Consider the following 55466-nt stretch of genomic DNA (forward strand, 5'->3'; position numbering starts at 1 on the left):
AGAATCCGATGATGAAGTCTCTTGGCAAATGACGCAGGATATTCACGCACAGTACTGGAACGGAGAGACGAATATCTACTACGAGCTCCGAGACTGCGTGATGCGCGGCATGTTGGAGGGCACTCCTTTTGCGCTTGACAGTCGGGACGATGCCCGCTTTACGATCAAAAGAACATGATGATGAAGGAGAAGGTCGGAGAAGTATTCTTCATCGCAATGGACAATCCGGCGATTCCCGGCTGCACGATCTCCAAAGCCGTGCATGACGGAGCAAACGACATCATTTGCTTTTCCTTGTCCAGGAATACGGATATCAGCGCAGAGATTTATCCGTATCACAAACTGATTATTATGGCGGAAGGCGTCATAGAGATTTACGGGGCAGACGGCTTTAGGCGGAACCTCCATACCAGCGACAGCATTATAACCCTAACGGATACACCGATGGGAATACGAACAGCGGAAGGTGCTGTTTATACAGAAGTTTCGATCAGGAGGAGAGATATCATGAACGAGGCAATCAAGGCGGGTGAAGTTTTCAGACTGGCAGAAATTGTCCCCTATCAGGACGGCAAGATCGTCAACATGGATGTCGTGCATAACGACAAGATGAAGTTTGTTATCATGGCCTTTGATGCGGGCACCGAATTGTCCGAACACGCCGCTCCGGGCGAAGCGCTCATCTTCGTGTTGGATGGCGAGGGCGTGATTGGCTACGAAGGAAAAGAACATCCCATCAAAGCCGGTGAGAATTTCCGTTTTGCCAAAGCAGGAATTCACAGCGTCAAGGCAGCCAAGCGGTTTAAGATGGCACTGCTGTTGACCCTAGAATCATAAAAACGAAGAAAGCGAAGATCTGACAAGGGTGTAACCATCGTGCGCATGGAGGTGCCCTGCTGCGGAGGCCTCGAAATGGGGGCAAAAAATGCGCTTCAAGCAAGCGGCAAGTTCATCCTGTGGCAGATTGTGACGATTTCCCGCGACGGAAGAATTCTTGATTAAATGAAAGGAGAAAACGAAATGGACAAGTACCTATGTGAGCCCTGCGGATATATCTACGATCCGGCGATCGGCGATCCGGAAGGTGGAATAGCTCCGGGAACAGCATTTGAAGACATTCCCGATGATTGGGTGTGCCCGATCTGTGGTGTGGGAAAAGATATGTTTGTAAAAGTCGACTAAATGAATTGCCAAAAAGGGAAGGAGAAAAAACAATGGAGAAATGTGAGATGTTTTGTTATCAGTGTCAGGAGACAGCGAGGGGCACCGGATGCACAAAGGTCGGTGTATGTGGAAAGAGACCGGAGCTATCCGGAATGCTGGATCTTCTGGTCTATGTGACCAAAGGGCTCTCCTGTGTCACCACAATGCTGCGCGAGGAAGGAAAAGAGGTTGGCAAAGATGTCAATCATCTTGTGACAGTCAATCTTTTCGCGACGATCACAAACGCCAACTTCGACCGTGATGCCATCATCGCACGCATCAAGGAAACGCTTGCAGTCAAAGAGGAGCTGCGTGCGAAACTTGTCGACCCGACAGGTCTTCCGGAAGCGGCTGTCTGGAACGGAAATGAGAACGAGTTTGACTCGAAGGCAGATTCGGATGAGGTGGGCGTTCTTGCGACGGAGAACGAGGATGTACGTTCCCTGCGCGAAATGATTACATATGGACTGAAAGGTCTTGCTGCTTATTCCAAGCACGCCAATGCCCTGATGCAAGATAATGAAGAGGTGGACGCATTTATCCAGAGCGCACTTGCCAAGCTTCTGGACGACAGCCTCGGCTTGGATGACCTCGTGGCTCTCACACTGGAGACGGGAAAATACGGAGTGGACGGCATGGCGCTTCTTGACGGGGCGAATACGGGCGCTTATGGAAATCCGGAAATCACCGAAGTGAATATCGGCGTGAGGAACAACCCCGGCATTCTGGTTTCGGGACATGACCTGAAAGATCTGGAGCAGCTTCTGGAGCAGACCAAAGGTACAGGCGTGGATGTTTATACCCATTCCGAGATGCTTCCTGCGCACTATTATCCGGCCTTCAAGAAGTATGACAACTTCGTAGGCAACTATGGCAACGCATGGTGGAAGCAGAAGGAGGAGTTTGCCACCTTCAATGGCCCGATCCTCATGACCACAAACTGCATCGTGCCGCCTGCGGATTCCTACAAGGAGAGGCTGTGGACAACCGGTGCCGCAGGTTATCCGGGATGCCGCCATATTGAAGGAGAATACGGCGCTGTCAAGGATTTCTCCGACATCATCGCGCAGGCCAAGACCTGCGCTCCGCCGCAGGAGATCGAAACCGGAAGCATCATCGGCGGTTTTGCGCACGAGCAGGTATTCGCGCTGGCGGACAAGGTGGTCGATGCAGTGAAGTCCGGAGCGATTCGAAAGTTCGTTGTCATGGGCGGTTGTGACGGCAGGATGAAGAGCCGCGACTACTATACCGAGTTTGCCAAAAAGCTGCCGAATGATGTGGTAATTCTGACCGCAGGCTGTGCCAAGTACAAGTACAACAAGCTTGCTCTGGGCGATATCGGTGGTATCCCTCGCGTACTTGATGCCGGGCAGTGCAATGACTCTTATTCGCTGGCTCTGATTGCCTTGAAATTGAAGGAAGTCTTCGGGCTGGACGATATCAACGATCTGCCGATTGCCTTCAACATTGCGTGGTATGAGCAAAAGGCGGTCATCGTGCTTCTCGCTCTTCTTTACCTCGGCGTGAAGAACATTCATCTCGGCCCGACGCTTCCGGGCTTCCTCTCTCCCAATGTGGCGAAAGTTCTGGTCGAGAACTTCGGCATCGCCGGTATCGGCACTGTGGACGAAGACCTAAAGCTTCTTGTCGGAGAGACAGCATAAAAACATACCCTCAGTTTATATCGACGCCCTGCAAGCCTCAAACTTGCAGGGCGTTTCTATGTATGAACCGCAGGAGCCTCCTGCGGTGTATTCTTCTGTCTTAGCGTCCTCTGTCATAATCATGGCTGCGGGGTCGTGTCTGCTGCCGCCGTGCGTCATTCCGGCGTTTGGCCTCCGCCTCCATATCCCGGAGCTTCTTTCGGATGCTCTCCTTTTCAGGCGGTTTCTGCTGGGGCTGCTGCCCTCCGTGGACTTGCCGCTCCCATGCGGCCAGGTCACGGTTGTACTGCTCCACAAGGGCGGTGGCGTCGTCATACGTCCTCTTGAACGCCTGTACGTCGGGGTAACCGTCCTCTTTGAGGATACCGGGCAACAGGTCCATCCGACGGTCAATTTCCTGTTGTACACCTGAAATCTTTTCCTGTAAGGCCTTACGCTCTTTGCCCCTGAAAAGCCCGGTCGTCTCGGCAAGCTGCTTTTCCAACTTTGGAAGCTCCCCGTGCATGAGTTGCTTGATGGCCCTGGCTTCGTCCTGTACCTTGACCATCAGCTTCTGCATGGTGCGGTATTCCGCCATATCAACTGACAGCGTAGGCTTGGGCGGGATCTCTGTCTCCCGAATCAATACCTGTAGGATTTCCTTGGCCTTTTGGATGATACCCCGGAACAGTCCCGGCAGCCAGCCGTGCTTCTGTACGGACCGGGTGGCCTCGTCGTAGACGTGTTCATTTCTGATCTCTATGATCTTGGATTCTTCGATCCCGGATACCAGCGCCATATCCGCCGTCCTGTTCCAGTCCTGCCGTGCGGCATTATCCGCCTCGATCTCAGCCTCTTTCGGATTGTTCTTCCCGATCTTCTTGGTGGGGAGGTAGACGCTGTTCGGGTCAAAGACCTTTAGCCGCCTCTCCGGGTCGTGAATGTGGCGGTTGATCAGAGCGGTGTAGAACTGCTTGGCTTCATCCAAGAAAAGCTCATTCTTGAATACCTCGTCCTTTGCCGTGAACAGGTGTTTTTCGTAGGCCTCGCCTTTCTTGATGACGATACAGCCCTCACGAATTTGGCCATCCTCACCGGTGATCTCCTTCTTTGTCCGTACCCGCTTGCCGAGTTCATCATAGAACACGCTGCGGGTGGCGATCTTGACCTCCGGCTCTGGCAGCAAGCGCCGCTCTGAAAAGATCAGATGGATATGATAGTTTTTCTTCGTCTTGTTGTGGTGGAGCGCCGAGACACATTCCACGTCGTACCGCTTCTTGAACTGCTCCGTGAACTCCCGCAGCACCTGGTTGGGATCAAACTTCGTGTATTCCTCCGGCAGAGCAATGATTAATTCCCGCGCCTCGATACATTTTCCCTCTGTCCCGAAGCGTTTGAATTCTTCCTGACACTCCTTCGCCAGATCGTTCCAGAAGGTCATATCTTCCCTTGTGGAGAAGGTGGCGTAGAGGTATTCCTGCCGCTTGGGGTCTGAGATATACGATATTCTTCCCTTGACATTGGACAGCTTCGACATCTGGATAAAGCTGTGCCGTGCCATCGTTCACCTCCGTTCTTTCGCCTTTCGTCTCCCCGTATGTTGTCACGCCGCCGCAGCGGTGGGACAACACCGGAAAGCGCCGGGCGGTTTCCGGCTGCGCCTCTGTCCGTTAACGCCAGGACAGAGACGCAGGCCCTCCGCAGGAGCGAAATACCCCTTGTACAAATCGCCAGATTTGTGCGAGGGGTGTATTTCGCTCTCAAACGGCGAGGCCTTTTACCTGCTGAATCCATCCTTAGCGCACCTCCCGGACGTCTGCCTGATTGAGAAGGTTTCTCCCTTGATTGACGGTCATGAAGTTCTCCAGCGCATCCCTTCGGATGATCGTCTTTCGTCCCACTTTGAGCACGGGCAGCTTGCCCCAGTCCACCAGCTTGCGCATGGTGTTCCGTCCAATTCCGGACATTTCGGCGGCTTCTTCGATGGTCAGTCCCATTTTGATGTTCGTCATAATATTACCTCCTTTCGTAAATACTCATTTTGCAACCATCGCTCCGCCATTATACTTATTCTGCTATCGTTTGTCAACCTGTTTTGGCGTCATTCAAAGTTATTTTACAAATAGATATGCAAAATGGTGTTGCAAATTAAAATCATCTGTGGTATAGTAGACTCGTTAGGAGGTGAAAGCCTTGAAGGAAAAGAAATCGTTCGGCCCAAAACAGGTCGGTGAGCGTATCCGTGAACGCCGGACAGAGCTGAAGCTCTCCATGCCGGAGTTGGGAAAGCGGCTCGGGGTCAACAAGTCCACCATCCAGAGATATGAGGCAGACGGGGTCGATCCGAAGCGCACCATGATCATAGACGGGCTGGCTCACGCTTTGCTCACTACCTCAGAATGGCTGACAGGACTATCCGAAGATAAGGAATACAATAGCTATACCGTCTGCCAGATGGATCTGGAAAAGCATGTAAAGGACTATCTGGAAACATTGACAGCCTCCGTAAAGGGAGAACCGCACCAGCAGCTTTTAACCACCTTCCTTGGACAGCTTGTTGATCTGTATGCTGTCCTTGCCAAGTATTGGGCGCTTTCCATGACAAAGATCGACGCTGTGGCAGAGGACGAGGGGCTTAAAGAATCTATCGGCAGATACGCCATCAACATCGGATCCATCACGGAGCAGGTCTACCGGAAGGAAATGGCGGAGCCCATAGAGGACATGAAGCAATATCTGGACGGTATCCTCCACCTTTACGATGAAGGGCGGACAAAGACCAGGCTTCAGGAACAGTTCGGCATGGTAGAGGAAGCACAGAGAAAGTTCAGAGAAGCATCCGCAGAGATAGCGGAGCATGAAGGTACATAAGTACCGTGGCACCTTGAAAAACGAATACGGGAACGAAAAAAGCCGGTCATAAAGACCGGCGGATATGGTAAAGTTATCGCACAGCGATTACTTTTACGCACAACCATATGTCACAGACCCGATTGCCACGGATACGGAAAGGAGAAAAGTATTTATGGCAAAAGGATCTGTCAGAAAGAAAGGCAAAAAGTGGTACTACCGCTTCTACGTGGAAAACGAGAGCGGAAATCTGGTGCAGAAGGAATACGCCGGAACAGAAAGCAAGTCCGAGACGGAAGCCCTGCTCCGAAAGGCGATGGAGGACTACGAGGCAAAGAAGTTCGTTGCCAGGTCCGAAAATGTCACGGTGGGCGATCTGCTGGATATGTGGATTGAGGAAGAAGTCAAGCCCGGCAATCTCTCCAACGGCACGGTGATGGCCTATCAGGGCGCTGTGGGGCGCATCAAGCAATTCCCCATCGGCAGCCGGAAGCTCAAAACCGTGACCTCGGAGCATTTGCAGATGTTCTTCGATCTCCTGTCCTTCGGAGGCACCAATGCCGACGGAACGAAGGTCAAGCCCATCAGCAAGGGCTATATGCGGCAGTTCTCGGCGGTGATGCAGGGAGCGTTCCGGTTTGCGGTCTTCCCCAAGCGGCTCATTACCTTTAACCCCATGCAGTATATCAAGATCAGGCAGAAGCAGGAATGCTACGAGCTGTTCAATGAGGACAGCGAGGACGGGCTGACAGTCCCGACGATTTCCTATGATCAGTTCAAGACCCTGACGGACTATCTGAAAAAGAAGGATAACCCGGCGCTCCTGCCCATTCAGATCGCCTACTACACCGGGCTTCGGATCGGCGAGGTCTGCGCCCTCACATGGCAGGACATTGACCTCAAGGAGCAGACCATCACGGTGCGGCGCAGTATGCGCTACAACGGGGCAAGGCACAAGACGGAGGTCGGCACCACCAAGCGGAGCAAAATCCGCACGGTAGACTTCTGTGACACGCTGGCGACGATCCTCAAGGCAGCCAGGACCGAGCAGCACAAAAACCGCTTCAAGTACGGCGAGCTATACAGCCTGAACTACTATAAGCAGGTGCAGGAAAAAGGCCGCAGCTACTATGAGCTGTACAGTCTGCAAAGGTCGGAGGAAGTGCCGGTGGACTACCGGGAGATCGACTTCGTTTGTCTCCGCCCGGACGGGTGCTTTGAATCGTCCAGCACGGTCGGCATTGCCTGCCGGACAGCCTCAAAGAAGATTCCGGGGCTTGAGGGCTTCCACTTCCATCAGCTTCGCCACACGTTCACCAGCAACCTGCTCTCCAACGGGGCAGCGCCGAAGGACGTGCAGGAGCTTTTGGGACACGCCGACGTCAGTACCACCATGAACATCTACGCTCACTCGACAAGGGAAGCGAAACGCTCATCAGCCCGCTTGCTGGATAAGGTAGTAGGCGACTGATAAAAAGTTTCCCTTGTTTTGTCCCACAAGGGCAAAAACAAGGGAAAACGGAGCTTTTTATGGTAGCAGACCTGCGGAAAATGCAGGAAAATCAAGGGGTTTCAGAGAATCGGATAGATAAATCCAGATTTATCGGGCAGCCGTCCATCAACCGGCAACTGCCCGTTTGGGATATTTTGACGAACGGTTTGACGAAGCGGCTTTCAGCAACGCCGATCTGAAAAGAAAGTTTTGCAGCGGGCGGACACATATAGGGACGCATATTAAAAAGGCACTGCTTTTGCAACGGGCCCAAGCGCTTACGGCCTGCTTCCGGGTCATCCCACTGCATTCGACCAACAGTCGATTGTAATATCCCCTGCCGTGCAATATAATTATCCCAATAAGGAGGCGCTGCATCATGGACACCGAAAAAATGGGACGGTTTATTGCTGAGCGCAGAAAAGACAAACATATGACGCAAAAAGATTTCGCACGCATGCTGAATATTACGGACAAAGCGGTCTCAAAATGGGAGCGCGGAATAAGCTGCCCCGATATCTCCCTTTTACCCTCCGTTGCAGACATACTCGGCGTAACCATCCATGAATTGCTGAACGGTGAGCAGAGCAATACAGAACCCGAAGGCCCGGCGGCAGGCAGGGAGAATGCCCTGCAATATGCGGACAGCGAAGCAGAAGCCGCGGCAGGTACGATGCGCAGCCGGTGCGCCGTTGCATTTTCTCTGCTGCTGTTGGCCAGCAGCGCCGCATGCGCCGTTATCAACACGGCGGTTTCCGGCAAACTCACCTGGGCGCCTTTTCCCATTGTCTCTATGGCTTTCGCCTGGCTTGTGTTCTTCCCCGTCCTGAAAGCCGGTAAAAAAGGCCTGTTCGGCGCGCTGCTTGCACTCAGCGTTTTCATTCTCCCTTTTTTGTATGTGCTGAGCCGTCTGCTCAAAAGCAATGGTAATATCCTGGCGGCCGGCGCCCCAACGGCCGCTCTCTCCGTTGTTTTTCTTTGGAGCGTTTTCGCGCTGTTCAAACGATTAAAAACCAGAAAACGGCTCGCGGCCGCCGCCTCGTTGCTGTTGGCCGTCCCCACATGCCTTTTGATCAACCTCGTCCTTTCAAAGCTCTTCTTTCTGCCGGTGATCGACGTGTGGGATATGCTGGCCATTTTTCTCCTGCTGATATCCGCCGCCGCGCTTTTTATCGCCGACCTTGCGGCAAAGAAAAAACATATTGTTTCAGAGAAGAAACCGGAGCACAGCGGCTCGCGCGGGCACGCGTGAGCTCCCGAACAGGAGGGTAAAACCATGCAGCACAAAGGAACGGTCCGGCTCGAAACAGACAGGCTTATCTTGAGAAGGTTCCGGCTGGACGACAGCGGGGCGGCTTTTCAAAACTGGACCAGTGACAAACGGGTAACGGAGTTTTTGCGCTGGCCCGCACACGATACGGTCAATACGACAAAGAAGATCATCCAAATGTGGGTGGACGGTTACGCCCGGGACGACTTCTACCAATGGGCGATCGTTTTGAAAAACAACGGAAATGGGCCCGTCGGTACGATCAGCGTTGTTGACCGGAACGACGCATTGAATATATTGCATATCGGATATTGCATCGGCAGCCGCTGGTGGAACCAGGGCATCACCTCGGAGGCGTTTTCGGGCATCATCCCATTTTTATTCGAGCAGGTGAAAGCCAACCGGATCGAATCGCAGCACGACCCCCGCAACCCGAATTCCGGCAAGGTCATGACAAAATGCGGCCTGAAATATGAGGGTACGCTCCGTCAGGCGGATATCAGCAACAAAGGCGTGGTAGACGCGGCCGTGTACAGCATATTGGCCGACGAGTATTTTTCCAAACAAGCGCAATGCAAAAAGCGTTAGGGCAATACCGTACAATTCTAAGTGTCGAATCGCACCGGCAGATTTTTTGTGACAGTTGCCGGAAAATCTGCAAGCGAGGCGACGCTTAAGGCATCAGCCGTGAATTGTGCGGTATTGCCTCAGAAGCCAAGTGGGCGGCCTTCCGGGAAGGCCGCCCACTGCTTATTTTTCTTTCTGCGTTTCTTCCCGCTCCGGCACAGCGCATTGCCGCGCCGCCTCCCGTTTTTTGCGCCGCCCGTAAAACAGGGCCGAAACGCCCGCCGCGCACGCCACCACCAGCACGGCCTTTACCCAGCCCGAGGCCTGCTCCAGCGCGGCCGTAACGGCAGGCCAGCTTTGCCCGGCCAGCGCGCCCAGATAGACCAGCAGGATATTCCACAGCAGGCTGCCCACGGTGGTGAGCAGCAAAAACGGCGCCGGATGCATGCCCGCCATGCCCGCCGGGATGGAGATGAGGCTGCGCAGGATGGGGATGCAGCGGCAGTAAAACACACTGGGCCAGCCGTGGGCCGCAAACCAGTCCGACGCCTTGTGCACGTCGGCGCTCTCCATTTTCAGCACGCGCCCAACCCGGCCCGAAAGCAGCGCCTCCAGCCGCTGCGGGGCCAGAAGCCGCCCCACGCCGTACAGCACGATGGCCCCCGCCACGCTGCCCAGCGTGGAAAACAGAATGACGCCGGGGGGCGTCATCTCCGTACAGGTCGTTAAAAAGCCGCCGAAGGTGAGGATCACCTCACTGGGGATCGGCGGAAAAATGTTCTCCACGGCAATCAGCAGCAGCACGCCCCAATAGCCGAACCGGCTGACAAGGCCGGTGATGACGCTCTCCATGGCATTCACTCCCTCTGCTTATTCCTATGCGGGAAAAGCGGAAGGAATGCTTTGCACGGCGCGAAAAGCGGCGCGCCCCGCGGAGCAAAAAAGCCCGCCGGCGGGATGCGCGCCGTTTCGCCGGCTCTGCCGCCCCGGCGGGCTTTCCCGTACTCAGCCCGGCGTCAGCGCCTCCCGGGCCTGGGCGGCGCTCAGACAGCCCCGCTCCACCATCTGCTCCACCACCTTTTTCTGGCGCTGCCGTGCCAGCCCGGGGTTCTGCGCCGGGTCGTAGGCGGAGGGTGCGTTGGGCACGCCCGCCAGCAGAGTGCATTCGTAGGGCGTCATCTGCGCGGGGGCTTTGCCGAAATACCCCTCGCTTGCCTGGCGCACATTATAGTATCCGCTGCCGAAATAGATGGAATTCACATACAGCTCCAGGATCTCGTCCTTGGTATACTGCTTCTCGATGGCCCATGCCATGAACGCCTCGGCCGCCTTGCGCGTGAGCACCTTCTCCTGTGTGAAATACAGGTTTTTGGCAAGCTGCTGGGTGATGGTGCTGCCACCCTCCACAAAAGCGCCCGCGCACACATCGTTCCACAGCGCACGGCACAGCGCAATAAAATCCACGCCGCCATGGGAATAAAAACGGTGGTCCTCCACCGCCACCACAGCGTCCCGGTACAGCCGGGGCAGCTCGTCCAGAGGCGTAAAATCCGGCTGGGCGCGCACCTGCTCCGCCATTTCCGCCAGCGGCTTTTGCTCCAGAGCCTCCCGGTACATGCCATAGCCCTTCAGCCCCACGTACAGCCCCGCACTGAGGCAAAGCGCAAGCAGCAGGACAAAGAGCCCCGCCAGCGCCCGCTTGATTTTTCCGCGCATCATCGCGCACCTGCCTTTCCCCTTCCGGCCGCATCCTCCGGCTTTGTACCTTTATTATAAAAAGGAAAGGCCGGCGCTGCCATCGAACTGCCTTTCATTCCACGCGCGCAACCTTACGTTTGTGCAAGATGGCGGCGGACAAAAACATGCGGAGCATACAAACGCGCCCCGCCGCCGGTTTTATCCGGAAGCGGGGCGCGTTTGTAAGGGCCTTTTCTCAGCAAAGCGGGGCCGCGATGCGCAGCACCGCGTCCAGCATACGGCTCCAGAAATGGCGGCGGCAGTCCGCCGGCGAAATCTCCCGGCTTTTTGCCAGCGTGTCCATCACGTCGGCCTTCAGCGCCTGCAGCGCCGGGGTGCGGTACAGGTAGGTACCGCATTCAAAATGCAGGTACAGGCTTCGGTAATCCATGTTGATGGTGCCCACCACACCCGTGGTGTCGTCTGAAAGGTAGCTTTTGGCATGGATGAAGCCCGGCGTATATTCGTAGATGCGCACGCCTGCGCGCAGCAGCGGCGCGTAATAGGAGCGCGTAAGGCGGTATACGACTTTTTTGTCCGGCACGCCCGGCGTGACGATGCGCACGTCCACGCCCCGCTTTGCCGCCGCGCACAGCGCCGCCTGCATCACGTCGTCGATGATAAGGTAGGGCGTAAAAATATACACATAGTCCCGGGCCTGCGCCAGAATATCAATGTAAACGCCCGCGCTCACGGCCTCGCCGTCCAGAGGCGAATCGCTGAACGGCTGCACCCATCCCTCGCCCGCAAACGGCGCGGGATGGTAAGCATGGGGGCGAAACGCGTCCAGCGGCTCGTTCGCGGATTCCGGGCGGTAGGCGTGCCAGAACTCCAGGAACATGGCTGTAAAATTCCACGCGGCTTCGCCCGTCACACGCACGCCCGTATCCTTCCAATGGCCGTGCAGCTCCACGGCGTTGATGTATTCATCCGAAAGGTTAACGCCTCCCGTGAACACCGTGTGCCCGTCCACGTCCATGATCTTGCGGTGGTCGCGGTTGTTCATCGCCAGAGAAAGCACCGGTATAAAGGGGTTGAACATCAGCGTCTTGACGCCGCTGCGCTCCATTTCGCGGGCAAAGCCCTGGGGCAGCAGGAACAGGCTGCCCATATCGTCGCATATGAGGCGCACGTCCACGCCCTGGGCCGCCTTGCGCTTGAGGATCTCCGCAATGCCGTCCCACATTTTGCCGGGCTGTATGATAAAGTATTCCAAAAAAATGAAATGCTCGGCGCTTTCCAGCGCCCGCAGCATGTCGGCGTACATCTCCTCGCCCAGAGGATAATATTTCACGTCCGAATCCATACAGACCGGATATCCGCCCGTAGCGGTAATGTACCGGCTGCGCGCCGCCGCACGGGCGTCGTCCCCGCGCAGCGCCCCGAACACCGCCTCGTCCTGCCCCAGCGCGGCCGCCGTTTCCGCGTGCTGCGCGGCCAGCCTGCGCCGCATCCGGTGCGCGGGCAGCTTGCCGCCGAACAGCAGGTACAGCAGGCCGCCCATCACGGGCAGCTGCAGGATCAGGATGATCCAGCCGATCTTGAAGCCCGAAACGTCGTCGTGGTACAGGATATGCAGCACGATCAGCAGGCTCAGGAGCGTAAACGCGGCGTTCAGCCACACCGAATAGGCCGCGAGCTTCCAGAAAAACACGCCCAGCCATACCGCCTGCAGCAAAAGCAGCAGACCCGTGATAAAAATACGCCCGCACAAAAATTTCAGCAGCTTTTTCATTCCGTCCTCCCACCGCCGGCACATCCGGCGCATATCTGATATCAATATATCAATATCCGTCGAAAAGCGCAAGACAAACCGGGCGCTTTTGTGGGCTGCGGCGGTTCACCTCCCGCGCGCCGCGGCCGTATATTCCGCAAACCGCGCCTGCGCCGCGGCGCCCACATCGGCGCTCCGCGCGCCGCCTCCCCAATAATGCAGGAACAAAACGTCCGGCCCGTCCACCACCAACAGCAATGTCTGGTGGAAGCCCGGCCCGTCCTCATAATTTGCCAGCACCAGCGTGTCCGGCGTTTCCTTCAGCACCGTGTATTCCTCCGGCTCCAGCAGCCACAGCCTGCGCGCCAGCCCCCGGCCGAAGGCCTTCGCACCGCCCGCGCCTGAAAGACGGCAGTAGCGCTGTACCAGGTACACGGTGTCCTGCGTACCGTCGGCATAGCCCGCCTCCCAGGCGGAGAGGCCCAGCGGCGCGCCGGGCGTCCAGGTCTGCACCAGCTGGTTGACGTCGTCCCGCACATTGGGCGCAGCCTCTGCCGCGCGCCGGTAGCCCGCCCCCTCCACCTCGGCCAGCGTCAGCAGCGGCAGGCCCGCGCCGGTCTCCGGCAGCGGCGTTTTTTCATAGCGCGCCAGCTCCAGCAGGCCCACAGCCAGGCAAACGGCATACACCGCGCCCAGCAGCGCGCAGGCGGCGCGGTGGGCCAGTGCCGCCCGCCGCCAGCCCGGGCCGTGCCGGGGCATCGCGCCCGCGCGCAGCATGCGGCGGGTGCGCATCAGCGCCAGCATGCTGTAAACGCCCCAGCCCAGCCGGAACAGCGTCACCGCCAGAATGGCCCAAACCAGCGGCGCGGCGGCGTCTGCCAGAACCAGCTCAAGCGTATACCTGCCCAGATAGGTGAGCTGAGCGAACATCAGCAGCGCCCACAGCGCTGTGCCCAGCGCCTGGCTCAGAATCGAACCCCGCAGCGTCTTGAGGGAATCGGCCAGCGCGGCGGGGTCGGTGTGCAGGTCCGGCGCGTCCGTCTGTTCGGGCGCGCAGAACAGATGCAGGGGCCTGTCGTTCAGCACATACTGCCAGCCGCATTCTTCATAAAATTCCTTCTGGCCCGCGGGCAGGCCGCCCTCATCGGAACCGACCTCGAAGCGGTAGCGCAGGCGCGCGGGCGGAGCCGGGGCAAAACGCGTCAGCATTGCGCCCGCCTTCTGCACCCGCAGGCCGCGCGCCGCAAGCTCGGCGTACCAGCTCTCCCGCTGGGCCAGGGCCCAGCGCGGCAGGCTCAGCTTATAGCTGCGTTTTTTCATTCGTTCCGCCCTCCCCGATCCATGCGCCGTCGCGCACCATGGCGCGCAGACGGCTGTATTCCGCGCGCAGGGCTTCCATCCCCGCGTTTGTGAGCAGATAGGTCTTGCGGCGGCCGTCGTTTTCAGACAGGACGATCAGCCCTTCCTTTTCCATCCGCGTCAGCACACCGTACAGCGTGCCCGGGCCCATCTGCACGCGCCCGCGGGACGCCCGCGCGATCTGCTGCATCAGCTGATATCCGTGCGCCGGACGGTGCAGCGCCAGCAGCACATAATACATGGCCTCCGTCATTGGTCCGCCGGACATCGCGCGCCGCCCCCTTCCGCAATTCGTATGTGTCGCGATATATCGTCTGACATAATAATAGCAAGCACATCCGCCTCTGTCAATGCAGGCGGACGCGCCAAAAGAAAAAGCTCCCCGCGCACGCCGCAAACGCGGGTGCGCGGGGAGCCCTTCCAGCCAAAAAATCAAAATTAAAAAGAAAACTTATTCCGTCACACTGGTGGCCTTGTTTTTCAGGATGACGTCGTGGCTGCCGCCCTCTACGATGCTGGTGGAGGAGACCACGGTCAGACGCGCCTTCTCCTGCAGCTCGGGGATGGTGAGCGCGCCGCAGTTGCACATGGTGCTGCGCACCTTGGAAAGCGTTACATACACGCCGTCCTTCAGTGCGCCGGCATACGGCACGTAGCTGTCCACGCCCTCTTCAAAGCTCAGCTTGCCCGCGCCGCCCAGGTCGTACCTCTGCCAGTTGCGCGCGCGGTTGGAGCCCTCGCCCCAATACTCTTTCACATATGTGCCGTTGATGCGCAGCTTGTTCGTGGGGCTTTCATCGAAGCGGGAGAAATAGCGGCCCAGCATCACAAAGTCCGCGCCCATGGCCAGCGCCAGCGTGATGTGGTAATCGTGCACGATGCCGCCGTCGGAGCAGATGGGCACATACACGCCCGTCTCCTTAAAATACTCGTCCCGGGCCTTGGCTACTTCAATGACAGCCGTTGCCTGGCCGCGGCCGATGCCCTTGGTCTCGCGGGTGATGCAGATGGAACCGCCGCCGATACCGATCTTCACGAAATCCGCGCCCGCCTGTGCCAAAAAGCGGAAGCCCTCGCGGTCCACCACATTGCCTGCGCCCACCTTGACGCTGTCGCCGTATTTGGCGCGGATCCAGCTGATGGTGCGGCTCTGCCACTCGGAAAAGCCCTCGGAGGAATCGATGCACAGCACGTCCGCGCCCGCTTCCACCAGCGCGGGCACGCGCTCTGCGTAATCGCGGGTATTGATGCCCGCACCCACGATATAGCTCTTGTTTTTGTCCAGCAGCTCGTTCACGTTCTCTTTGTGGGAATCGTAGTCCTTGCGGAACACCATGCATTTCAGGTGCTGGTTCTTGTCGATGAGGGGCAGTGAGTTGATTTTATTGTCCCAGATGATGTCGTTCGCTTCCTTGAGGGTGGTGTCCTCGTCGGCCACGACAAGCTTTTCAAACGGCGTCATAAACTCGCTCACGGGCAGATCCGTACTCATGCGGGAGATGCGGTAATCCCGGCTTGCCACGATGCCCAGCAGCTTTCCGTTGGCCGTGCCGTCGTCGGTTACGGCCACGGTGGAGTGGCCCGTTTTTTCCTTCAGGGCCAGGATATCGGCCAGCGTGGCGTCAGGGCGCACGTTGGAATCGCTGACGATAAAGCCCTTTTTGTAGCTTTTGACGCGCGCGACCATCGCCGCCTCGTCCTCCACGGACTGCGAGCCGTAGATGAACGAAACGCCGCCCTCCTTGGCGAGCGCGATGGCCATGGTGTCGTTGGACACAGACTGCATGATGGCCGATACCATGGGGATGTTCATGGAAAGCGGGCAATCCTCCTGCCCCTTGCGGTATTTCACCAGCGGGGTCTTCAGGCTGACGGCGGAGGGGATGCACTCGGACGACGAATAGCCGGGCACCAGCAGATATTCGCCAAACGTGCGGGAGGGTTCCGTGAAGTAAGTGGCCATAGTGATCTCCTTTTCTTTTTAATTGTTTACCCATTATAATAGCACACAGGGCCGCGTGCCGCAAAGGTTTTTTCACAAAAGTGCGCGTCCTGCGCACAGAAAATAACCTCTATTTCCGGGGGAATTGTGGGCAAATGGTACAAAACGGCCCCGTATGCAGCATACGGGGCCGTTTTGCCTTGTGAAATGGAGTTTGAAAAGGTTGGTGCAGCACCCAGGACCGCTGCTTTCTAGCCAAAACAACGATAGGAGGAGAGGGCCTGCACCCGATGAAAAAGTGCACTTGCAAGAGCCTTGTAACTTTCTTGCAACTAAATTGTAACCCTTTTGACATCACCTGTCAATAGGTTTTTCGAAAAAATTGTAACTATTTTTTAACTTTTACAATTCTTACACATTTGGTATGTTTTTAGGCGAAAATTTGCCAAAAAGGGCGTTCCCCGCTGCAAAAGGCACAGCCGCTCCGCAAAGCAGCTGCGGAAAAAGCGTTCCGCCGCCGGGAAGGCCTGCCGCCCGCTCACTCGGTCAGCGTCAGGTTTGCCTCAAAGTGTTTCTTTTCCCCGTCCGTTCCTACAAAATACCAGCCGTTCTCCCCTGTCTGCGCGCGCAGCAGGGTAAAGGAAGCGCCCATGGGCACCTCACTGTGATAGACGACGGCGAGCCGCGCGGGCGCGTGCGCGGCAATGCGCTCCAGAGGCACATGGTCGCAGACGATATCCGCATAATAGGTGTTGTTCATATGGCGGTTCTGGTCGCAGCGGGTATAAAAGGCCGTTTCCTCCGCCACAGGCTGCGCCTCCCCTTTTACCAGCGATACATCCAGCTCGCATACGGGCGGCTGGACGAACGGCATGGGCATGTCCTCCGGCGGACGGCGCAGGATGCGCTTCGTCCGTGTATCCACCAAGATCCAGCGGCTGTCCACTGCGCTCAGCACCGTGCCGTCCTGCGCGCACAGTGTGGTGTAGCGCCCATACACCGCGCGCTGGGGCGCGCTGGGCCTGGTTGCCAGCGTCACGCACTGCCCCGCGCGCACGGGCGCATAAAACTCCACGGCCAGCTTCGCCAGCAAAAACGCGGTGTGCGTGCGCGCGTACACCTCATTCGTCAGGCCCAGCAGGTCGCACTGGTCGGTGGATATCTGTTGGGCGCGCCGCAGGATGGCCCCCGGCGTCATACGGGCCTCGGCATCGCATTCATACGCCTTTACGGTAAAGCTCTCGGAATAAAAATCTGCATTCATCTGCTGTCTCTCCCTTTCGGCCGCGTCCGCCTGTTCCCGCGCCGCGCCCTGCGTGCGCACACCCGGACCGCCGCTTTCCCGCCTGTGCCCGTAAAAACGGCCCACGGCCATTTTCTTGTTGCACAGCAAAACTATCCCGGCGTTCCCGCCCAGAGACCGGCCGGAAAGGCGAAAAAACAGCCTGCGGCTATTTTTCACAAAACCACACCGCCGCCCGGGGCGCGCGGTGTGCTATACTATAATAACACAAAAGGACAAAATCCGCACGCATGCAGAAAGGTTTGATTTTGTATATGGGTTATTACGGACGCTACACGGCCGCCTATTCCATCGGCTGTCTGCTGATGCTTTCACTTTATATCGCCGGTATTTTTTTGCACTGGGCCGCTTTCGGCGTGCTTCTGGTGCTTACGCTCGCGGGTGTGATGCTGCTGGCGGTGATTTGCAGCGTGCTGGGCACGCGCCGCTTCAATGCGGCGTACCAGCGCTTTCTTACGAGCTGCGACGCCGCGGCGTTTCTGGCCGAGATACGCGGGTGCCAACGCTGGCAGAACCGCAGCACGCGGCCCAACCTGGCATTGAATGAAAGCTTTGCCCTGCAGGCGCTGGGGCGCGGCCCCGAGGCGCTGGAGGCGCTGTCCCGCATGGGGATGGACCGCGTGCCCCGCCGCAGCAAAAGCTACCTGCAGCAGCTCCGCCTGAGCGTTTATACGCGCCAGGCCAGCATCGCCATCGGCCTGGAAGATTACGCCGCGGCCCGCAGCCAGCTCGCATATCTGCGTGACGAAGTGCGCACGCTGCCGGCGGGCAACGCGCTGTTCGGGCATTTCAGCAAGGCGGTGCTGGACCTGGAGCACATGATGGCCGTGCAGCGGGGCGAGCCGGGCGGCCACACCGCCTATTTCCGCACCGAGCTGGGGCTTGCTCCCAACAGCTACCTCCGGGCGCAGGCGAGCTATTATCTGGCCTGCGCACTGCTTCTGGAGGAAAACGATGCAGCCGGCGCCGTTCTCCTGTATGAGCAGGCCCGCGCGCTTGCGCCCCAGCTCTGGGTGGCGGCGCGGGCAGGCGCCGCGCTGAACGCTCTGCATGCGCAGGAAGCTGCGCAGCCCTCTGCCGGGATATAAAACGGCGCCAGAGCGGGCCGGCGGCCGCCACAGTTTTGTAACATTCATACCGGACGGATGTGGTATAATAATTTTAAGTCCGCCGCTTGCGCGGCTGCGCGCACTTCGTACGCTGATGCGCTTTTGCGCATGGGCTTGAGAACATTGAACCATGCAAAATTTCAGCGGACGAAATTTTGTTAAAGCTGCGCCGTGTGGCGGCCCCGCCGGCGGGCAATCCTAACAATGGCCCGCATCATCTTCCGGAAAGCAGGTATTTTTTATGATGGACCGCAAAAAGCTTTTGCTTCTTTATAACCCCAGCGCGGGGCGCGCGCAAACCTCCCGCAACCTGGACATGCTGCTGCAAAAATTCTGCACAGGCGGCTGCGAGACGACCGTATATCCCATTCTGGACGGGCTGAACGCAGAGGACATTCTGGCCGGGGCCGAAAGCGCGGGCTACGACATTGTGGTATGCTGCGGCGGCGACGGCACGCTGCACCATACGGTGAACGGCCTGCTGCGCCTGGAGCAGCCGCCTCTGCTGGGCTATATTCCAAGCGGCAGCACCAACGATTTCGCCGCCTCTCTCGGCCTGCCCAAAACGCCCGAGGACGCGGCGGACGCCGTGGTCAACGGCCGGCCGCATGCCATCGACGCAGGGGATTTCGGCGGTGAGCTGTTCTGCTATGTGGCCGCCTTCGGCGCCTTTTCCGCTGTTTCCTACGAAACGCCCCAGAACATGAAAAACGCCATGGGGCACCTTGCCTACATCATTGAAGGCGTCAAACGCCTGCCCATCGGGGAAAAATATCCTGCCCGCGTGGAGGTTGGAGACCAGGTGTTCGAGGAGGAATTTTTGTTCTGCTCCATTTCCAACACAACGTCCATCGGCGGCTTTTCGCTGGACAAAAGCGTGGAAGCCACACTGGACGACGGCGAATTCGAGGTGCTGCTCATCAAAGCGCCCACAAGCGTGGCGGAAGCGAACACCATCGTCTCCAAGCTGCTGGCCCGGGATTTCAACAACGAGCTGATCCATCTGCTGCATGCGGACAGCGTAACGGTGCATTTCCCCACGCCCACAAAGTGGACGCTGGACGGCGAGTACGGCGGTGAGCACACCGACGTATCCGTACAGGTGCTTGCCAACGCGCTGCACATGGTCTTTTGAGGGAGGGCTGCCTTCCCTCAGCAAAGGCCTTTCTTACAAAAAAAACTCCTGCCGGGGGGAGGACACTTTGTAAGGACGTATAGACTTTGTAGAGGTGCTGTATGGTTAGAGAAATTTACGAAAACGAGCTAAGTAAATTGTTAAATCTGTATCTATATCTGCACGAGAAGTCTGTACCGGAAAGGACGGAACATTTAAAAACGACATGGGAAACGATTATAAAAGATAAAAATCATCACATTATAGTGAATGAGGCTGATAATAAAATCGTATCCTCTTGTGTTTGCGTAATAATTCCTAATTTAACAAGAAATGTCCGGCCGTACGCCTTTATAGAAAATGTTGTTACTTTAAAAGACTGCCGCGGCAGAGGGTATGCAACAGAATGTTTGAATTATGCCAAAGAAATTGCCAAAATGGAAAATTGTTATAAAATGATGCTGCTCACCGGTTCAAAGGAAGAGTCAATACTTAAGTTTTATAGAAGCGCCGGGTATAACAGCAGTGATAAAACCGCTTTTATTCAATGGCTTGAATAGGACAATTTTCCGTTTATCGAAAAAGCAGCATATGGCGACTGTGCTGGTGTGAGCGTGTCCACAGGTATAACGAGCATCGGATTGCGGCACTGCAGTCCAAAGTAGAAGTCCGCACCCTGAAAAGGGTACGGACTTCATTGATTCATGCATTTTCTAAGGAACTTCCTTACGAGGGGATTCCCGGCAGGAGGTTTTTTGTATCCGGCGGACGGAAAGCAAAAACGTGCCAGATCAATACAGCAGCATCCCAAAGTAAGTCACTGTATTTTCTCCGCCGTTATAGGTCAGGCCGGCTTTTGCCGCCAGGCTTGCAACATCGATCCCGAAGCCTTCCAAAGAGGGAAACAGCATTTCCGGCATTCTGCATGCACCCTCCGGATAGGTGCAGGCTTCACATCTGTTACAGCCTTCATTGGACAAAAGAAGGAATGAAGAAAGCTGGTTTTTCACAAGGATATACAGCCTGTCACACAGCTTTTTAAACGCCCCGTGTCCTTCGGTCATTCCTTCGTAATCAAAAGGGTCTGTCAAAGGATATACGGCGTCAAAAACCATCGCCTTTTCATACCGGAGGCACCGCTGCCTGCACTGTTCAACCGTTCCAACCGCGGGAGGGCACGCCCAGGTTCTTCCGTACAAGCGGCAGGTATCGTTTTCGCAGATCTTCCGAACCGCATCGCTGAACAGGATCTCCGCTGTGGAAATAAACCCGTATCGGCTTATCCCTGTTTTCTTCAAATCACGGTCCCGCAAGCCGGGAATAATACATCCCATATGAATTCAGGCCTCCTGTCCTGCCGCCTGTGCGGCGGGGCGTTTTACTCTTCCTGCGCTTTCTTGTGCCGGTGTGCGCGCAGAATGCATTCGGCCACGCCCTCTGCGGAGATGTCCTCCGCCGTCAGGAACGGCGCACCGGTCTGCTGCGCCAGCGCGCGGGCCGTCACCGGGCCGATGCACACGCACACAGCGCCCTTCGGCGCCGCGCCGCAGGCGGAGAACCATGCCCGCACGCCGCCCGCGCTGGCAAACGCCAGATAGTCTGCCTCCGCATTGGGCGATGCCGCGGCATATTCCGTTTTGTACAGCGTATATTCCCGCACCGAAAAGCCTTGAGCCGTCAGGATGCCGCGCATCTCCGGGCTGCTTTCCGCGGCGCGAAACAGCAGGATCTCTTCGCCGGGGCCGGCGGCGGCGCACAGCGCACGGGCCAGTTCCGCGCCTGTGGCCTGCTCCGGGCACAGATCCGCCGTGATGCCCCTCTGTGCCAGCGCCTCCGCCGTAGCCGGGCCGATGGCGGCAAAACGGCAGGCGTGCAGACGGCGCACGTCGATGCGCGCCGCGGCAAGCGCGTCAAAAAAGCAGCCGACGCCGTTGCGGCTCGTCAGCACCACCCAGCAGGAGCGCCCGTCCGCTAGCCTTTCCCAGCCCGGCTGGGGCGGCAAAGGCCGCACCCGGGCCGTCATGCAGGGAACCGCGGCCGCGCCCAGTGCTTCCAAACGCCGGGCGAGCCGTTCTGTGAAGGCGGGCGTTCCCACCAGCCCCACGCGCACGCCTGCCAGCGGCAGCACGGGCGCGGCCGGGGCGCAAAGCTCCAGCGCCGCGGCGGCGCCCACCACGATGACGGCGGGCGCCTGCACCCGGGCTGCGCGCGCCTTTTCGGCAATGTCCGCAAGCGTGCCGCGCACCGTGGCCGGGTGCGGTGCATTTCCGCCGGACACCACCGCCGCGGGCGTTTCCGGCGGCTTGCCCGCAGCCGTCAGCCGCGCGGCGATCTGTTCCAGGCTGTTCAGCCCCATCAAAAACACAAGCGTGCCGTGCAGCGCCGCCAGCGCCTCCAGAGATTCCGGCAGCGTGTCGCCCGTTTGTGCCGTGTGGCCCGTAATGACATGGAAGCTGCGGCTTGCCCCCCGGTGTGTGACGGGAATGCCCGCTGCGGCCGGAACCGCGATGCACGAAGAAATCCCCGGCACTTCCTCACAGGGGACGCCCGCCGCCTGCAGCGCCAGAAATTCCTCTCCGCCCCGGCCGAACACGAACGGGTCGCCGCCCTTCAGGCGCACGACGGTCTTTCCGCTTTGGCCCAGCCGCACCAGCAGGCTGTTGATCTCGCTTTGCGGCATGGAATGCCTGCCGCACCGCTTGCCTGCGGGATGCTGCTCCGCGTGCGCGGCCTGCGCCAGCAGGGCCGGATCGATGAGGTCGTCGTAAACCACCGCGTCGCAGCTTTGCAGCAGACGCAGCCCCCGCACCGTGATGAGGTCGGCGCTGCCGCAGCCCGCGCCCACCAGATAGACAAAGCCCTTTTTATGCATTCCCCGGCCCCTCTCTTTCCATCCGCGCCGCCAGCGCGTCGAATTCGGCCTGCTCCAGCGGCCTTCCCTTTTCCATACATGCGTCGAACAGCGCCGCGAACAGCCGCGCCCGGGCGGTTTCGTCCGGCACCGAGGCCCGAACAGGGGCGCGCCGGGCGGCCAGATATTCCAATATCCCGTTCCAGCCGTCGCCGCCGGGCAGCGCCGCTTCGATTTTTTCCTTTACATATACCGCGGCCGTGGGGCTGGCCCCGCCTGTGGAGATGCCGATGGAAAGCGGCCCGCGCCGCACCAGCGCCGGGAACAGGAAGGTACAGTTGTCCTTGTCGTCCACCGCGTTCACAGGGATGCGCCGCGCCCGGCACAGCGCGGCGATCTCCCGGTTCAGCGCGCCGTCGCCCGTCGCGGCGACCACCAGCGCCTGTCCCTCCACGTCCCGGGGGCGAAATGCCCGGCGGCACAGCGCAGCTCCCTCCAGTGCTTCCAGCTCTGGCACAAAGCTCTGCGCAACCACCGTCAGGCACGGGCCATAGGGCAGCAGCCTGCGCGCCTTGCGCAGCGCGACCGCGCCGCCGCCCACGATCAGGCAGGGCCGCCCCTCCAGCTCCACAAACATCGGAAAATACGCCATACACTGCGCTCCCATCACGACAAATTCAGGCGGAGATACCGGCCGTCCGGCCCGCGCCTGTCCGGTTCATTCGCAAAAATACTGCCAGCCGCCGTCCACGGGCACGCGCCGCACCCGCACGCCGAACACCCGGTCCAGCGCGCCGCCGGCGTACACCTGCTCCGGCGTGCCCGCCATGCACAGCCTTCCGTCCGCCAGCAGCGCCACGCGGTCGGCGGTGCGCAGCGCCTGGCACAGGTCATGGCTCACCAGCACGACGGCCTTTCCCCCGTCCGCAAGGCCGCGCGCCGTGCGCATCACATCCATCTGGTGGCGCACGTCGAGGAAAGTAGTAGGCTCGTCCATAAAGACGGCCGGAGTCTCCTGGGCCAGCGCCATGGCCAGATACACCTTCTGCCGCTGGCCGCCGCTCAGCTCCTGCATCGGACGGTCCGCCAGCTCCAGCGCGTCCGCCTTTTCCATCGCGCGCCGCACGGCCGCATAGTCGCTTTTGCGGTAGCGCCGCGGGAACGACAGGTACGGGAACCGCCCGTGCAGCACCATGCGCCGCGCCTCGATGCTGGGCACATTGCGGCTCTGGGCCATATACGCCGCGCGCCGCGCCACCTGCTCGGGCGGCATGCCGGACAGCGGCGCGCCGTCGTACAGCACCTCGCCCGAAAGCGCGGGCAGCAGCCCCAGCGCCGTTTTCAGCAGCGTGCTTTTGCCGCAGCCGTTCGGCCCCAGCAGCACCGTCACGCAGCCCGCGGGGAACACAAGGTCCACGTCCCGCAGCACCGGCTCTCCGCGGTACCCGGCGCTTATTTTACGCAGCTCGATCATGGATGTCCCCTCCCTTTGCGGAACAGCAGCCAGAGGAAGAACGGCCCGCCCGCGAGGGAGAGCACGACGCCCACCGGCAGCTCGTACGGCGCGAACAGCGTGCGCGCGGCCACGTCGCACACGGTGAGCAGCGCCGCGCCGCCCAGCGCGCAGCCCGCCAGCAGGCGCCTGCTTTCACCGCCCACCAGCCGCCGCACCATATGCGGCGCAACAAGCCCCACAAAACCCAGCAGGCCCGCAAAGCTTACAGCCGCGCCTGCCAGCGCCGCCGCCAGCGCCAGCAGCGCCACGCGCACGCCGCGCACCCGCAGGCCCAGGCTCCGGGCCGTGTCGGCGCCCAGCGCCAGCACGTCCATCTCGTTTGCAAGCGCCAGCGCGGCCCCCAGGCACAGAAGGATCACCCACGCCGCAGGCGCGACCTTGCCCATGGACAGGTTGGCCAGGCCGCCGATGCGGAAATCCGAATAGCCGATGAGGGAGTCCGGGAATACCGTGAGCACCGCGTCGATGCCCGCCCCGAACATACCGGAGATGGCCACGCCCGCCAGCACCAGCGTCATGCGGGACGCGCCCGCCTTTTCCGAGATCAGAAGCACCAGCATCACCCCGGCGAACGCCCCCAGGAACGCCGCAAAGGGCACCGCGGCAGCCGCCGTCGGCAGCACTGCGCAGCACAGCGCCACGCCCAGCCCCGCGCCGGAATTGACGCCGATGATGTTGGGCGCGGCCAGCGGGTTTGCCAGCACTGTCTGGATGACCGCGCCGGACACCGCCAGCGCCGCGCCGGCCAACAGGCACCCCAATGTGCGCGGCAGGCGCACATACAAAAGTATGCTTGCCGCCGTCGTGCCCTTCCCGCCGCCCGAAAGCACCGACAGAATCTCCCTGGGGGACACCGCCGCCGCGCCCAGGCACAGGCTCAGCAGCGCAGCGCCCAGCATGGCCAGCGCCAGCAGCGCAAGGCGCGCAGGCACGCTGCGAAAGCTACGCTTCTCCATACAGGATCTCCGCCAGTTTTTCGTATGCCTCGCCCCAGCGTGCGTTCGGCTTCAAGTTGTACAGCTGCTGGTCCATATAATAGACCCTGCCGTTTTTCACCGCGCTCAGCTGCTGCCATGCCGGGTTGGAAAGCACGGCGCTCTCCAGCGTCTGCCGCACCTTCTCCTGGTCGCTGCCCTGCATCACGATAAAAATCCTCTCTGGGTCCGCCGCGAGGATGGCCTCCATGGAAAGCTCCTCCAACAGAGACGCGTCGCTGTCCGCGATATTCACACAGCCCAGCGCGGCCAGCATTTCGCCCAGCACGCTGTTTTCGCTGTTCTTCACCTTGCAGCTGCTGCCCGTGGCCCGCAAATACAGCACGGACGGCCCTTCCTTTCCCTCCGCGCGGGCCACAGCCGCATCCACCTGCGCGCGCACCTGTTCGCCGTATTGCTCATACAGCTCCGGCCGCCCCGTGACGCGCGTGCAGACCTCCAGCATCGCAAGGTAGTCCTCAAAGGTGCTCACCTCAAAGTATGCCGTGGGGATGCCCGCCTGCTCCAGCGTGGGCAGCAGGTCCACATCCGCCGCCGTCTTTGCGCTGCCGATGACAAAATCCGGCTGCGCGGCCAGCAGCGCCTCGGCGCTCGGCTCCTTTACGCCGCCCAGGTTCACCACCGTTTCGGGCAGGCCCAGCTCAAACTGCGTCCAGGTGTCGTCCGCCGCCGCAACAAGCGTGTCCTTCCCGCCTGCCAGGCACCACACGTCGGCAAAGCTGCCGATGAGCGCCGCCACGCGCTTTGGGCTTTCCACCGTCACGGTGCGGCCCAGCGCGTCGGTGAACGTGACGGCCCGCGCATCCGCGCTGCCGGACGCCGCGCTTTCCGGCTGTGCGCCGGACGCGGAAGCCGAAGCAGAAGCCGCGCTGCCGCTCTGCGGCGCGGACGCCGCGCAGCCCGCCAGAAGAAGCGCCAGCAAAAGGGCGGTAAAGCTCAAAATCTGTTTTTTCATGTCCGTGTCATCCCATCCATTCAAAATATCCGCGCCCGCGGCCGGACAGACAGCGCATACAGCGTCTTCCGGGCGGACATATCATACCACATTCCGGGCCTGCTGTCAGCCCTGCCAGCCCCGCCGGGCGGGGTCCAGTGCGTCCACGGCCGTGTAAAGCAGCGCGTTGCAGATGGCCGCGGCCACATTGCTGCCGCCCTTGCGGCCCATGGCGGCTATGGCCGGAACGTCCGCCGCCCTGCACGCGGCGAAGATGCGCTCCTTGCTCTCCACCACATTCACAAAGCCCACGGGCACCGCCACGACCAGCGCCGGCCGCAGCCCGTCCGCGATCAGCGCCTCCAGGCGCAGCAGCGCCGTAGGCGCGTTTCCCACGGCCAGCACCGCGCCGGGATATTCCCGCGCGGCCTTTTCCATGGCCGCGTCCGCCCGCGTGGTGCCGTTTTCCTGCGCGGCGCGGGCCACGTCCCCGTCCGCCATAAAGCATGCCACCGTGCCGCCGAGCTTCGCCAGGCTGGGCTTGCTGACGCCCGCTTTTGCCATATTGGTATCCGTTACAATGGACACGCCCTGCCGCAGCGCCGCCACGCCGCGTGCAACGGCGTCGGGCGTGAAGCACAGGCTTTGCGCATAATCAAAATCCGCCGTTGTATGAATCACCCGCTTCACCACGGCGGCATGCTGCGGCGGCAGCTCAATGCCCGCCGCCGCAAGCTCCTGTGTAATGATCGCCATGCTGGTGCGCTCGATATCCGCGGGCAGGGTATGTTTTCCGTTCACGCTCGCATCTCCTCTGTGTTTACTTGGCCGCGCAGGCGTCCATTGCGCGGTACACCGCAGCTATATCAACGGCGGTGCGCACCGCGTCCGCCAGCAGGTCGTACTGACGCTCCTTATACGCGGCATGGCTTTCCGCGCGCACGTCCGCTGCCGAAAGCCCCTTGCACGCCAGCAGCCAGGCGGCCAGCTTTTCCGTAAGCTCCCCGGTGTCAAACAGGCCGTGCAGATAGGTGCCGAACACATTGCCTGCCGCCGCGCCCTCGGGCGTGCCGTCCGCAAGCAGGCAGAACGGCGGCGTGCCGCCGCGTTCGGTGCGGCCCATATGGATCTCGTAGCCGTCCAGCTGCGCGCCCGCAAACGGGCCTGCAGCGGCGCACGCCTGCACACGGGTGCGCACCTTCTGCCCGGTAAAGCGCGTCGCGCAGGGCAAAAGGCCCATGCCGTCCATGCGGCCTCCCTGCTCCACGCCGTCCGGGTCGTCCAGCGCCGTTCCCAGCATCTGGTAGCCGCCGCACACGCCCAGCACGGGCGTGCCCGCGGCCGCCAGCTTCTTTACCGCGGCCTCCAGGCCGTTCTGGCGCATCCAGGCAAGGTCTCCCATCGTGTTTTTTGTGCCCGGCAGCACCACCAGGTCCGGCTCGCCCAGCTGCCCGGCCCGCTCCACATACCGCACGCCCAGCGCGGGGTGGCTCTCCAGCGGGGAAAAATCCGTAAAATTGGAGATGCGCGGCAGGCGCACCACCGCGATGTCCAACGGACGCCGCTGCTGCGTCTGCGCAAGGCACGGCGCAAGGCTGTCCTCGTCGTCGATGTCCGCGCGGGTATAAGGCACGACGCCCAGCACGGGCACGCCCGTCTTTTCCTCCAGCATCGCAAGGCCCGGGCGAAGCAGCTCCACGTCGCCGCGGAATTTGTTGATGACCGTGCCGACGACACGCGCGCGCTCCTCCGGCTGCAGCAGAGCCACCGTGCCGTAAAGCTGCGCGAACACGCCGCCCCTGTCGATGTCCCCCACAAGCAATACCGGCGCGTTCACCAGCTCTGCCAGGCCCATATTGACGATGTCGCCGTCCCGCAGGTTGATCTCCGCCGGGCTGCCCGCGCCCTCGATGACGATGACGTCGTTTTCCGCCGCAAGGCTCTCATAAGCGCGCAGGATCTCCGGCACCAGGCTTTTTTTCATCTTGAAATATTCCGCCGCGCGGTACTGCCCGCGCACCTCGCCGTTTACGATCAGCTGGCTGCCGGTGTCGCTGCTGGGCTTGAGCAGCACCGGGTTCATGCGCACGTCCGGCTCGCGGCCCGCGGCCTCGGCCTGTGCCACCTGCGCCCGGCCCATCTCCAGCCCGTCGCGGGTGATATAGCTGTTCAGCGCCATGTTCTGGCTTTTGAAGGGCGCCACCCGCAGGCCGTCCTGCCGGAAAATGCGGCACAGCGCCGTGGCCAGCAGGCTTTTGCCCGCGCCCGACATCGTGCCCTGCACCATAATGCAGCGCGCCATTTACAACACCTCCCCAAGTGCCTGCAAAAAGGCGCTGTTTTCCGAATGGGTGCGCACCGCCGCGCGGTACCACCCCGGCCCCAGGCCCGGATAATTGGCGCAGCCGCGCAGCAGCACGCCCCGGGCCCGCAGCCGCTGCACCAGCTGTTCGCCGCTGTGGTAAAACAGCAGATAATTCGCCTCGCCCGGCATCACGCGGCACCCCAGCGCCGCCAGCCCCGCCGAAAGGCGCGGCCGCTCGGCGGCGACGAGCGCGCGCAGCGCCGCGCTGTAATCCGTTTCCTCCAGCGCGGCCTCGCCCGCCGCCTGCGCCAGAGCGGAAACGGCCCACGGCTGCCCGGCGGCGCGCATGCGCTCCAGCAGCGCGCCGTCCGCGCAAAGCGCGTAGCCCAGCCGCACGCCCGCCATCGCATACCACTTGGTAAACGCCCGCAAGAGCAGCAGGTTTTCATGCCCCTCCAGCTCTCCCAGCAGCGTGTGCGCGGCAGGATCGTCCAGAAATTCGTTGAAGCACTCGTCCACCACAAGGCGTGTGCCGCAGGCGGCGCACCGCTCTAAAATTCGCAAAAGCAGCGCGCGGGGCGTGGTGCGTCCCGTGGGGTTGTTCGGCTCACACAAAAACAGTATGTCCAGCCCCGGCTCAATGCGTTCCAGCAGCGCTTCGGTGACGGCGAAGCCTTCTTCCTCCCGCAGGAAAAAGCGGTCCGCCGTACAGCCCGCGACGACCAGGGCCTGCTCGTATTCGGCAAAGGTGGGCGCCGTGACGAGCGCCCGCTTCGGCTTTTCCGCCAGCGCCAGCCGGAAGATCAGGTCCGCCGCGCCGTTGCCGCACAAAATGCTCTGCGGCGGCACGCCCAATGTGCCGGACAGCTTTTTCCGCAGTGCCCGGCACAACGGGTCCGGGTAACGGTCCGCTCCGTCCAGCGCCCGCGCCACAGCCTGCCGCACGCCCTGCGGCAAACCCAGCGGGCTGACGTTGGCCGAAAAATCCAGCGGCATACCGCCGTACTGGGCCGCATATCCGGCCCAGTCCCCTCCATGCGTCAGTTCCATGCGTTCTCCCCCCTCCGTCACAGCCCCAGCGGCAGGCACACCGCAGCGCGCGCGCAGGCCAGCAGCGCCATGCACAGCGTCCCTGCGGCATACAGCATCCGGTTTGCCCGCAGGATGTCCCCCGGCTCCACCGGCCGCAGCGCGTCGCCGATCGTAGGCTTTTCGTACAGCTTGCCGAAATAGCTGGCCGGGCCGGCCAGCTGCACGCCCAGCGCTCCGGCCATCACCGCCTCCGTCTGGGCGGAATTGGGGCTGGCATGGCTGCGCCTGTCCCGCCGCCAGATGCGCAGCGCGCCGCGCGCGTCCTGCCCCGTGAGCGCCGCCGCGCCCGCCAGCAGCAGCGCAGCCATGCGGGCGGGCAGATAATTGGCCGCGTCGTCCAGCTTTGCGGCCGCGCGCCCGAAATAGAGATACCGCTCATTCTTATACCCCACCATGCTGTCCATGGTGTTCACCGCCTTGTAGCACAGCGCCAGCGGCGCGCCGCCCAGCAGCATGTAAAACATCGGCGCGGCCACGCCGTCGGCAAAGTTTTCGGCCACCGTTTCCACGGCCGCTTTCGTCACGCCTCCGGCGGAAAGGGCGGCGGTGTCCCGCCCGACGATGCGGGCCACGGCGGCGCGCGCCTGCTCCAACGTGCCGCCCGTCAGCGCGCGGTACACATTGCGGCTCTCGTCCCGCAAGCCCCGCATGGCCAGCGCCTGCCAGCACCACACGGCCTCCAGCGCAAAGCGCAGCGCCGGGTGCGCAAGGCCGCACAGCCAGAGCGCGCCCGCCGCAAGGCCCAGCGTGCCCAGCGGCAGCAAGGCCGCCAGCACCGCGCCCGCCGCAAGCTCGCCCCGGGGCGTTTTGGGAAAAGCGCGGCGCAGCCCGCGTTCCAGCGCGGCGATGCATTTCCCCATGCCCACCACCGGGTGAGGCATCCAGGCCGGGTCTCCCAGCGCAAGGTCCATCAAAAAGCCGCACAGCGCGGCCAGCACAATATCCATCTCACGCTTCCTCCGCATAACACGCTTCGCCCGCAAGGTCCAGCAGGCCGTGCGTCTGCCAGCGCGCTGCATCCAGTATAAAGCCGGCCGCGTTGCCCGCGCACCAGGTGTAATAATCCCGGCGCGGGCAGGCGTACCGCTCCATCACCGCCATCTGGGTGCCGCCGTGCGCCATGACGACGAGCATTTCCGCGCCCCGCGCCAGCGCTTCGTCCACCAGGGACGCAAAGGCCGCGCAGGTCCTGTCGGAAAATTCAGCCCGGCTCTCTCCGCCCGGGCAGCGGCCCATACAGTCGTCTCCCACCCAGGCGAGATAATCGGGGTCGCGCTCCATCTCCACATAATTGCGCCCCTCGAAAATGCCGAAGCACATCTCCCGCAGGTCGTGCACGGGCACGAGCCGCGCGGCCGGGAACAGCACCCGGGCCGTGTCCACGGCCCGGCACAGCGGCGAGACATACACCGTGTCCGGTTCAATGTCCGCCCGCCGCAGCGCGGCGCGCCCCTTTTCCGAAAGCGGGATGTCCCGCGTGCCCTGGTACCGCTTGTCCACATTGTATTCCGTCTGCCCATGGCGCAAAAGATAAACTTTCATGTGTTCGGCGCTCCTTTCAGATAGACCGGGATACCGCAGAACACGCGCACCACGGCGTCCGCGCGCTGCGCCAGCAGGCAGCCGAGACGGCCCGCCGCCTCCCGCGCGGCGCGCTCGTTTTTGTCCACCGGCACGACGCCGCCGCCCACCTCGGTGGCGATGACCACCTCGTTCCGGGCAAGCTGCTGCGCCAACGCGGCAAGGTCGCCGCAGCCCGCGGCCAGCTCCTGCACGTCCCAAACAGCGCGCTGCGCCAGCTCCTCCCGGGTACAGCCCAGCAGCAGCCGGGCATACTCCCGTTTCCCGCTGTACAGCGGGCCTGTGATAAAGATCATCCCGTCACCCCCGAAAGCAGGCTGCACGCTGCCAGCGCGGCCAGCATCCACAACTCCGCCTTTTGCAAAAACCATCCGGCCAGGTCGCCCGATATGCCGCCGAACTGCTTTTGCGCCACCGCGCGGTATCGCAAAAATACAAGCACCGCAGCCAGCGCCATGGCGGCGCCCGTCATCCCCCCCGCCGCCGCCATGCCTGCGGCGGCCAGTGCGCACAGTACAAGCAGCGCGCGGCGCACAGCCGTGCGGTCTGCTCCCGTTGCAAAGGTATGGGCAAGGCCCGTGTTTTTTGCCAAAGGGAACGCCGCGATCGCATAGCCGGAAAGCGCCCGCTCCAGCACAAAGCCCAGCCCCATGCACAGCACAGCCCGGGGCGTGCAGTCCACCGCCGCGCACAGGCCCAGATAGGCCGTAAAATAGGTACACAGGCGTATGACCGCAAACGCGCCGCAGTGCGGGTCCTTTAATATCTCCTGCTTTTTTTCCGGCGCGGCGCAGCTTGCCAGCGCATCGCAGGTGTCGGCGTAGCCGTCCAGGTGGATGCCCCCGGTCACGAGCACCGGCGCAAGGCACAGCCCGGCCGCGCGCAGCAAAAGCGGGAATGAAAGCCGCGCCGCCAAAGCCGCCCAGCCCCACCAGGCAAGGCCGCACACAACCCCCACCAGCGGAAAGGCGCACAGCGCGTACCGCATGTTTTTTTCGTTCCACACCGGCTGCGGTACCGGCACGGCGGAAAACATGGCAAACGCCACGGCGGCCGTTTCAAGCAGCGTCACAGCGCGGCCCCCTCTCCTTTATAATAGCGCGGCAGGCCGCACGCCACCTCACAAACAGCGTCCGCCCGGGCGGCAAGCGCCCGGTTTGCCGCGGCCAGCACACGCAGATAGGTACCGGTATCTCCCGCATAGGCGCTGCCGCCGCTGAACACCTCGCCCGTGACGACCACCAGTGCTTCGCACTGCCGCCGCAGGCTTTCCACGCCGTCCACAACAGCGGCCAGCGCCGCCTGTTCACCGCCTGCGCCCGCCGGGCTGTACAGCTCGTTTGCGGCCAGATTGCTCAGGCATTCCAGCAGCGCCGCGCCCCTTGCAGGCAGCAGCACCCGCGAAAGGCCAACGGGGCATTCAATGGTCTCGAACCGCTTTTGCGCGCGCAGGACGCGGTGCCTCGCAATGCGCGCGCGGGCTTCTGCGCCAAAGGGTTCCATCGTCGCCACATAGTAGCGAGGCAGAGCGCCCGCCCGCAGGATCAGCTGCTCGGCATATTCGCTTTTGCCGGACGCCGCGCCGCCCACGACCAGTGTGAACATCCCATCCGCCCCTTTCCTCTCCGGCGTTCAGCCCTCTCCGCCCTGCGGCGTATAGGCCTCGATGCCGCCCTCCTCAAACGTGTAGCAATCCATATATACGGCGCGGGCCATGTCCAGCAGCGGCATGGCCGCCACCGCTCCCGTGCCCTCGCCCAGGCGCATGCCCGCCGTAATGAGCGGTTTTTTGCGCAGCGCGTCCAGCAGCAGCATGCCCGCGGGCTCGGCCGAGACATGGCTCGCCAAAACGGCCTTGGCCGCCGCCGGGCACAGCCGCACCGCGCACAGCGCCGCCACGGCGCTGATGAAGCCGTCCGCCAGCACAGGCACACGGCAGGCCGCGCCGCCCAGAAACACGCCGCACATCCCCGCGATGTCAAAGCCGCCCACCTTTGCCAGAACGTCCAGCGGGTCGTCCGCGTCGGGGCGGCTGAGGGCCACGGCCCGCTCGATGGCCGCCACCTTGCGCCGCAGCCCCTCGTCCGAAAGACCCGCGCCGCGGCCCGTCATTTCCACGGGCGCGCGGCCCAGCAGCACGCTGGCCACAGCGCTGGCCGTGGTGGTGTTGCCGATGCCCATCTCGCCCGTGGCCAGCAGACGCACGCCCTTTTCCTTCTGCGTGCGCACAAGCTCCGCGCCCGCCAAAACGGCCTGCTCCGCCTGGGCCCGCGTCATGGCAGGCCCCTGTGTGATATCCCCCGTGCCGTTGCCGATGCGCCGGGCCAGCACGCCGGGCTGCGGCGCAAAATCCCGCACGCCCATGTCCACGGGCACCACGGCGCACTGCGCGGCCTGCGCCATCCGGCACACGGAGGTGCGCCCCGCAGCCAGGTTGCGCGTCACAGCGGCCGTCACGCTGCTGTCCGTCTGGGTAACGCCCTGGGCGACCACGCCGTTGTCCGCGCACAGCACCAGCACCGCACGCGGCAAAAGCGGCGCCTGCGCGTCGCCCGTCAGCGCCGCAATGTCCTCCAGCGCCGTCTCCAGCAGACCCAGGCTGCCCAAAGGCTTTGCGCACGCCGCCCAGCGGCGGTGCGCCTGTTCCCGCGCCGCCTCGTCCGGCGGCGTGATGTTTTGCAGCAATTCACGCAGTTCCATGCTTCCAGCTTCTTTCTTTGCATTCCAGCTTCATTTTGTTTTCAATGCCCGGGGCGCTTTCCCAAGCGCACGGCGCCGCCCCGGGCCCGCAGCCTCTCAAAAGCACAAGGCCCTTCACCGGCCGCTTTGAAAGGCGGCGGCCGCACGCACAAACCGCTCCGCCAGCTGCGGCCTGCCCGCAAAATACAGGTGCGGGAAAGCTGCATACAGCGCCGGCCCCGCGAACCCGCACGTCCAGCTGCGGCCCGTCGCAGGCTTCTGCGCGTTGAACGCCGCGCCATTTTCCGTGCTGTCCCAATAGTGGAACTCGTGAACGGGGACCGTTTCGCCCGCGCGCAGCAGCAGGCTGTCGGCCCGGGCCGTAAGCTGCGCGTAGCCGAAGCGAACAAGCTTCTGCCGCCGCACGCCCGCGCCGGGCAGTGCGCCCGCCATAGGGTGCACCGCGCCGTCTTCGCCCTCAAGGCTCTGGCCAAGATACAAAAAGCCGCCGCATTCCGCCACCGTGGGCAGGCCCGCCTCCACCGCGCGGCGCACCGCGCGGCGCATGGCCGCGTTTTGCGAAAGCTGCCCGGCGTACAGCTCCGGATAGCCTCCGGGCAGATACAGCCCACCCGCTCCCCCGGGCAGCGCCGCGTCATGCACGGGGCTGAAAAATACAAGCTCCGCGCCCGCGTCCCGCAGGGATTCCAGCGTTTCGGCATAGGCAAAGCAAAACGCCTCGTCCCGCGCCACGGCGATGCGCGCCGCCTGCTTTCGCGCCGGGGCCTTGCGCTCCCGTCCCGCTCCATCCGCCGTGCGCCGCCCGCACAGCGCCAGCAGGCGCGGCATATCCACGCTCTGCTCCAGCTGCGCGGCCAGCGCGCCGATGCGCGCCGCAAGGCCGTCGATTTCCGCCGCCGTGTACAGGCCCAGATGCCGGCTCCCGAACACAGCCTCCGGCATGTGGGGCAGATACCCCAGCACGGGGACGCCCGTCTCCTGCTCCAGCATGGGCGCAAGGCTTTGGGCCAGCATGGCGGAGCAATCGTTCAGCAGAATGCCCGCGATATGGCTGGGCTGCCGGAAAGCGAGCAGGCCCCGCACCTGCGCGGCCAGCGTCAGGCTCGCGCCCCGGGGACGCAGCACCAGCAGCACCGGCAGGTCCAGCGTGCGGGCCACATGCCACGCGCTGGCGCGCGCCGTCACGCCGCCCACGCCGTCGTAAAAGCCCATCACGCCCTCCACCACCGCCGCGCCGTGGCCTGCCGCATGCCGCGCGTACAATGTGCGGGCCGCGTCCTCCCCGCAGAGGAACAGGTCCAGATTATGGCTCTCCACGCCAAGCACCGAACGGTGGAACATGGGGTCGATATAATCGGGCCCGCACTTGAACGCGCACGGCGCGAGCCCCCGTTTTTGCAGCGCGGCCAGCAATGCGCAGGCCAGCGCCGTTTTGCCGCTGCCGGAGGACGGCGCGGCCAGCATACATTCGATCATTCGCAATTCCCCGTGACCAGAAAAACAGGATTGTTCGCCATAAGCAGGTGCAGCCCGCCCGCGGGCCGGGTGCGGCTGACGGCGATCTGCGTCACCTGCGCGGCCAGCCCGTGGGCCGTCAGCGCCGCAGCGGCGGCGGAAAGCGTCTCCAGCGCAATTGCGGAAATGCAGATCCGCGCGGACGGGCTGCGCGCCAGCGCCGCGTCCACCACGCCGGCCATGCCGCCCCCGGTGCCGCCGATGAAAACAACATCCGGCGCGGGCAGCCCGGCCAGCGCCTCCGGGGCGCGGCCCTGCACCGGCGTCATATTCCACGCGCCGAACCGCTCCCGGTTCCGGCGGATGAGCGCGTAGGCGTCTGCTTCGCACTCCACCGCGTACACGCGGCCGCGGTGCGCGGCCAAAGCCAGCTCCACGCTCACGCTGCCCGTGCCCGCGCCCACGTCCCAGCAGACGTCGCCCGGGCGCACGGCCAGCTTGCCCAGCGCCGCGGCGCGCACCTCCTGCTTTGTCATCGGCACCTCCCCGCGTGCAAACGCGCTGTCCGCAATGCCCGGCGCGCGCTGCGGCGCGCGGGGCGCGGCCTCGGCCAGCAGCACGCTCAGCGGTGCAAACGCACCTTGCGCGCACTGCGCCGCGGTGGCCTGCGTCACACGCTCGTCCGGATAGGAAAGGTTCTCCCCCACCGTCACGGCCAGCCCGCCCAGGCCCGCTTCGCACAGCTGCGCGCACAGCGCGGCCGGGCCGAGCGTGCCGCCCGTGAGGAAAAACACCGGTCTGCCGCCGCACACCGCCGCAGCCGCGTCGCACGCCGCGCCGTGGGCGGAGACGAGCGTCCAGTCCTGCCAGGGGCGGCTCAGACGCGCGGCCAAAAGCTGCACGCTGGAAATACCCGGCAGCACCCGCGCCGCAACGCCGTTTTCCGCCAGCAGCGGAAGCAGGCCGCACGCGCCGGAATAAAAGCCCGTGTCGCCGCTGTACGCCACAACGCACAGGGAGGCGTATCCCCGCGCTTCCAGCACGGCCTGCAGCACCTCCTGCGGGCGCGCTGCTTCCACTCTGCGCGCCGTGCAGCCCGCGGGCAGCGCGGCCAGTAGCCGCCGCGCGCCGACGACGCATTCCGCCGCCGCCAGCGCCCCGGCGCACTCCGCCGTCATCGTTCCGGGCGCGCCGCCGCCCATTGCCGCCAGGATCACCTGCATGCCATCATCTCCCTGCATTCATTCAAAACCGCCGCGTAAGCTTCTCCGCTGTCCGCCGGGCGGCGGATCACCACGAGCCGCGCGCCCACATTCCGCGCCGCCTGCGCCTTTTCGCCGAATCCTCCCGGTGCGCCGCCGTCCTTGGTGACAAGATACCCGATGTCAAAACGGCGCATCAGCGCCTCGTTGAGCTCCCGCGTAAAAGGCCCCTGCAGCGCAATGATATTGCCGTGGGGCACGCCCGCCGCCTCGCAGGCCGCAAGCCCCTCGTGCGTGGGCAGCACCCGCGGGTACAGCCGCTCCGCGTCCAGCCCCGCAAAGGCGGCAAGCTCCTTCGCGCCCGTCGCCAGCAGGATATTGCCCTGCGTGCCGGCCAGCCACCGCGCGGCGGCCGGCGCGTCGGGCACAACAACGCTGTCCGGCGGCAGGGCGCTGGCCCCGCGCAGCAGCCGCCTGTACGGCACCCCGGCCGCAAGGCACGCCGCGCGGATGTTCCCGCTGGCCTCGGCCGCGTAAGGATGCGTGGCGTCCACGCACACTGCAAAGCCCGGCAGCATTTCACGCATCTGCCGCGCGTCCTTTCGGCCGACGCACACCGTCAGCGGCGGAACGCCCCGAAGCTCCTCCGCTCCCAGCGCGGTGGCCACGCTCACGGTGACCTGCGCGCCCAGCGCCGAAAGCTCCCGTGCCAGCAAACGGCCCTCCGTCGTGCCGCCGAAAACAAGCACTTTCATCGTTTGGCCTCATAGCCCCGCGGCGTGACCATGCGGCCCGCCACGGCCTGCGTCGTTCCCGCGCCGATGAACACTGTGGTGAACATATCCACCTGCTCGTCCCGCAGCCGGGCCAGCGTCAGCAGGCGGTGCTGCTGGCCCTCCCGGCCGATGTTGCGCACCCAGCCGCAGACGGTGTCCGGGCTTTTTTCCCGCAGCAGGATATCGCAGGCGCGGCGCAGATAGTCCGCCCGCTTTTTCGAGGACGGGTTGTACAGGCATATGGAAAAACCCCCCGCCGCCGCAAGGGCCAGCCGACGCTCGATCTGCTCCCACGGCGTGAGCAGATCCGACAGGGAGATCACGCAGAAATCATGCATCAGCGGCGCGCCCAGCACCGCCGCGCCCGAGAGCGCCGAGGTGACGCCAGGCACCACCTCCACCTCCGCGCCGCCGTATTCCCCTGCAAGCTGCAAAAGCGGCCCGGCCATGCCGTACACGCCCGCGTCCCCGCTGCACACCATGGCCACCGTGCGCCCGGCCGCCGCCGTTTCCAGCGCCCAGCGGCAGCGCTCCAGCTCCCGCGTCATGGGCGTGACATATGTCTCCTTGCCCGGGTACAGATGCTTCACCAAATCCACATACACCGTGTAGCCGCACAGCACGTCCGCGCGTTCCATGGCCGCGCGCGCCTGCGCCGTCATAAATTCCTCTCCGCCCGGCCCCAGGCCCACCACATATACCTTATTCATCCTGCCACCGCCAATCCGGGGCGAAGGGCGCCATGGCCGCCGCCATGGTCACGCCGCCGCCCGCCTGTTTTTTGCAATACAATGTCCCGCCGCTGCCCAGCACCGCGCTGCGCTCGCACACGTTGTCCACGCCCGTCACGCTCTGCACAAAGCCGGACGACGAAAAGCGGCCCTCCACCGCCGCAAGCTGTGCGGCGGAAAACGTCTCGAACGCAAAGCCGTGGGCCGCGCAGAACGCGCGCAGGCCCGGCTCGTCCCGCTTCAGGTCGATGCTGCACACCTTATAAAACGCCTCGGCGCACAGCCCGCTTTGCGCCAGCAATGCCGCGAAGGCCTCCTCCATCGCCTGCTGCCCAATGCCCCTCCGGCAGCCCACGCCCAGCACCGCGATGCGCGGCACGAGCCGCAGCGCGCCCGCGTCGGCGCTGTGCACCGTCAATTCAAAATCGAACGCGCCGCCGTCCGCCGCCACGCCCGCCGGGGGCGTGCCCGCAACGGGCCATGGGCTGCGCAGCACCGCCATGCCGCCCGCCAGTATTTTTGCCGACACCCGTTTGATGCGCGGCACATCCAGCACACAGCAGCCCTGCCGCACGGCCCACTCGTCCACGGCGAACGCTCCGTTTGCGTCCGTGGCCGTGGTGATGACGGGCAGCGCGCCGCAAACAGCGCCGATGCGCCGGGCCAAACGGTTCGCGCCGCCCAGGTGCCCGCTCAGCAGCGGCACCGCGAAGCGGCCGCATTCGTCCACCGCCACCACGGCCGGGTCCGACGCCTTATTCCCGGCATAAGGCGCGACGGCGCGCACCGCGATGCCCGCCGCGCCCACATAGACAAGCGCGTCCGCGTTGGCAAAGGCGTCGGCTGTCCAGGCGTCCAGCGTGCAGCCTTCGCCGCAGCGCGCGGCCTCGCCGGATAGCTCCGCCGCCAGCCGCCGGGCCAGCTCCATGCCCTTTTGGGTGAACGCCAGCAGCCGCACGGTCACGGCTTCGCCTCGCGGAATTCCGTCGCAAAGGAGGGGTCGTACAGCTTGCTGCGTTCATAATCCGGCGCGAGGAAATCCCCCACCAGCACCAGCGCCGTTTTTGAGATATTGTTTTCGCGCCCCGCCTGTGCCAGCGCGCCCAGACGGCAGCGCACCACCTTTTCCTCGGGCCAGGTGGCCTTGTATACCAGCGCCGCCGGGGTGTCGGGCGTGTACGCGCCCTGCAGCAGAGCGGCCTGCAGGCCGTCCAGCATGCCCGCCGAAAGAAACACCACCATCGTGGCGCCATGGGCGGCAAGCGCCGCGATGCCCTCGCGTTCCGGCACGGGCGTGCGCCCGGCCATGCGCGTGATGATGACCGTCTGGCTCACGCCCGGCAAAGTGTATTCCGCACAGGCCGCGGCCGCCGCGCCGCAGAAGCTGGAAACGCCGGGGGTATCGTCATAGGGAATGCCCAGTGCGTCCAATGCGTCCATCTGCTCCCGGATGGCGCCGTAAAGGCACGGGTCTCCCGTGTGCAGGCGGACGATGTCCCTGTTTTCCGCATGGGCGGCGCGCACCACCTCCAGCACCTGTTCCAGCGTCATCTGCGCGCTGTTGTACACCGAGCAGTCCTGCCGGCACAGGCCCAGCAGCGCCGGGTTGACAAGGCTGCCCGCGTAGATCACGACGTCCGCGGCGCGCAGCAGCGCCGCGCCCCGCTGCGTGATGAGGTCCGGCGCGCCGGGGCCGGCGCCCACAAAATGCACCATGGGTCAGTCCTCCTTTACGATGATCGTTGCAAAATAGCCCGCGTCCTGTTCGCGCGGGAACGCGGAAAGGTCGGCATAAACCTGTTCTCCGGGCAGCCCGCAGTTGCTCACCAGCGCGCTGCGCTCCAGCAGGCCGCGCCGCTCCAGCGCCGCCAGCACACCGGGCAGCTGCCTGCCGGACTTCATCAGCACCTTGGCGCCCGGCTGCGCCAGGCATTCCTCCAGTGCGCCGCAGCCGCCCGGCACGATGTGCAGCGGGGTATCGATGCCCGTCAGGCTGGTGTTCAGCCGGGCCGCCACGGCGCAGAAGCTCGTCACGCCGGGCACCATGCGCGTTTCATAGCCATCCGCGGCCAAAATGTCCGCCAGGTAGGCGGCCGTGGCGTAGATGGAAACGTCGCCCAGGTTGAGCATGGCGACGTCCCGCCCCGCGTCCAGATGCGGCCGCAGCGCCTGCGCCGCCGCAAGGTGCGCGGCGTGCTGCTGCGCCTTGTCCCGGGACATGGTAAAATGCAGCGGCACAACGGTTTTGCCTTCCAGCGAAACCGCCTGCCGCGCGATGGAGAGCGCCAGCATCTCGCCGTTTTTCGTCTGCGGCGCGGCCACCACAGGGCAGCGCTCCAGCGTTCGCACGGCCTTGAGCGTGATGAGCTCCGGGTCTCCGGGGCCAACGCCCACACTGTAAAAAACGCCTTTTTTCATTGTTTTTTCCCCTTCCATTCCGCCAGCATCTCCGCGGCCGAAGCCGTCCGGCCCAGCAGACCGTATTCATTGGAAAACAGCACCGCGCCCACCCGGTATGCGCCCGCCGCCCGGCGGACGAGATGCCGCTCCACGGCCCGCAGCAGGCTGTCCAGCACAGGCGCGCGCAGCCCCGCTTCGTCCAGCAGCGCTATGCATGCGTCCGTGGTGGCCGCGTCCAGCAGCGCGGCGCAGGTCTTCTGCGACGCGCCGCACACTGCTGCGTGGGCGCACAGCAGCTCCGTGCGGCAATCCGCATACCGGCTGTGTGTATTCATGACGCCTCCCGCCAGCTTTGCCAGCTTGCCGATGTGCCCCACCAGCAGCACGTCGGCAAAGCCGAGCGCAGCGGCCTCGTCCAGTGCGTCGCCGATGAAATTCGAGCATTTCACCACGGGTGCGCCCGCCGCGTCCAGCCCCTGCTCACGCAGAAAATCCACACCGTAATTGCCGGGCGTCAGCAGCACGCGGGCGGCCCCCTGGGCCCGCGCCTGGCGCAGCGAAAGCGCCACCGTGTCGATGAGCGCCTGCATGCTCATGGGCTCCACGATGCCGGAGGTTCCCAGAATGGAAATGCCGCCCTCGATGCCCAGCTGCGGGTTGAAGGTTTTTTTCGCCAGCGCCGCGCCCTCCGGCACACAGATGGTCACCCGCAGGCCGCCGTCCCAGTTCAGTGCATCGCACACGGCGCGCACCGCCTGCTCGATCATCCTGCGCGGCACACGGTTGATGGCCGCCGCACCCACGGGCTGGTCCAGCCCGGGCTTTGTCACACGGCCCACGCCCGGGCCGCCGTCTATCACAACGCCCGGCTGTGCCGCGCGCTCCACCCGCGCCTCAATCAGCGCGCCGTGCGTCGCGTCGATGTCGTCGCCGCCGTCCTTTTCCACCGCGCAGCAGGCGGTTTCCCCTGCCATGCGGCAATACCGGGGCGCAGCCGTAACAGGCAGGCCGCCGGGCGTCGTGAGCGTGACGCTCTCCGGCGCGCGCCCGCCCAGCAGCAGGCGTGCCGCGCCCGCGGCCGCAAGCGCCGCGCAGGTCCCGGTGGTATAGCCGCAGCGCAGCCGTTTTCCGCCGGACTGGATATAATGCTCAAACGGCATTCCGTCACCCGCCTTACAAATTTATACTATCTCCCGCAGCCGCGCACCGTACAGCGCCTGCACCTCCGGCAGCGCGCCCAGGCCCCGCATCCGGCAGCGCACCCCGACGCCCGCGGCCTCGAGCCTGCTTTTCCAGCTTTTTGGGCCGTCCCCCGCCATATCGTTCAGGGCGTGGTCGCCCGCCACCAGCATGAACGGCACAAGCAGCGCCTGCCCGCAGCCGTCTTCCTTCAGCTGCGCCAGCACCTCGTCAAAGCCGGGCCAGCCCTCCACCGTGCCCATATAGGCGCGCCGCCCGCCCGCAAGGCGCAGGGCCGTCTGCATGGCGGGATAGACCATGTTGGCGAAGTGCTCCGTGCCATGGCCCAGCAGCACCAACGCCCCGCCCTCCGGCTGCCCGAAGCGCCGCACCATGCACGCAGCCAGCGCGCGCAGGCTTTCGCTGTCCGCGGCAAGGGGCCGCCCCAGGGCCAGCCGGGCGAAGCGCCCCGCAAACGCCGCCGCGTCCGCTTTGAGCTTATCGTATTCAAAGCCGTACAGCAGATGGGTGGGCTGCACCGCCACATCCTCCACCCCCGCGGCCGCAAGCGCCTCCAGCGCCTCGGGCAGGCCGGACACGGGCTCTCCCCGTTCGGCCAGGATGCGGCGGATCGTCGGGCTGGTGTACGCGCGGCAGAACGCACGCTCCGGCGCCCCGGCGGCAAGCACGCGTTCCACCGCCTCGATATCCTGCCGCGCGCGCGGCACGCTCGTGCCGAAGCTGACGGCCAGCAAAGCCTGTTTCATGGTTTCCACTCCTGTTCCAGTTCCTCCACAGTGTGCGGCGGCGCGGCAAGGCCCAGCACGCGCCCCACGCGGTACAGCACCGGCTGCTCCAGCCCGCATGTCCGCAGCAAAGAAACATTTTCAAAAATCTCCCGCGGTTCCCCGTCCCCCGCCAGCCGTCCCCCGCGGAACACCAGCACCCGGGTGGCCCAGCGCCATGCGAAATCCACGTCGTGCGTTGCAACCATAAGCCCCAGGCCCTGCTCCGAGAGCATTTGAAGATTTTGTTCCAGCAGGCGGGTATTTGCCGGGTCCAGGCTGGCCGCTGGCTCGTCCAGCAAAAGCATCTGCGGCTCCATAGCCAGGGCGTCGGCCAGCGTCACCCGCTTTTTCTCCCCGCCGGAAAGATACTGCGGCGCACGGCCCCGGTATTCCTCCAGCGCAAAACTGCGGATGGCCGCATCCACGCGGGCGCGTACCTCGCCCACGGGCAGGCGCAGGTTCATAGGGCCGAAGCTGACCTCCTCCTCCACGCTGCCGCCCAGCAGCTGCACCTCCGGGTCCTGGAACACAAGCCCCACGCCCCGGCGCAGCACGTTCAGCTGCTTTGCGCCGCTGCCCACCGGCGCGCCCCGAAACAGGATGCGTCCCGCACCGGGGCGCAGCACGCCGTTCGCCAGAAGGAAAAACGTGGACTTTCCCGCGCCGTTGCTGCCCAGCACCGCCACGCGCTCGCCGGCGCACACCTTCACGCACACGTCCAAAAGCGCCTCCCGCTCTTCCTCGTATGCATAGGAAACATGTTCAAACCGAAGAATCTCTTCCATTTTCCCTCCTGCCAACCCTTTTACAAAACCGCCGTGTCATGCGCCGCACACAAGCGCCAGCACCATGCCCGCCGTCAATGCGCCGCACACAAGCGCGTGCGGCGCGCGCACGGGCTTTTCCCGCGTCAAAAAACGGATGCCGCCGTCATAGCAGCGGCTCTCCATCGCGTCAAAGCACGCCTGCGCCCGCCGGAAGCTGTGCGCCAGCAGCCCGCCGTATACCCGGCCCGTCGTGCGCAGGCTGCGCACCGGCCCGGCATAGCCCAGGCGGCTGGCGGCGGCGTCCCGCATGCTGCGGAACGTGGCGAACAAAATAAAGATGTAGCGGTAGATCAATACCGCCAGATCGCCCACGACCTCCGGCACGCGGGCGCGCCGCAGCGCATCCAGCAATTCCGGCACGGGGGTGGACAGGCTGAGAAAATACAAGCAGCCCACCGCGCCCAGCGCCCGCGCCATAACGAGCCGGGCCGCCGTTTGCGCCGGGGCGCGCAGGACAAAATACCCGCCCAGAAACGGGACGTTTGCCACGCCGCCGGGCGCAGACGCGTATTCCCACAGCAGCGCAATACCGCTCAGCAGCAAAAATGTAGCAGGCGCGCCCAGCAGCGACAGATAGGCGCGCGGGCGTACGCCGCCCGCCGCCGTTAACGCGGACGCTGCAAAAAACAACGCCAGCGGCGGCCACGGGGTGCGCGCCAGCAGGCACAGCGCCAGCAAGGCCGCGCAGCACCAAAGCTTCAGGCCCGGGTTTACCGTCAAAAAGCGGGAACGCCGCGCCAGCACGTCCACCGTCAGCGCCGCGCCGTGCGTGTGGCCGTGCAGCAGCAGCAGCGCGCCGCCCAGCGCTAAGGAAGCTGCAGCCGGCCAAGGGCCGGGCAGCGCGCCGGCCGTCAGGCTCCATGCCACAAAGCCCCCAAGCAGGGCGTTGAACATATTCCCACCTCCTGCCGGACTTTTTGAAAAAGCATGTTCACCGGGAGCCCCCGCGCAAAGCGGCGGGTGAAAGAGCCTCATTCCACGGACTGTGCGGAATATTTTTTACGCGCGGCAAAATAGCCGAAGCCGTAGGCCAGCACGCCCACGCCCACGCCCGTCTGGATGCAAAACAGCAGGCTCTCGATCTCTCCGGGCAGCTCGCCGCCGAGCAGTGTTTCCAAAACCGGCGTGAACCACGGCTCATATGCTTCACCCTGAATCTCCTCCACCATCCGGCTTCCGGCGTCATCGCTGCCGCCGAACTCCGCGCCCGGCGCAAGGAAGAAGGGCACGACAGCCAGTACCAGCACAGCGGCCAGCAGCGCCAAAACGGTTTTTGTATTCCTGCTCACTGCAATCCCTCCTTCAAAAAGCCGATCTCCCGCAGCTCGGGCCTGGCACAGCTTTCCAGCCCCATCACCACCAGAACGGTCAAGATGCCCTCGATCGCGGCCAGCGGCAGCTGCGTGGGCGCGAAAACGCCCAAAAAGCGCACCGCGCTGGCTGCCGCGCCGCCTTCCGCAGCGGGATAGGCCATCGCAAGCTGCAGGCTTGTGACGCAGTATGTAAACAGATCGCCCAGAGACGCCGCCAGAAATATCGCCAGCTTACGGTTCACACGCGCCTTTTTGCACAGGGCATAAACACCCCAGGAGACCAGAGGCCCGGCGATGGCCATGCTGAAGGTATTGGCCCCCAGCGTGGTGAGGCCGCCGTGGGCAAGCAGCACCGCCTGGAACACCAGCACGATGAGCCCCAGCACCGCAGCGTAAGCCGGGCCAAACAGAATGGCGGCCAGGCCGGTGCCCGTCATGTGGCTGCAGCTGCCTGTGACGGACGGGAGCTTGAGCGACGAGATGACAAAAATAAACGCGCCGGACATCGCCAGCAGCAGCAGGGCCTTGCGCTGCGCTTGCACCGTGCGGCGCAGCCGGACCACACCTGCCGCCAGGAACGGAAGGCACAGCGCCCCCCATGCCGCACAGTATGCCGGCGGAAGATACCCTTCCATGATGTGCATGGCATAGGCGCTTTGCGGTACAAACAAAACGCCGCCCATGACCACAGAAAACGCCAAAAATCGTTTTTCACGCCTGGTCATTGAACATTCCTCCTGTTTCTTTTGTTGTGCGCCGCAAAAAAACCGGGCCTTTCTCATTTATGAGAAAGGCCCGGTCAAACAAAGTGTCCTAAAAAACGGCGCACCCTGATTTTTACCGCGCAGGCGTTTTGTCCGTCCGCCGCGCGTCCCTGCCCTTCCGGCAGCATCGCCGCAGGGCAGGTCTTCCGGCTTGGGCGTCAGCGCCCCGGCTTCGTCTTCCCGTGTGTACCCACAGTGACGTTTTGAAGCCGGAACTGTTCCCTTACGGCGGCGGTCCCGCACAGGTCTTGCACCTGTTTCCCTATTCTCCCGGCCGCCTCACAGCGGCCGGGCACCCTGCAGCATTTTGCTTATTCACAGTAACACAGTTTTCGCTCCGGCGCAAGCGCGGAGAAACAACCCGTCAAAAAACTTCCAAAGCCATGGCTTTTTTACCAAGCGCACAGGGCGTTATGCGCCTTTGCGCCGCTGCCCGTCCTGTGCGCCCCACAGGGCGCCGGTGCGGCTTTTGCGGTACTGGCTCGGCGTCTGCCGGAACCGTTCCTGGAACACACGGTTGAACGTCCGCAGGCTGTCGAAGCCGGATTCCATGCTCACCTCCAGCATGCTCAGCTCCGTTGCAGCCAGCAGGTCGCGGGCGCAGTCCAGCCGCAGGGCGTTCACATATTCCCGGAAGCTGGTGTGCAGCCGCGCGGAGAACACGTGCGACAGGTGATATTTGCTGACGCCCAGCTCCTTTGCAATGTGCTCCAGCGAGAGCGGCTGACGGAAGTTCCGCATGATATAGCGCACCACGCTGCTCGTCAGATCCATGGCTTTCGGCTCCGGCGCCGGCTCCAGTGAGAGTTCGGGCAGAACGTGCGCCAGGATCAAATGGAGCAGCGCGCGGGAAATGCTGCTGTCCGCCCCGGTACACCGGCAGCGGTAAAGGCTGTGCAGGGCGTACAGCACATCCGGGTCCAGCGCTTTCCCGCACAGGTACGGCCGGCGGGGGCGGCACTGCGTCAGGCTGGGGAAATAATCGCCCATCAGAGACGTGCCGCAGACGGCCATCATATACCGGCTGTCCGCTTCCCGGCACTGGTAGCTGTGCACCGTGTTGGGAAACACCACCGCCAGTTCTCCCGCCTTCAGCTCACGAAATTCCCCGTCTATCCCAACGCAGACGCAGCCGCTCTGCACCAGAAAAAGCTCCAGTTCACCATGCAGATGGGAGGGGAAATTGAGCCGTTTGCCCATCTCCACCTGAAGCTCGCGTCCGCTTCGTTCCTCGTAATAAGCATAGGCTTTTCGTTTTTCCATATATGCCTCCCACGGGATGCCCCAAAACGCAATATTTGGCCACAAAACGATTCCTTCTGTCCGGTATTATATCATACCGGATGATATAATACAGCCAAATAAAGCACAAAAACCGGAATGATTTTTCGTCGTCCGGCGCTTTTGAATTTTACAGGTTAGAAGGTCTTTACAATGCAACAGCTGCAATGGCTTTCCGGCTGCATGAAGGACAAACGGAAATGGTTCTGGCTGGCGATGGCGCTGGCCGTTGTCTCGGCGGGGCTGTGCGTGGTGTTCCCGTTCATCACGCAGCAGATCACGGACCGGGTGCTGGTGGGGCAAACGCTGCCGGACGGTTCCGTGCAGCGCCAGACACAGCTGCTCGTCCCGCTGGTGTGCGTTATGATCGGCGCGCAGCTTTTGCGCTCGTGCGTACGCTACGGCATGACGGCGTCTCTGGAATATGTGTCCCAGAACGTCCAGCAGGACATCCGCCGCCATTTGTACGACAACCTGTGCACCCAGGACGCGGGCTTTTATACGCGGTACCGCACGGGCGACCTGATGACGCGCCTGACGGGCGATCTGGACATGGTGCGCCACACGGTGTGCTGGATCTCGTACAACGCGGTGGAGAGCACCTGCCTGTTTCTGTTTTCCATGACATATCTGTTCAGTGTGAACGCCGCGCTGACGCTCCTTCTGCTGGCCGTTGCCCCGGTGATCCTTGCATGCTCGTTCCTGTTTTCGCGCACGGTGTATCCTCTGTATGCGTCCCTGCGGGAAAAGCTGTCCCGCATGAACTCGGTGGCGCAGGAAAACATCGCGGGCAACAAAACGGTGCGCGCGTTCGTGCGCGAGGCCTATGAAAACGAAAAATTCGAGAACTGCAACGAAGAATACCGCCAGGCAAACCTCAAGGCCAACTTTCACTGGCTGAAATTCTTCCCCTACATCGAGGGCTGCGCCCAGCTTATGGGGCTTTTGTCTGTGCTCTTCGGCGGTCTGTTCATCATCCAGGGAAAAATGACGGCCGGCGACCTCGCCGCCTTTTCGCTGATGTCTTGGGGCCTGTCGGAGCCGATGCGCGCGCTGGGCACCTACCTGAACGATTTTCAGCGGTTCCTCACCTCCGCCGCAAAGGTCATTGAAATTTATTTTGCCCGCACGCGGATCGAGAACCCCGAGCACGGGCGCACCGAGGGCGAATGCCGCGGCAGCGTGGAGTTCCGCGGCGTTACCGTCGCTTACCCCCACAACAGCGCCCCCACGCTGAAGGACGTCAGCTTTTCCGTAACGCAGGGGCAGACGCTGGCCATACTGGGCGCCACAGGCAGCGGCAAAACCACGCTGGTGGACGCCGTCACGCGCATGCTGGACGTCAGCGGCGGCACGGTGCTGGTGGACGGCGTGGACGTGCGCCTGTGGGACCTTCAGGCGCTGCGGCGGCGCATCGGCATGGCGACGCAGCGCGTGCAGCTCTATTCCGACACTGTCAGCAGCAACATCGCGTACAGCGCGCCCGACGACATCTCCGAAGACGACGTCGCCCTGTACGCCCGCCTCGCAGCCGCTGATTTCATCTGCTCGCTGCCCGAGGGCTTCGACACCATCATCGGCGAGCAGGGCACCGGGCTTTCCGGCGGCCAGAAGCAGCGCATCGCCCTGGCCCGCGCGCTGGCAAAGCAGCCTGAGATCCTGATCCTGGACGACACCACCTCGGCGGTCGACCTGGAGACCGAAAAACAGCTGCGCAAAAATCTTCAGGAGCTTCCCTATCCCTGTACAAAAATCATTGTTGCGCAGCGCATTTCCGCTGTGCGCAGCGCGGACCAGATACTCGTATTGCAGGACGGGCGCATCGCGCAGCGCGGCACCCATGAACAGCTCGCGGCCTGTGAGGGCTATTACCGCGACATCTGCCTGCTGCAGGGCGTGCAGGGAATGCCCGACGCGCCCGCGGCAAACGCCCCGGCAAAGGAGGTGCGCTGACCATGGCAAAACGGAACACCTTCGGCGTGGACGAAACGCTGGAAAGCACTTTCAGCTGGGAAATGATCCGGCGCTGCTTTGTGTACATCCGCCGGGAGGGACGCCTGTTCCTGCGCGCGTTCGTGCTGCAGGCGCTGGCCATGGTGGCGGGCCTGTGCGGGCCGCTGTTCTCGGCCCGCGTGCTGGACGAGGCCGTGCCCGCGGGGAACATCCCCATGGTGCTGGCCTGCTGCGCGCTCATGCTGGCGTGTATCGCCGTCAACATTCTGTTCACCACATTGTCCAGCCGGTGCGTCAACGTCATCGGCCAGAACATCGTCCATGACCTGCGGCGCGACCTGTACGAGCACCTGCAGAAGCTTTCCTTCTCCTATTTCGACAGCCGTCCCCACGGAAAAATTCTCGTGCGTGTCATCAACTACGTCAACTCGGTGGCCAACATCCTGTCCAACGGGCTCATCAGCCTGTTCCTGCAGATGTTCAACCTGGTGTTCATTGTTATTTTCATGCTGCGCATGGACGCGCGCCTGGCGTGCGTCGTGCTGGCGGGGCTGCCGTTCGCCGTCGGGTTCATCCTGTTCATCAAGCCCATGCAGCGCAGAGGGTGGCAGGCGTACTCCAACAAAAGCAGCAATATGAACGCCTACCTCAACGAGAGCATCACCTGCATGAAGATCACCCAGCTTTTCGCGCGGGAGCAGTACAACGCCGACGTGTACGACGGCCTGCTGCGCGATTCCAAACGCGCCTGGTACAGCGCCGTCGTGCCGTCCATGGCCGTTTCCCCTGTTATCGATCTCATCAGCCGCAGCGTGACGGTGGCCATCATCGTATACGGCATCTTTGCCGCCAAGCCCGCCGTTACCGTGGGCGTGCTGCTGGCCATGATGAACTACGCCTCCCAGTTCTGGGGGCCCATCAACCAGCTTGCCAACATCTACAACAACTTCATCAACAACGTGGCATATCTGGAGCGTATCTTTGAGATGATCGACGAACCGGTCGAGGTGCAGGACGCCCCCGGCGCCGCAGTGCTGCCGGAGATCCGCGGCGATGTGGAGTTCCACGACGTCTCTTTCGCCTATGAAAAGGATATCCTTGTGCTCAAGCATGTGAATTTTCATGTGAAGCAGGGCGAGAGCGTGGCTCTGGTGGGCCACACGGGCAGCGGAAAAACAACCATCATCAACCTGCTCAGCCGTTTTTACAACTGCACCGAAGGCCGGGTGACCATTGACGGCGTGGATATCTCCGGCGTGACGCTGGCTTCGCTGCGTGCCCAGATGGGGCTGATGATGCAGGAGAGCTTCGTATTTACAGGCACCGTGATGGACAATCTGCGCTACGGCAATCTTGCCGCCGGCGACGAAGAGCTCATCCGCGCGGCCGAGCTTGTGTGCGCGGACGGCTTTATCCGGGCGCTGCCTCACGGCTACGACACCGTGCTCACCGAGGGCGGGGCCATGCTCTCCCAGGGGGAAAAGCAGCTTCTTGCTCTGGCGCGCACCATGGCGTCCGACCCGAAGATCCTCATCCTGGACGAAGCCACCAGCAGCGTGGATACCAAAACGGAACGCGAGCTGCAGGAGGGTGTGAACCGCATGCTCAAGGGACGCACCTCCTTCATTGTCGCACACCGGCTCTCCACCATCCGTGCCTGCAACAAAATCATGTACATCGACCACGGCGAGATCGCGGAATGCGGAACCCATGAGGAGCTGCTGGCGCGCAAGGGCCTGTACTGGCAGCTCTGCCAGGAGATGTGACCGGCCGCCCCGCGGGCGCCGTATACAGCAACCGCCGCCCCGTTTCGGGGCGGCGGTTTTTTGCTTCTGCCGCGTTTATTTTTCCGTTTCCGAAATCAGCCCCATCGCCAGCGCGATGTCCAGGTTGACGCCCAGCACGTTCACGGTCTCCTCCCCGAACACGCCCAGCAGTTTTTCCTCGGTGTTGTCCGCAACGATCTGCGCAAGCCGTTCCGGGCTGAGCCCTGAAGCCTCTGCAATGGCGGGAAGCTGCACCTGCGCGGCGGCGGGCGAGATGTGCGGGTCAAGGCCCGAGCCCGAGGCCGTCATCAGGTCGGCCGGGATATCCTCCCGCGCCACGCCGGGATTTTCCGCCAAAAACGCCTCGATGTCGGCTTCCACACGCTGTGTCAGCGCAGGGTTGCTGGGCGCGTAATTGTTGGAACCGGAGCCCAGCCCCGCAAATTCGCTGCCGTCGTTGTAGAACCGGCTGCCCTGTTCGTCTGTGTAATAGGTGTTGTAGTGATAGGCGGAGGGCCGCCCCTTCATGAAATAGGCCTCGGTGAACTCCTGTCCCACCAGCTTCGCACCCACAGCCTTGCCGTTGGCGGTCACCAGGCTGCCGCCCGCCTGATGCGGGAAAAGCAGGCCGGAAAGGCCGCTCAGAAGCACCGGAAATACAAATCCGCACAAAAGCAGCAGGACCAGCGTGACCACGAGAGCCTGACGGATATTGCGGAGCATTGCTTTTTTATTCGCGTCCATGCATATTCCTCCTTAAAAGCCCCAAAGCGCCAAAAGCGGATGGATGAGCATATCTATGAGCTTGATGCCTGCGAAGGGAGCGATCACACCGCCCAGGCCGTAAAGCATCATATTCCGGGCAAGCATCCTGCCGGATGACATCGGGCGGTACTTTACGCCCCTGAGCGCCAACGGTATCAGGCATGGAATGATGATGGCATTGAAAATGAGCGCGGAAAGAATGGCGCTGTGCGGCGTTGCCAGGTCCATGATGTTGAGCACACCCAGCTGCGGGATCGCCATCATAAACATAGCGGGGATGATTGCGAAGTATTTTGCGATGTCGTTGGCGATGGAAAAAGTCGTAAGGCTGCCGCGGGTAATAAGCAGCTGCTTGCCGATCTCCACCACCTCCAAAATTTTCGTGGGGTCGCTGTCCAGGTCCACCATATTTGCGGCCTCTTTGGCGGCGGCGGTACCGCTGTTCATCGCAAGGCCTACGTTTGCCTGCGCCAGAGCGGGCGCGTCGTTGGTGCCGTCGCCCGTCATGGCAACGATCTTGCCCTCGGCCTGTTCTTTTTTGATCAATGCGATCTTGTCTTCGGGCTTGCACTCGGCAATGAAGCCGTCCACGCCTGCCTCCTTGGCGATCGTGGCGGCGGTAAGCGGGTTGTCGCCCGTGCACATAATGGTTTTGATGCCGATGGCACGCAGGCGCTTAAAACGCTCGGCCATGCCCGCCTTTACCGTGTCCTTTAAATAAATGACGCCCAAAATCCGGCTGTCCTCGCAGACAGCCAGCGGTGTGCCGCCCAGAGCGGACACCTCGGCAACGCGCCGGGCAAGGTCCTCCGGCACCTTGCCGCCCATTTCGCAAACGTATTTCTCAATGGCGTCGGACGCCCCCTTGCGTACGCTCCGGCCGCCGGGCAGGTCCACACCGCTCATGCGTGTCTGAGCGGTAAACGCAATGAAGCGCGCGCCCTGCGGCTCCCCGCAGTCCTCCCCCTGAAGGCGGGCCAGAGCCAGTGTGGACTTACCCTCCGGCGTGCCGTCGTGCAGGCTCGTCAGCGCGGCACAGCGCACCAGCTCCTCCCGGCACGCGCCGCCCACGGGGAAAAAGTCCGCCGCAAGGCGGTTGCCGTAGGTAATCGTTCCGGTCTTATCCAAAATCATCGTGTCCACGTCGCCGCATGCCTCCACGGCTTTGCCGGACATGGCGATGACGTTAAAGCGCGTCACGCGGTCCATCCCGGCGATTCCGATGGCGGACAGCAGGCCGCCGATGGTGGTCGGGATCAGGCAGACCATCAGGGCGATCAGTGTGGAAGTCTGGAGCTGCACGCCGGAATACAGGGCGATGGGATACAGTGTGACGATGACGATCAGAAAAATAACGGTGAGCGACACCAGCAGTGTGTTCAGCGCGATCTCATTGGGCGTTTTTTTGCGGGAAGCGCCCTCCACCAGAGCGATCATGCGGTCCAGAAAGCTGTCGCCTGGGTCGGACGTGATGCGCACCTTCAGCCAGTCGGACACCACCGTGGTGCCGCCGGTTACAGAGCTGAAATCGCCGCCTGCCTCGCGCACCACCGGTGCGGATTCGCCGGTGATGGCGGATTCATCCACCGAGGCGATGCCCTCGATGACCTCGCCGTCGCCCGGGATGACCCCGCCCGCGGACACCATCACCACATCGCCCTTCTTCAGTTCGCTGGACGGCACCATCCTTTCGCCTCCGTCTGCACCAAGCAGGCGTGCCTGTGTGTCTTTTTTTGTTTTCTTCAGGCTGGCGGCCTGCGCTTTTCCGCGCCCCTCCGCCACTGATTCGGCAAAGTTTGCAAACAGCACCGTAACGAACAGAATGGCCGACACAATACTGTTGTAAACGCGCGCGTTCGGCGTCGTGTCTCCCAGCAGGCCGGGCGCGAAGGAGAGCACCAGCGAGATCACAAACCCGATCTCCACAACGAACATCACCGGATTTTTCATCATATAGCGCGGGTCCAGCTTTGTAAACGCCCCGACCACGGCCTGCCGCATGATCTCCGGTGTGATCATCTTTTGCTTGCGGTTCTTACTCATAGCTCTGAAAATCCTCCTTAGGGGTTGTTTGAAAATAGCAGGAACGCTGTATTTCCCGCAAGGATCGAGCAGTTACAAGGCCAAAAGCGCAGGAATACCTGCTGTATTCCGAGGATTTGGGACGCAGTAAACGTCAGTTCCTGTTGGGAAAGGCAGCTTTTTTGATTTTTCAAACCGCTCTTAGCCCCACAGAGCCAGATGCTCTGCAACGGGGCCCAATGCCAGCGCTGGAAAAAATGTCAGCGCGGCAAAAATGTATACGACGAAAACCAGGATAACGGAAAACGAAACCGTGTCCGTCCGCAGCGTGCCGGCCGATTCATTGACAAAGTTCTTTTTCATCAGCGACCCGGCAATGGCCAACTGGATGACGATGGAAAGGTACCGGCCGAAGAACATGGCCAGACCGGCGGTGATATTCCAGAAACAGGTATTATCCGCCAGGCCCTCAAAACCGGAACCGTTGTTGGCGGCGGAGGAGGCATATTCATACAGCACCTGGCTCAGGCCGTGAAAGCCCGGATTGGTGATGCCCTCCCGCCCGGCTGCGGTGCCCACTGCCAGCGCGGAAAACGCAAGGATGAGCAGCGGGTGGATGATGATGCACAGCGCGGTGAGCTTCATTTCCCGGCCTTCGATCTTTTTGCCCAGGTATTCCGGCGTGCGCCCGATCATCAGGCCGCAGATGAACACTGCCAGAATGGCGTACAGGATCATATTCATCAGACCGACGCCCTTGCCGCCGAATACTACGTTCAGCATCATGTGCAGCAGAGGGATCATGCCGCCCAGCGGCGTCAGGGTGTCGTGCATATTGTTCACCGTACCGGTCGTAAAAGAGGTCGTGACGGTGGTGAACATCGCCGACTGCGCAATACCGAAGCGGACCTCCTTGCCCTCCATACTGCCCATGGCCTGGTCCAGGCCGATATCCGCCAACGCCGGGTTGCCCTGGCTCTCGGCCCAGAAGCATACGCTCAGGCCGATGACGAACAGGATGCCCATGGCGGCAAAAATGCTGCGTCCCTCGCGGCCGTAGATGGCCGCGGAAAGGCCGCCGCGCGCACGCAGGCCGCCTGCCCTTTGCATGCCGTCCGCCGCTTCCTGCCTGCGGGCGTGCACCATTTTACCGAAGGTGATGACGCATGCGCCGGGCAGGAGCATCATGGAATACAGCTCGATCAGGTTTGAGAGCATCGTGGGGTTTTCCAGCGGCGTAGACGAGTTTGCGCCCAGGAAGCCGCCGCCGTTCGTGCCCAGATGCTTGATGATCTCCAGCGCGGCGATGGGGCCCATGGCAATGACCTGAAATGTGCCCTCCAGTGTCTCCACCACAACATTGCCTTCAAAATTCTGCGGCACGCCCTGCCATACCAGCAGCAAGCCGCCCACAATGGAAAACGGCAGCAGGATACGGGTGGTGATGCGCACCAGGTCCGCAAAAAAATTGCCCACGTCGTTTTTTGTCCTGCCTGCAAGGCCGCGGATGAACGCAACGCAGGCAGCATATCCGCTTGCGGCGGACACGAACATCATAAAAATGATGACCAGCATCTGAGACAGGTAGGAAAGCCCGGACTCACCGGAATAGTGCTGGAGATTCGTGTTCGTCATGAAGCTGATAATGGTATTGAATGCCAGCGTGGGCTCCATATTCTCAATATTGTTCGGGTTGAAAAGCCCTGCGCTCTGCACGCGCAGGATCAGATACCCGATGAACACCATCACGGCGTTCGTCCCCAGCAGAGCCAGGGCATACTGTTTCCAGTTCATCCCCTTCCCGGGGTCCACTCCGCTGATTTTATAGATCGCTCCGTCCACACGGTCAAAGACGGGGTCTGCAAAAGTGTGTTTCCCCGCCGCGATGTGATACAGATACACACCCGCGGGAATGACAATGAGCAAATAAATGCTCACTGTCAGTGCAAGCTGTAGCATGACAAGCTCCTCCTGTTTATCTCAGTTTCGCTCACAGCGAATCAAAATTTTTCCGGATGTACCAATGCATAGATCAGATAGCAGCCCAGCAGCAGCACGATCCCACCCAGTACCAGCATTTATGTATCCTCCTTGCGGCCTTTTTCCCCGCGCTCACTCCGCGGCGTCCACCTGCTTCTGGCACCATTTTGCCAAAAGCCATACAAGCCCGAAGCAGGCCAGCAATGTTCCGACCATCAGAACATCCATCATAATCCATTCCCTTCCTTCCCTTATCGCGGTATGCCTCATTATAGGGCATAAGCTGTAAGTGTGCGCTTAACGTTCGCCGCCGGATGTTAAGGTTGCGTTAGCGCCCGCAAAGGCGCAAAAAAGAAGCCTTCCGGAAAACCGGAAGGCTTTTTCCCACGGGCGCGGCCCGCTGTTTTTTCATTTTTCAGAAAGGGAGCGGAGCATAAAATACCGGAAGCTCCCGCTTTACGGCTGCCAAGGAGCGCGCTCCATCCACATGCCGTTGGTAAAGTCCGGAATGGGCACGGGAGCGCCGCCCATGGCCACGCTCTGCTCACTCAGGCAGGAAATACTCATCCATGCCGCCGCATCATATACGTCGATGGGCGCAGGCGCGCCCGCCTTTGCGGCGTCGAAGAACGAGCGGAACACCAGCCAGTCCATGCCGTCATGGCCGCCGCGCACGCCTTCGGCCAGATATTTTTTCCACACCGGATGGTCGTACTTCTCACGGTACTCCTCGGCGCTGTTCCAGCGCTCGTTCCACTTAAAATCATACTCGTTGTCTTTGCCGTCTAAAAAGACGCTCTTGTTGTCCTCCATGTACATGCCCTTTGTCCCCTGCACATGGAATCCGCGGGAATAGGCCCGCGGCAAGGTGGTGTCCAGCGTCAGGCAGATCGTCTCGCCCCGGGCGCATTTGATGATGGTCGTCACCACGTCGCCCTGGGCAAAATTCATTTTTGCAGCGTCGTAGTCCGGGCCTTTTTCCCGCAG

56 protein-coding genes, 1 pseudogene and 1 riboswitch (1 of these 58 running past the window's edge) are annotated in these 55466 nt (G+C 62.6%); of the genes and pseudogenes, 14 read left to right on the forward strand and 43 right to left on the reverse strand.

The window, feature by feature from the left end; genetic code table 11:
* Positions 1-174: 174 nt before the first annotated feature.
* From TQ39_RS09575 to hcp, 4 genes and pseudogenes are all read left to right on the forward strand, one after another.
* Positions 175-837 (forward strand): cupin domain-containing protein, encoded by a 663-nt coding sequence (locus TQ39_RS09575; protein ID WP_338092824.1) that lies wholly within the window; start codon positions 175-177, stop codon positions 835-837.
* Between the two features lie 24 nt (positions 838-861).
* Positions 862-1002: pseudogene (locus TQ39_RS20265) on the forward strand (ferredoxin); the annotation flags it as partial.
* An 18-nt stretch (positions 1003-1020) separates the two neighbouring features.
* Entirely contained in the window at positions 1021-1182 is a 162-nt protein-coding gene (rd, locus tag TQ39_RS09580) for a rubredoxin (RefSeq protein ID WP_003508637.1), read from the forward strand.
* 32 nt (positions 1183-1214) lie between these two features.
* Entirely contained in the window at positions 1215-2867 is a 1653-nt protein-coding gene (gene hcp / locus TQ39_RS09585; RefSeq protein ID WP_050005377.1) for a hydroxylamine reductase, read from the forward strand.
* A gap of 100 nt (positions 2868-2967) precedes the next feature.
* Here the strand turns inward: hcp and TQ39_RS09590 are convergent, their stop codons facing one another.
* Together TQ39_RS09590 and TQ39_RS09595 are read right to left on the reverse strand one after the other, a co-directional pair.
* Positions 2968-4407, reverse strand: a complete 1440-nt coding sequence (locus TQ39_RS09590) for a MobA/MobL family protein (RefSeq protein ID WP_050005378.1) — start codon at positions 4405-4407, stop codon at positions 2968-2970.
* 235 nt (positions 4408-4642) lie between these two features.
* On the reverse strand, positions 4643-4858 hold the full coding sequence (locus tag TQ39_RS09595) for a helix-turn-helix domain-containing protein (protein WP_050005379.1): 216 nt from the start codon (positions 4856-4858) through the stop codon (positions 4643-4645).
* Positions 4859-5030: 172 nt separating this feature from the next.
* Between TQ39_RS09595 and TQ39_RS09600 the strand changes: the two genes are divergently transcribed.
* The 5 genes from TQ39_RS09600 (at position 5031) to TQ39_RS09615 (ending at position 9046) form a co-directional block, all read left to right on the forward strand.
* Positions 5031-5717 (forward strand): helix-turn-helix domain-containing protein, encoded by a 687-nt coding sequence (locus TQ39_RS09600; protein ID WP_431602912.1) that lies wholly within the window; start codon positions 5031-5033, stop codon positions 5715-5717.
* Positions 5718-5871: 154 nt separating this feature from the next.
* Positions 5872-7167: a tyrosine-type recombinase/integrase gene (locus TQ39_RS09605; protein WP_050005381.1), complete on the forward strand. Its 1296-nt coding sequence runs from the start codon at positions 5872-5874 to the stop codon at positions 7165-7167.
* Between the two features lie 59 nt (positions 7168-7226).
* Complete coding sequence (locus tag TQ39_RS20850; protein ID WP_156146261.1) at positions 7227-7388, forward strand: hypothetical protein; 162 nt, start codon at positions 7227-7229, stop codon at positions 7386-7388.
* 179 nt (positions 7389-7567) lie between these two features.
* The gene (locus TQ39_RS09610; RefSeq protein WP_050005382.1) at positions 7568-8440 is read left to right on the forward strand and encodes a helix-turn-helix domain-containing protein; all 873 of its coding nucleotides are present in this window, start codon (positions 7568-7570) and stop codon (positions 8438-8440) included.
* Positions 8441-8464: 24 nt separating this feature from the next.
* A complete protein-coding gene (locus tag TQ39_RS09615; protein WP_050005383.1) occupies positions 8465-9046 on the forward strand; it encodes a GNAT family N-acetyltransferase in 582 nt (193 codons plus the stop codon).
* 162 nt (positions 9047-9208) lie between these two features.
* On the opposite strand, the gene TQ39_RS09620 is transcribed toward TQ39_RS09615, so the two are convergent.
* The 7 genes from TQ39_RS09620 to TQ39_RS09650 form a co-directional block, all read right to left on the reverse strand.
* Positions 9209-9877 (reverse strand): DedA family protein, encoded by a 669-nt coding sequence (locus TQ39_RS09620; protein ID WP_009322561.1) that lies wholly within the window; start codon positions 9875-9877, stop codon positions 9209-9211.
* Positions 9878-10030: 153 nt separating this feature from the next.
* Complete coding sequence (locus tag TQ39_RS09625) at positions 10031-10744, reverse strand: transglycosylase domain-containing protein (protein ID WP_050005384.1); 714 nt, start codon at positions 10742-10744, stop codon at positions 10031-10033.
* A gap of 214 nt (positions 10745-10958) precedes the next feature.
* Positions 10959-12497, reverse strand: a complete 1539-nt coding sequence (gene cls / locus TQ39_RS09630; RefSeq protein ID WP_050005385.1) for a cardiolipin synthase — start codon at positions 12495-12497, stop codon at positions 10959-10961.
* A gap of 105 nt (positions 12498-12602) precedes the next feature.
* Positions 12603-13796 carry a DUF2812 domain-containing protein gene (locus TQ39_RS09635; protein ID WP_050005386.1) on the reverse strand — a complete coding sequence of 398 codons (1194 nt, stop codon included), beginning with the start codon at positions 13794-13796 and terminating at the stop codon, positions 12603-12605.
* Entirely contained in the window at positions 13777-14103 is a 327-nt protein-coding gene (locus tag TQ39_RS09640; protein ID WP_009322556.1) for a PadR family transcriptional regulator, read from the reverse strand. The genes TQ39_RS09635 and TQ39_RS09640 overlap by 20 nt, the downstream gene beginning before the upstream one ends.
* Before the next feature lie 183 nt (positions 14104-14286).
* Positions 14287-15798: an IMP dehydrogenase gene (locus TQ39_RS09645; protein ID WP_009322555.1), complete on the reverse strand. Its 1512-nt coding sequence runs from the start codon at positions 15796-15798 to the stop codon at positions 14287-14289.
* A gap of 517 nt (positions 15799-16315) precedes the next feature.
* Positions 16316-17239, reverse strand: coding sequence for an acyl-[acyl-carrier-protein] thioesterase (locus TQ39_RS09650; RefSeq protein WP_009322554.1), 924 nt, complete (start codon positions 17237-17239; stop codon positions 16316-16318).
* A gap of 71 nt (positions 17240-17310) precedes the next feature.
* On the opposite strand from TQ39_RS09650, the gene TQ39_RS09655 reads away from it, so the two are divergent.
* The 3 genes from TQ39_RS09655 to TQ39_RS09665 all read left to right on the forward strand — a co-directional run bounded on the left by TQ39_RS09655 (position 17311) and on the right by TQ39_RS09665 (position 19863).
* Positions 17311-18168, forward strand: a complete 858-nt coding sequence (locus TQ39_RS09655) for a hypothetical protein (protein ID WP_050005387.1) — start codon at positions 17311-17313, stop codon at positions 18166-18168.
* A 262-nt stretch (positions 18169-18430) separates the two neighbouring features.
* Entirely contained in the window at positions 18431-19324 is an 894-nt protein-coding gene (locus tag TQ39_RS09660) for a diacylglycerol/lipid kinase family protein (RefSeq protein WP_009322552.1), read from the forward strand.
* 101 nt (positions 19325-19425) lie between these two features.
* Positions 19426-19863, forward strand: a complete 438-nt coding sequence (locus TQ39_RS09665) for a GNAT family N-acetyltransferase (protein ID WP_050005388.1) — start codon at positions 19426-19428, stop codon at positions 19861-19863.
* Positions 19864-20094: 231 nt separating this feature from the next.
* Here the strand turns inward: TQ39_RS09665 and TQ39_RS09670 are convergent, their stop codons facing one another.
* The 29 genes from TQ39_RS09670 to TQ39_RS09810 form a co-directional block, all read right to left on the reverse strand.
* A complete protein-coding gene (locus TQ39_RS09670; RefSeq protein ID WP_050005389.1) occupies positions 20095-20637 on the reverse strand; it encodes a DUF2284 domain-containing protein in 543 nt (180 codons plus the stop codon).
* 44 nt (positions 20638-20681) lie between these two features.
* A complete protein-coding gene (cobA, locus tag TQ39_RS21645) occupies positions 20682-22175 on the reverse strand; it encodes a uroporphyrinogen-III C-methyltransferase (RefSeq protein WP_050005390.1) in 1494 nt (497 codons plus the stop codon).
* Positions 22168-22806 (reverse strand): precorrin-2 dehydrogenase/sirohydrochlorin ferrochelatase family protein, encoded by a 639-nt coding sequence (locus tag TQ39_RS21650; RefSeq protein ID WP_050005391.1) that lies wholly within the window; start codon positions 22804-22806, stop codon positions 22168-22170. The genes cobA and TQ39_RS21650 overlap by 8 nt, the downstream gene beginning before the upstream one ends.
* Before the next feature lie 66 nt (positions 22807-22872).
* A complete protein-coding gene (locus tag TQ39_RS09685; protein ID WP_009322547.1) occupies positions 22873-23628 on the reverse strand; it encodes an ABC transporter ATP-binding protein in 756 nt (251 codons plus the stop codon).
* The gene (locus TQ39_RS09690) at positions 23625-24626 is read right to left on the reverse strand and encodes a FecCD family ABC transporter permease (protein WP_050005392.1); all 1002 of its coding nucleotides are present in this window, start codon (positions 24624-24626) and stop codon (positions 23625-23627) included. Before TQ39_RS09690 ends, TQ39_RS09685 begins: the two co-directional genes overlap by 4 nt.
* Positions 24613-25620: an ABC transporter substrate-binding protein gene (locus tag TQ39_RS09695; protein WP_009322544.1), complete on the reverse strand. Its 1008-nt coding sequence runs from the start codon at positions 25618-25620 to the stop codon at positions 24613-24615. Before TQ39_RS09695 ends, TQ39_RS09690 begins: the two co-directional genes overlap by 14 nt.
* A 105-nt stretch (positions 25621-25725) precedes the next feature.
* Complete coding sequence (locus TQ39_RS09700) at positions 25726-26400, reverse strand: precorrin-8X methylmutase (RefSeq protein ID WP_082052194.1); 675 nt, start codon at positions 26398-26400, stop codon at positions 25726-25728.
* 19 nt (positions 26401-26419) lie between these two features.
* Positions 26420-27901, reverse strand: a complete 1482-nt coding sequence (locus TQ39_RS09705) for a cobyric acid synthase (protein WP_050005393.1) — start codon at positions 27899-27901, stop codon at positions 26420-26422.
* Positions 27902-28954 carry a pyridoxal phosphate-dependent aminotransferase gene (locus TQ39_RS09710; protein WP_050005394.1) on the reverse strand — a complete coding sequence of 351 codons (1053 nt, stop codon included), beginning with the start codon at positions 28952-28954 and terminating at the stop codon, positions 27902-27904.
* A gap of 17 nt (positions 28955-28971) precedes the next feature.
* A complete protein-coding gene (gene cbiB / locus TQ39_RS09715) occupies positions 28972-29943 on the reverse strand; it encodes an adenosylcobinamide-phosphate synthase CbiB (RefSeq protein ID WP_050005395.1) in 972 nt (323 codons plus the stop codon).
* A gap of 1 nt (position 29944) precedes the next feature.
* Positions 29945-30538, reverse strand: coding sequence for a histidine phosphatase family protein (locus tag TQ39_RS09720; RefSeq protein ID WP_009322538.1), 594 nt, complete (start codon positions 30536-30538; stop codon positions 29945-29947).
* Positions 30535-30873, reverse strand: coding sequence for a bifunctional adenosylcobinamide kinase/adenosylcobinamide-phosphate guanylyltransferase (locus tag TQ39_RS09725; protein WP_009322537.1), 339 nt, complete (start codon positions 30871-30873; stop codon positions 30535-30537). The genes TQ39_RS09720 and TQ39_RS09725 overlap by 4 nt, the downstream gene beginning before the upstream one ends.
* A complete protein-coding gene (locus tag TQ39_RS09730) occupies positions 30870-31649 on the reverse strand; it encodes an adenosylcobinamide-GDP ribazoletransferase (protein ID WP_009322536.1) in 780 nt (259 codons plus the stop codon). The genes TQ39_RS09725 and TQ39_RS09730 overlap by 4 nt, the downstream gene beginning before the upstream one ends.
* Positions 31646-32182 carry a bifunctional adenosylcobinamide kinase/adenosylcobinamide-phosphate guanylyltransferase gene (locus TQ39_RS09735; RefSeq protein WP_050005396.1) on the reverse strand — a complete coding sequence of 179 codons (537 nt, stop codon included), beginning with the start codon at positions 32180-32182 and terminating at the stop codon, positions 31646-31648. The genes TQ39_RS09730 and TQ39_RS09735 overlap by 4 nt, the downstream gene beginning before the upstream one ends.
* A gap of 27 nt (positions 32183-32209) precedes the next feature.
* Positions 32210-33277, reverse strand: coding sequence for a nicotinate-nucleotide--dimethylbenzimidazole phosphoribosyltransferase (gene cobT, locus TQ39_RS09740; protein WP_050005397.1), 1068 nt, complete (start codon positions 33275-33277; stop codon positions 32210-32212).
* Between the two features lie 114 nt (positions 33278-33391).
* Entirely contained in the window at positions 33392-34753 is a 1362-nt protein-coding gene (locus TQ39_RS09745; RefSeq protein WP_050005398.1) for a cobyrinic acid a,c-diamide synthase CobB, read from the reverse strand.
* Entirely contained in the window at positions 34750-35955 is a 1206-nt protein-coding gene (locus tag TQ39_RS09750; protein ID WP_050005399.1) for a bifunctional cobalt-precorrin-7 (C(5))-methyltransferase/cobalt-precorrin-6B (C(15))-methyltransferase, read from the reverse strand. Before TQ39_RS09750 ends, TQ39_RS09745 begins: the two co-directional genes overlap by 4 nt.
* Positions 35946-36689, reverse strand: coding sequence for a precorrin-6A reductase (gene cobK / locus TQ39_RS09755; RefSeq protein ID WP_050005400.1), 744 nt, complete (start codon positions 36687-36689; stop codon positions 35946-35948). Before cobK ends, TQ39_RS09750 begins: the two co-directional genes overlap by 10 nt.
* Positions 36686-37420: a precorrin-3B C(17)-methyltransferase gene (cobJ, locus tag TQ39_RS09760; RefSeq protein ID WP_050005401.1), complete on the reverse strand. Its 735-nt coding sequence runs from the start codon at positions 37418-37420 to the stop codon at positions 36686-36688. The genes cobK and cobJ overlap by 4 nt, the downstream gene beginning before the upstream one ends.
* Positions 37413-38405: a cobalt-precorrin 5A hydrolase gene (locus TQ39_RS09765; RefSeq protein ID WP_050005402.1), complete on the reverse strand. Its 993-nt coding sequence runs from the start codon at positions 38403-38405 to the stop codon at positions 37413-37415. Before TQ39_RS09765 ends, cobJ begins: the two co-directional genes overlap by 8 nt.
* Positions 38402-39157 carry a precorrin-4 C(11)-methyltransferase gene (gene cobM, locus TQ39_RS09770; RefSeq protein ID WP_050005403.1) on the reverse strand — a complete coding sequence of 252 codons (756 nt, stop codon included), beginning with the start codon at positions 39155-39157 and terminating at the stop codon, positions 38402-38404. Before cobM ends, TQ39_RS09765 begins: the two co-directional genes overlap by 4 nt.
* A 3-nt stretch (positions 39158-39160) precedes the next feature.
* Entirely contained in the window at positions 39161-39859 is a 699-nt protein-coding gene (gene cobI / locus TQ39_RS09775; RefSeq protein WP_009322526.1) for a precorrin-2 C(20)-methyltransferase, read from the reverse strand.
* Entirely contained in the window at positions 39856-41001 is a 1146-nt protein-coding gene (gene cbiD / locus TQ39_RS20855; RefSeq protein ID WP_009322525.1) for a cobalt-precorrin-5B (C(1))-methyltransferase CbiD, read from the reverse strand. The genes cobI and cbiD overlap by 4 nt, the downstream gene beginning before the upstream one ends.
* Positions 41002-41022: 21 nt before the next feature.
* On the reverse strand, positions 41023-41787 hold the full coding sequence (locus TQ39_RS20860) for a sirohydrochlorin cobaltochelatase (protein WP_009322524.1): 765 nt from the start codon (positions 41785-41787) through the stop codon (positions 41023-41025).
* The gene (locus TQ39_RS09790) at positions 41784-42593 is read right to left on the reverse strand and encodes an energy-coupling factor ABC transporter ATP-binding protein (RefSeq protein ID WP_050005404.1); all 810 of its coding nucleotides are present in this window, start codon (positions 42591-42593) and stop codon (positions 41784-41786) included. Before TQ39_RS09790 ends, TQ39_RS20860 begins: the two co-directional genes overlap by 4 nt.
* Before the next feature lie 36 nt (positions 42594-42629).
* On the reverse strand, positions 42630-43529 hold the full coding sequence (gene cbiQ / locus TQ39_RS09795; RefSeq protein WP_050005405.1) for a cobalt ECF transporter T component CbiQ: 900 nt from the start codon (positions 43527-43529) through the stop codon (positions 42630-42632).
* 77 nt (positions 43530-43606) lie between these two features.
* Positions 43607-43924, reverse strand: coding sequence for an energy-coupling factor ABC transporter substrate-binding protein (locus TQ39_RS09800; RefSeq protein ID WP_050005406.1), 318 nt, complete (start codon positions 43922-43924; stop codon positions 43607-43609).
* Positions 43921-44673, reverse strand: a complete 753-nt coding sequence (locus TQ39_RS09805; protein ID WP_050005407.1) for an energy-coupling factor ABC transporter permease — start codon at positions 44671-44673, stop codon at positions 43921-43923. Before TQ39_RS09805 ends, TQ39_RS09800 begins: the two co-directional genes overlap by 4 nt.
* Before the next feature lie 158 nt (positions 44674-44831).
* Positions 44832-45027: riboswitch (cobalamin riboswitch) on the reverse strand.
* Between the two features lie 96 nt (positions 45028-45123).
* Positions 45124-45975, reverse strand: coding sequence for a helix-turn-helix transcriptional regulator (locus TQ39_RS09810; protein ID WP_156146263.1), 852 nt, complete (start codon positions 45973-45975; stop codon positions 45124-45126).
* A 171-nt stretch (positions 45976-46146) separates the two neighbouring features.
* Here TQ39_RS09810 and TQ39_RS09815 point away from each other — a divergent pair, with 171 nt between their 5' ends.
* Both TQ39_RS09815 and TQ39_RS09820 read left to right on the forward strand, forming a co-directional pair.
* Entirely contained in the window at positions 46147-47946 is a 1800-nt protein-coding gene (locus tag TQ39_RS09815; RefSeq protein ID WP_050005409.1) for an ABC transporter ATP-binding protein, read from the forward strand.
* A 2-nt stretch (positions 47947-47948) separates the two neighbouring features.
* Complete coding sequence (locus tag TQ39_RS09820; RefSeq protein ID WP_009322517.1) at positions 47949-49712, forward strand: ABC transporter ATP-binding protein; 1764 nt, start codon at positions 47949-47951, stop codon at positions 49710-49712.
* 75 nt (positions 49713-49787) lie between these two features.
* Here the strand turns inward: TQ39_RS09820 and kdpC are convergent, their stop codons facing one another.
* The 5 genes from kdpC to TQ39_RS09840 all read right to left on the reverse strand — a co-directional run.
* Positions 49788-50456 carry a potassium-transporting ATPase subunit KdpC gene (kdpC, locus tag TQ39_RS09825; protein WP_050005410.1) on the reverse strand — a complete coding sequence of 223 codons (669 nt, stop codon included), beginning with the start codon at positions 50454-50456 and terminating at the stop codon, positions 49788-49790.
* Between the two features lie 12 nt (positions 50457-50468).
* Complete coding sequence (kdpB, locus tag TQ39_RS09830; protein WP_050005411.1) at positions 50469-52520, reverse strand: potassium-transporting ATPase subunit KdpB; 2052 nt, start codon at positions 52518-52520, stop codon at positions 50469-50471.
* Between the two features lie 180 nt (positions 52521-52700).
* On the reverse strand, positions 52701-54458 hold the full coding sequence (locus TQ39_RS09835; RefSeq protein ID WP_009322514.1) for a potassium-transporting ATPase subunit KdpA: 1758 nt from the start codon (positions 54456-54458) through the stop codon (positions 52701-52703).
* A gap of 41 nt (positions 54459-54499) precedes the next feature.
* A complete protein-coding gene (locus tag TQ39_RS21975; RefSeq protein WP_082052197.1) occupies positions 54500-54577 on the reverse strand; it encodes a potassium-transporting ATPase subunit F in 78 nt (25 codons plus the stop codon).
* A 358-nt stretch (positions 54578-54935) separates the two neighbouring features.
* Positions 54936-55466: the final stretch of a Gfo/Idh/MocA family protein gene (locus tag TQ39_RS09840; RefSeq protein ID WP_050005412.1), read on the reverse strand. It continues 681 nt past the right edge of the window; 531 of the gene's 1212 nt are visible here — the last part of the coding sequence; its start codon lies off the right edge, out of view — the gene reads right to left on this strand; it ends in the stop codon at positions 54936-54938.

Source organism: Ruthenibacterium lactatiformans, from assembly GCF_000949455.1.
Taxonomy (GTDB): domain Bacteria; phylum Bacillota; class Clostridia; order Oscillospirales; family Ruminococcaceae; genus Ruthenibacterium; species Ruthenibacterium lactatiformans.

What these genes read in the sequence shown, in the direction of transcription:
- TQ39_RS09810 (WP_156146263.1), bottom strand. Translation starts at nt 45,975, where the DNA reads ATGGAAAAACGAAAAGCCTATGCTTATTACGAGGAACGAAGCGGACGC.
- cobT (WP_050005397.1), bottom strand. Translation starts at nt 33,277, where the DNA reads ATGGAACTGCGTGAATTGCTGCAAAACATCACGCCGCCGGACGAGGCG.
- cbiD (WP_009322525.1), bottom strand. Translation starts at nt 41,001, where the DNA reads ATGCCGTTTGAGCATTATATCCAGTCCGGCGGAAAACGGCTGCGCTGC.
- TQ39_RS09720 (WP_009322538.1), bottom strand. Translation starts at nt 30,538, where the DNA reads ATGAAAGTTTATCTTTTGCGCCATGGGCAGACGGAATACAATGTGGAC.
- cobA (WP_050005390.1), bottom strand. Translation starts at nt 22,175, where the DNA reads ATGCATAAAAAGGGCTTTGTCTATCTGGTGGGCGCGGGCTGCGGCAGC.
- kdpB (WP_050005411.1), bottom strand. Translation starts at nt 52,520, where the DNA reads ATGAGTAAGAACCGCAAGCAAAAGATGATCACACCGGAGATCATGCGG.
- TQ39_RS09660 (WP_009322552.1), top strand. Translation starts at nt 18,431, where the DNA reads ATGATGGACCGCAAAAAGCTTTTGCTTCTTTATAACCCCAGCGCGGGG.
- TQ39_RS09625 (WP_050005384.1), bottom strand. Translation starts at nt 10,744, where the DNA reads ATGATGCGCGGAAAAATCAAGCGGGCGCTGGCGGGGCTCTTTGTCCTG.
- TQ39_RS09665 (WP_050005388.1), top strand. Translation starts at nt 19,426, where the DNA reads ATGGTTAGAGAAATTTACGAAAACGAGCTAAGTAAATTGTTAAATCTG.
- hcp (WP_050005377.1), top strand. Translation starts at nt 1,215, where the DNA reads ATGGAGAAATGTGAGATGTTTTGTTATCAGTGTCAGGAGACAGCGAGG.
- TQ39_RS09635 (WP_050005386.1), bottom strand. Translation starts at nt 13,796, where the DNA reads ATGAAAAAACGCAGCTATAAGCTGAGCCTGCCGCGCTGGGCCCTGGCC.
- cobM (WP_050005403.1), bottom strand. Translation starts at nt 39,157, where the DNA reads ATGGTGCATTTTGTGGGCGCCGGCCCCGGCGCGCCGGACCTCATCACG.
- TQ39_RS09590 (WP_050005378.1), bottom strand. Translation starts at nt 4,407, where the DNA reads ATGGCACGGCACAGCTTTATCCAGATGTCGAAGCTGTCCAATGTCAAG.
- cobJ (WP_050005401.1), bottom strand. Translation starts at nt 37,420, where the DNA reads ATGAATAAGGTATATGTGGTGGGCCTGGGGCCGGGCGGAGAGGAATTT.
- TQ39_RS09815 (WP_050005409.1), top strand. Translation starts at nt 46,147, where the DNA reads ATGCAACAGCTGCAATGGCTTTCCGGCTGCATGAAGGACAAACGGAAA.
- cbiQ (WP_050005405.1), bottom strand. Translation starts at nt 43,529, where the DNA reads ATGTTCAACGCCCTGCTTGGGGGCTTTGTGGCATGGAGCCTGACGGCC.
- TQ39_RS20850 (WP_156146261.1), top strand. Translation starts at nt 7,227, where the DNA reads ATGGTAGCAGACCTGCGGAAAATGCAGGAAAATCAAGGGGTTTCAGAG.
- TQ39_RS09655 (WP_050005387.1), top strand. Translation starts at nt 17,311, where the DNA reads ATGCAGAAAGGTTTGATTTTGTATATGGGTTATTACGGACGCTACACG.
- TQ39_RS09595 (WP_050005379.1), bottom strand. Translation starts at nt 4,858, where the DNA reads ATGACGAACATCAAAATGGGACTGACCATCGAAGAAGCCGCCGAAATG.
- TQ39_RS09640 (WP_009322556.1), bottom strand. Translation starts at nt 14,103, where the DNA reads ATGTCCGGCGGACCAATGACGGAGGCCATGTATTATGTGCTGCTGGCG.
- TQ39_RS09725 (WP_009322537.1), bottom strand. Translation starts at nt 30,873, where the DNA reads ATGATCTTTATCACAGGCCCGCTGTACAGCGGGAAACGGGAGTATGCC.
- TQ39_RS09685 (WP_009322547.1), bottom strand. Translation starts at nt 23,628, where the DNA reads ATGATCGAGCTGCGTAAAATAAGCGCCGGGTACCGCGGAGAGCCGGTG.
- TQ39_RS21650 (WP_050005391.1), bottom strand. Translation starts at nt 22,806, where the DNA reads ATGGCGTATTTTCCGATGTTTGTGGAGCTGGAGGGGCGGCCCTGCCTG.
- TQ39_RS09735 (WP_050005396.1), bottom strand. Translation starts at nt 32,182, where the DNA reads ATGTTCACACTGGTCGTGGGCGGCGCGGCGTCCGGCAAAAGCGAATAT.
- cobI (WP_009322526.1), bottom strand. Translation starts at nt 39,859, where the DNA reads ATGAAAAAAGGCGTTTTTTACAGTGTGGGCGTTGGCCCCGGAGACCCG.
- TQ39_RS21975 (WP_082052197.1), bottom strand. Translation starts at nt 54,577, where the DNA reads ATGCTGGTACTGGGTGGGATCGTGCTGCTGCTGGGCTGCTATCTGATC.
- TQ39_RS09670 (WP_050005389.1), bottom strand. Translation starts at nt 20,637, where the DNA reads ATGGGATGTATTATTCCCGGCTTGCGGGACCGTGATTTGAAGAAAACA.
- TQ39_RS09575 (WP_338092824.1), top strand. Translation starts at nt 175, where the DNA reads ATGATGATGAAGGAGAAGGTCGGAGAAGTATTCTTCATCGCAATGGAC.
- TQ39_RS09615 (WP_050005383.1), top strand. Translation starts at nt 8,465, where the DNA reads ATGCAGCACAAAGGAACGGTCCGGCTCGAAACAGACAGGCTTATCTTG.
- TQ39_RS09620 (WP_009322561.1), bottom strand. Translation starts at nt 9,877, where the DNA reads ATGGAGAGCGTCATCACCGGCCTTGTCAGCCGGTTCGGCTATTGGGGC.
- cbiB (WP_050005395.1), bottom strand. Translation starts at nt 29,943, where the DNA reads ATGGATATTGTGCTGGCCGCGCTGTGCGGCTTTTTGATGGACCTTGCG.
- kdpC (WP_050005410.1), bottom strand. Translation starts at nt 50,456, where the DNA reads ATGGACGCGAATAAAAAAGCAATGCTCCGCAATATCCGTCAGGCTCTC.
- TQ39_RS09690 (WP_050005392.1), bottom strand. Translation starts at nt 24,626, where the DNA reads ATGGAGAAGCGTAGCTTTCGCAGCGTGCCTGCGCGCCTTGCGCTGCTG.
- TQ39_RS09750 (WP_050005399.1), bottom strand. Translation starts at nt 35,955, where the DNA reads ATGCAGGTGATCCTGGCGGCAATGGGCGGCGGCGCGCCCGGAACGATG.
- cobK (WP_050005400.1), bottom strand. Translation starts at nt 36,689, where the DNA reads ATGAAAGTGCTTGTTTTCGGCGGCACGACGGAGGGCCGTTTGCTGGCA.
- TQ39_RS09745 (WP_050005398.1), bottom strand. Translation starts at nt 34,753, where the DNA reads ATGATCGAATGTATGCTGGCCGCGCCGTCCTCCGGCAGCGGCAAAACG.
- rd (WP_003508637.1), top strand. Translation starts at nt 1,021, where the DNA reads ATGGACAAGTACCTATGTGAGCCCTGCGGATATATCTACGATCCGGCG.
- TQ39_RS09710 (WP_050005394.1), bottom strand. Translation starts at nt 28,954, where the DNA reads ATGGAACTGACGCATGGAGGGGACTGGGCCGGATATGCGGCCCAGTAC.
- TQ39_RS09820 (WP_009322517.1), top strand. Translation starts at nt 47,949, where the DNA reads ATGGCAAAACGGAACACCTTCGGCGTGGACGAAACGCTGGAAAGCACT.
- TQ39_RS09645 (WP_009322555.1), bottom strand. Translation starts at nt 15,798, where the DNA reads ATGGCCACTTACTTCACGGAACCCTCCCGCACGTTTGGCGAATATCTG.
- cls (WP_050005385.1), bottom strand. Translation starts at nt 12,497, where the DNA reads ATGAAAAAGCTGCTGAAATTTTTGTGCGGGCGTATTTTTATCACGGGT.
- TQ39_RS09835 (WP_009322514.1), bottom strand. Translation starts at nt 54,458, where the DNA reads ATGCTACAGCTTGCACTGACAGTGAGCATTTATTTGCTCATTGTCATT.
- TQ39_RS20860 (WP_009322524.1), bottom strand. Translation starts at nt 41,787, where the DNA reads ATGAAACAGGCTTTGCTGGCCGTCAGCTTCGGCACGAGCGTGCCGCGC.
- TQ39_RS09695 (WP_009322544.1), bottom strand. Translation starts at nt 25,620, where the DNA reads ATGAAAAAACAGATTTTGAGCTTTACCGCCCTTTTGCTGGCGCTTCTT.
- TQ39_RS09805 (WP_050005407.1), bottom strand. Translation starts at nt 44,673, where the DNA reads ATGACCAGGCGTGAAAAACGATTTTTGGCGTTTTCTGTGGTCATGGGC.
- TQ39_RS09705 (WP_050005393.1), bottom strand. Translation starts at nt 27,901, where the DNA reads ATGGCGCGCTGCATTATGGTGCAGGGCACGATGTCGGGCGCGGGCAAA.
- TQ39_RS09790 (WP_050005404.1), bottom strand. Translation starts at nt 42,593, where the DNA reads ATGGAAGAGATTCTTCGGTTTGAACATGTTTCCTATGCATACGAGGAA.
- TQ39_RS09610 (WP_050005382.1), top strand. Translation starts at nt 7,568, where the DNA reads ATGGACACCGAAAAAATGGGACGGTTTATTGCTGAGCGCAGAAAAGAC.
- TQ39_RS09605 (WP_050005381.1), top strand. Translation starts at nt 5,872, where the DNA reads ATGGCAAAAGGATCTGTCAGAAAGAAAGGCAAAAAGTGGTACTACCGC.